This window comes from Sphingopyxis sp. (genome assembly GCF_035565275.1).
Taxonomy (GTDB): domain Bacteria; phylum Pseudomonadota; class Alphaproteobacteria; order Sphingomonadales; family Sphingomonadaceae; genus Sphingopyxis.
Map to the genome: position 1 here is coordinate 1 of NZ_DATMST010000018.1, position 55,069 is coordinate 55,069.

Below are 55,069 nucleotides of genomic sequence, written 5' to 3' on the forward strand. Positions count from 1 at the left end.
ACCGAGCGCGCGGTCGACCGACCCGGCGGCCTCGCCGAGCTTGGCCACCGCGTTGACCGCGACGATCAACTCGCCGAGTCCATCGGCAAGCGCGTCGACGCGCGCCGCATCGACACGCAGCACGTCGGCGCCTCTGGTTTCGCGATCCGCCAGATGGGCGCCTTCGGCGTTTTCGTCCGGAAGCGCGGCGTGTATTTCGACTTGGTCGGGTACGAGCCGAAACGCCCCGCGCACGGCCTCTTCGCTCGCGGTGCTGGCCCCTTCGACGAGGCTCGTGCAAGAAAATGGCTCGAACGCTTCCGCCTCGGGCCATGCCGCTCCCGCAGGCAATATCCGCAGCGACACAAGGTCGGGGACCGCCATGGCGAGAGCCAGCGGATCCTCGCCGCGGAAGAAACAATCGGTATCGGGCGTGTAGCGAAAGAGCGTCATCGGCGCCGCCATATCGGCCCCGTTCGATCGGAGATGGTCGAGCAGTGCGGCGGACCAGGAGGGACCGCCGCGTCGCACATTCAAAGCTTCGGCCGACGTCACCCCAGCGCCCTCGCCGTGCTCGTCGGCAAGGCGCGCGACAAGAGCCCCGGCTACCGCCCCGGCGTTTTCGGGCAAGCGTCCCGCCTGCTCGATATCGTCGATCCAGCGGTCCACCGTATCGATGACGGCGGTAAGCGATGCGAGCGCGCTCGCCGAGAGTGCCCCGCCACCCTTTCGCGCGGCCTCGAGAATATCCTCCGCGGCGTGAAGGACCTGCTCGGCCGGCAGAAACGCGAAGATGGCGACCGACCCCTTCAGCGTATGGACAGCGCGAAAGGCGCTATCGAGTGACGCGCGGTCGTCGGCACGGCTTTCGAGCGCCCGCAAGTCGGTCGTCGCCTGGGCTACAAGCTCGCGGCCTTCGAGTAAAAATTGTTCGAGCAGTTCGTCCATTATGCCCTACGATAGACGATTGCGTCCTCAAGTCTAACCAGCGCGAAGCGGTCACTGATACGGCTCATCGACTCGCTATGCCCGAGGCAAACGAAACCGTCCTCGTTGAGGCATTCGTGAAGATTGTTCGCGGCCAGCAAGCGCGACGCTTCATCGAAATAGATGAGGAGATTGCGGCACAGGATGACGTCGAACTTGCCCACGCTCGCAAGGCTGTCGCGTTCGATGATGTTCGCCGGCGTAAAGCGCACCGACTCCCGAAGATCGTCGATGATCTTGCGTCGGTGGTGGCGCTCGCCTTCGAAATAACTGTCGCGGACCGACGCCGGGAGCCGCGCGAGCGAGCGCTGCGTGTATCGCCCTTGCCGCGCCTGCTCGAGCGCGGCGGTATCGACATCGGATCCGATGATCTCGACATGATAGGCATCGACGAGCGGCCAGTTTTCGAGGAGCCAGATCGCGATCGAATAGGCCTCCTCGCCGGTCGAACAAGGCATCGACCAGATGCGGATATGATCGCCGGGTTTCTTGTTGCGGACGACCTCGGGAAGGATTTGCCGGCTGAGCGCGGCCAGCTGGTGGTCCTCGCGATAAAAATAGGTCTCGTTGATCGTGAAGGCGTTGATCAGCGCTTCGCGTTCGCCGAGATGACGCGCCACATATTCGAGATAGGCCTTGGCATCGGGGATCGCCAGCCGCCCCATCCGGTCGATCACGCGCCGTTCGATATAATAGCGCTTGTTGGCGCCGAAGATCATCCCGGTCCACCGGTAGAGCAGCGCCCCGACAGCAAGGATATCGGCATCGGTAAACAACGGAGCGGGTCGCCCCGTGGTCGACGTCACCGGCCGGCCAGCTTCAAAAGTTCACCGGATATTTCCTCGAGCGGCCGTATAGACGACGCGCCGTCTTTCCCGACGAGCGCACCGGGCATGCCCCACACGACCGCCGTCGACGCGGCTTCCGCGATCGTGTGCCCACCGCGCTTCTTCAATAACGTCATTGCTGTTGCTCCGTCGGCCCCCATACCGGTCATCAACACCCCAACCAGCTGCTCGGGTGCAATATATTTGAGCGCACTGTCGACGAGCCGGTCGACGCTCGGGTGCCAGAAATAGTCGTTCGACGAGGGTGCGGGCATCGCAACGATGTCACGTCCCCGTCGCGACAGGACGAGATCGGCATCGCCGCGCCCGATATAGACGCCACCTGGCTCGAGCGGCATCGTCCGATCGACCTCGCGTACGGCAAGCGCGCACAGCCTGTCGAGCCGGCGCGCGAGTGGCCCGGTGAAACTTGCGGGCATGTGCTGCGCAATGACGATCGGCCATGGGAAATCGGATGGCAGCGAACCGAGCAGGCTGTCGAGCGCCGGGGGGCCGCCGGTCGAACAGCCTACGAGCACGACGAGCCCATCGCCCGGTAACGGCTGGATTTCGGCCCTGCGCGGCGATGGCGACGCGGGCGCCCGCATCCGATCACTCTGGGCCGGGATTGCGCCGCTCGCCCGTGCCCGCACCCGGTCGCGAAGCCGGGTCGTTGGCGAAATACGTGCGTCCGCCGCCGCGCGCACCTTATCGACGAGCGCGTCGGCGACCGCATCGATTTCGAGCGAGACGGCACCGCGCGGTTTGGGAATGAAATCGACTGCGCCGAGCGCCATCGCTTCGAGCGTCTCGTCGGCGCCCTCGGCGGTAAGCGACGATACCATCACGACCGGCACGGGCCGCAGGAGCATGATCTGGTCGAGGCAGGCAAGACCGTCCATGCCGGGCATATGAATGTCGAGCGTGATGACGTCGGGGCCGAACGACTGAAGCTTCTCGATCGCCTCGACGCCGTCGCGCGCAATTTCGATGTCGAAGTCCCCCGCCTCGGCGAAAATGTCGGCGAGCAGGCGCCGCATGAGGGGCGAATCGTCGACGAGCAGGAGCTTGATCACGAGGCGGCCGACGCACCTTTCTCGCGGAGGTCGCGCACGAAATCCTGCTCGGCGCGGTCGAGAAGTTCGCGCGGACTCACAATGAGGATGAGCTTGTCCTCGTCCTCGAGGTTCGCCACCCGATCGAAGACACGCGTTCCCTCCGCGCCGAGATCGGGCGCCTCGCGAAGCGCCTCGCTATCCACCCGCAGGATCTCCGACACAGCATCGACGAGAAAACCCGCCTTGAGCGCCCCGATCCGCACGACGACAATACGCCGCTTCGTGCCGGTTGCCGCTGTGCCGTGGAAACGATGCGCCTGGTCGATGACGGGGATCACCTCCCCGCGCAAGTTCATCACGCCCTGAACAAAGACGGGCGCCTTGGGAAGCCGGGTCAGCTTTGGCGGTAGCGCCGCAACCTCTTCGACCGCCTCGACAGGAAGCCCGAACTCTTCCTCGCCGACACGAAACAGGAGAAATTGCTCGCTCGATCGCGCGTCGGCCGACCCATCCATCGTTTCGTCCTCTCCCGTGCCGCTCTGAAGGAGGCGCTGCGTTATGTCATCGCGCAGGAGTTGCTCAAGCGACAGCACCGACACGAGCCGCGCGCCATCGTCGAGACGGCAGATCGCCTGAATGCGGGCTTCCGCGCTGCCGCGCGTGAGAACATGCGGTACCGGATCGATATCGGTTGGCGCCACGCGCAAGATCGCGCCCATTGCATCGACGACGAGTCCGACGCGATGGCTGCCCATCTGCACGATCAGGACGCGCGAACGGTTTCCGCCGCCCTGATCAGGCAGAGCGAGAAGCGCCGCAAGCGAAAGCAACGGCAAAGTCGCATTACGATATGCGGTGCTTCCGACCACTACCGCATCGGCATGCGGCAGGATCGCGATGCCTTCGGGAAGACGAATGACCTCGTCGATCGCGCCGAGGGGCAGCGCGAAGAACTGGCTCCCGATCGCAAAACTTACGAGCGGCAGCGTTTCCTCGGCTTCGTCGGTCTCGACCGCGGCGGTTCCCCGGATCCCGCCGCTCTTCGAACGCAGCGGTATGCACCGCGCAATCATATCGGCGATATCGATCAGCGTCGCACCGTGGCTATCGCCGGCGCGCGTCTGGCGGACGTCGCTGACCGCGAGGCCCACCGGCTCGCCCGCGTCAACGACGACAAGCCGCGAAATGGCATCATCGTCTTTATCGAGAAGCAAATGCGAAAGCGAAAGCACGGGCAGCACGGCCCCGCGCACGTTGGCGAGACCGAGCAATCCGGCAGGCGCGTGCGGCACACGCGACAGGCGCGGCATGCGGGCGACTTCGGCAACCAGCGCCGTGGGCACAGCAAACTGGCGATCCGCGACACGAAACGCGAGATACTGGTCCTCAGTGGCCGCTGCCGCGTCCAAGGCCTAGCTATCCCGGCCGTTCAGTACGGCAGCGATCGATGCGATTTCCTCGATCGCGGCGGCGAGCGCTTCGGCGCCTTGCGCCTGCTGCCGCGCCGCAACTCCGGCTTCGCGAACTGCCTCGGACGCGAGGTCGGCGGCTTCGGCAATCTGCGCGGTCCCACCACGTATCTCCCGGCTCGAGCGGAGCATGTCATCGGTTCCGGCGAGGATCGCGCTGTTCGACGCGCCGACCTGCTCGATTTCGGTGACGATCAGGCTGAAGCGCTCGACGACCGCGCGATTGCGCCCAATCTCCGTCTCCGCCGCGCCGACGAGCTGGTCGAAATCGCGCCGCACCGTCATGACCTGATCGAGAATGAGGCGTATCGCGTCCCTCGCCTCCTCGGCGCTCGCCGCGGCATCGCGCGACAGGTTTCGAATATCACCGGAGACCGTGGCAAATCCGCGGCCCGCTTCACCCGCACGGGTCGCCTCGACCGAGCCGCTGACCGCGAGCATGTTGGTCTGAACCGAGATGAGCGCGAGATTGTCGGTGATCTTCTCGATCCGGCGACCGGTAGCATGCAGCGCCGAAAGTAGGTCGATGACGTCCCGCACTTCCGTGAGTGCAGTGCTGACGCCGTCGGCCAGTCGTTCGATCGTCTGGCGGCCATCGGCGACCGTTTGGCCAAGTCCGTTGATCCGCTGGTTCGACGCGGTCGCCCGCTGCTGCGCGAGATCGGCGGCGGCCTCGATCTGTCCCATTGCCGAATTGGCTTCCTGTGTCGCCGAAGCCTGGACCTGCGTCCCGCGCCCGATCTGCTCGAGTGCAACGAGGATCTGGCTCGAGGCACCGGATAGTTCCTGGACCGTCGCCGACAACTGCTCCGCTGCCGCAGCGACCTGCTCGATCGCCGTTTCGCTCTTTGCGTCGCCCTGCAATTCTTGCGTCAAGCGCCCAAGCGCTTCGGCGGTCTGCTGGCTTTCCTCGAGCGAAGCGCTCTGCTGCTCGATCGCCTGCTGCGCTTCTGCGGCTGCGGCCGATTGTTCCTCGGCGGCGCTCGCAATTTGCTCTGCGCCCCGCTCGGCCTCGCGGATCGCGTTTTCGGCATCGATCGCCGACACGAGAATCTCGTGCGCGCCGCTGCTCAGCGCCGACAGATCCTCGCGGGCCGCCTTCAGCGTGTCGGCGACCTCGCGCCCGAGCTGCGCTTCACCGGTCGCAAGCTCCGATGCTGCACGCACGCGCTCGGCAACGCGCTGCACTTCGTCAGCGATCCCGGCCGCAAGCGACTGGATATCGACCGCACTCCTCTCTGAGGTTTCGGCCAATGCCCGCACTTCGTCGGCGACGACCGCGAAGCCAGCGCCCGCGTCCCCTGCCCGCGCTGCTTCGATCGTCGCGTTGAGCGCTAGAAGGCTGGTTTGATCGGATACGTCTGCGACGCCGCTGCCAATGCTGCGAATGGTTTCGGCGGCCGCTTCGAGCGAAGCGATCTGGCTGACGCTCGCAAGCTGGCGCTGCGCATTCAATTCGATCGCGGCCACAGACCCGTCGATCTGGACGCTGATATCGACGAAGCTCGCCTGGATTGTCTCGGTCTGGCGAACCGATGCTTCGGCGCGTTCACGCGCCTCGCGGAAAGTCGCGCCGAGCGCCGCAATCAGACCCAGGGATTCTTGTGCCGCACCCGCGGCCTCTTCGGCGCCGCTCGATATCTGGTCGGCTGAGCGTTGAAGCTCGCCAGCAGCGGCCGCAGCCTCGCCGATACCGCTTGCCAGTTCCTGCGTCGCCTCATCGATCCGCTCGATCGGCGACGCAGCCCGGCGTGTCGAGGCTCGTCGTGGTGATGCAGGCCGCTTAACGGGTTTTGCTGCCGGCTCGGCAGCTTCTCTTGCCGGCTTCGCGCGCGAGCCCAGCGTAGATTTCTTCACTAGCGCCATGGGCCCCTCTTATTTCAGCCGAATTGGCAGTCCTACGCTACCTCGCCGAGGGGTGCCAGCGACAATAAAAGGGAAAAGCAGCCACGGCGCAGGTTGGCGCGCGTCGCCCCGCGCTCGCCCGAACGCCGGGACAGACGGCCCGCGACCGCCGCCCGGGCGCGCGGAAGGGCTAGCTTTGCCCGGAACCGGGCTCGGCCTGCTTTCGGTGCATTTCGGCGGTCTGTGCTTCGCTGAGCACACCCGAGGCGAGCACCTGCGCCTTGTTCTTGAGACCGTGCACGACGACATGTTCGCCATCTTTCATCGCGTCCCAACCGGTCTTCGCGACATCGGCAGGATCGTCCTTTTCCGACTGGCCGACCTTGGTGTCGAGCATGCCGGCGCGCGCGAAGAAGTTCGTGTCCGTCGGTCCCGGCTTCAGGCAGGTGATCGTGACGCCGCTGTCCTTGAGTTCGTTGCCGATCGCGGCGGCGAAACTGTCGACGAACGCCTTGCTGCCGTTGTAGACGGCCTGGAACGAACCCGCGAGGTGACCCGCGATCGAGCCGGTGATCAGCACCTTCCCCTGCCCGCGTGCGGCCATCTGCTTCAGCACCGGCTGGAGCAGCAGCAAGGTGCCGGTGATGTTGGTATCGATGACATGGCGCCACTCGGCGACATCCTGATCGAGGAAGCCGCGGCCGAGACCGTGACCGGCGTTGGCGACGAGCACGTCGATCGGGCGACCCGACGCGGCAGCGAGCAGCCGCTCGACGCCCGCGGCTGTCGAAAGATCGGCTTCGACGCTTTCGACGTCGACCCCGTTCGCGGCGAGCCCCGCGGCCGAATCCACCAGCGTCTCGTCGGCCGCAACGATCAGGTCATAGCCGTCGGCGGCAGCGAGCTGCGCAATCTCGCGGCCGATGCCGCTCGACGCGCCCGTGACGAGGGCGAGTTTGCGTTCAGACATGTTCCATCTCCAGCTTGGTCGTGACCGCGCCCTTCGCGAGGCCGGGCTTGAGGACGATCTTGGTGTAGTCATTCTGCTCGCCGTGCCAGTGGCGGTACATGTCGGCAGCGTCTTCCAGCGAAGCATGGTGCGAGATGAGCGACGTCATGTCGAACTTGCCGTCCTGGATCATCTTGAGCAGCTCGCCGGTGTATTTCTGAACCGGGGTCTGGCCGCTCTTGACGGTAAGCCCCTTCTCCATGAGCTGCCCGAGCGGGAATTTGTCGGCGAAGCCGCCATAAACACCGGGGATCGATAGGCGCCCACCCTTGCGGCACGCGAGGATCGCCTGACGCAGGGCGTGCGGGCGCTCGGTCACCGAGTAGAATTGCGCCTTCACCTGATCGAGAATATTGTCGGGGGTAAAGCCATGGCTTTCCATTCCGACACAATCGACGCACGCGTCGGGTCCGATACCCCCCGTCATTTCATCAAGTGCTTCGCGGATGTCGACCTGGTTATAATCGAGAATATCGGCGCCAAGCTCGCGGGCGAGCGCGAGACGGGCCGGGAAATGATCGATCGCGATCACGCGTCCCGCCCCGAGCAGCAGCGCCGACTGAATCGTGAAGAGCCCGACGGGACCGCACCCCCAAATGGCTACGGTGTCGCCCGGCTCGATATCGGCGTTGACGGCGGCGTGCCAGCCGGTTGGAAGGATGTCGGAAAGAAACAGGACGTCGTCGTCGGGGAGGTCGTCGGGAATGATCACCGGCCCGACGTCCGAATATGGAATGCGAACATATTCGGCCTGGCCGCCCGCATAGCCGCCGGTCAGATGCGCATAGCCGAAGGCGCCGCCCATCGCATGACCCATCAACAACTCCGACGCGTCGCGTGTCTCCGAGGGATTGCTGTTGTCGCATGCACTGAATTGCTGCTTCTCGCAGAAGAAACACTGCCCGCAGCTGATCGTGAACGGAACAACGACCCGCTGCCCCTTCTTGAGCGTCGACTGCGCGCCGACCTCTATGATCTCCCCCATGAACTCGTGCCCGACGATATCGCCCGCGCGCATGCCGGGAATATAGCCGTCGTAGAGGTGGAGATCGGAGCCGCAGATCGCGGTCGACGTCACGCGCAGGATCGCGTCACGCGGATTGACGATCTCGGGATCGGGAACAGTGTCGACGCTGATCTTGTGGCGGCCTTGCCAGGTAACTGCACGCATGGAAAATTCCTTAAATATGAGGTTCGGTGGCGGACTCGGATGCGCGGCCGGAAGGCGACGCATTGCTCGTCACCTCGCCGGTCTCCATCAGCTGCTTGAAGCGATAGAGGTCGCGGCGCGCCTGCACTTCGGGCTCGCGTTGGAGGAGCTTTGCGGCCAGACGTCCGAGCTTGCCCGCAGGCGGGTCATAAGCGAGGATCAGGCTGACGAACGTGCCGCGTCCGGCGGGGGCCTCCGTAAACCGGACCTCTCCGCTATTGGCGATGTCGGATGCCGGCTCGCTCTGCCAATTGATGGCTTCGCCAGGAACCGTCTCGGTGACGCGGTTGACCAAGGTAACTTCGCGGCCTGCGGGGGCCTTCACTGTCCAGCGCGAAACGCCTTTGCCGAGCTGCTCGACAGCAACGACATTTTCCATGAAATCGGGGAAGCGCTCGACCTTCCACGCCGCGAAGAGATCCTCGCGCGACCGATTGATCAGCACCGATTTGCCGAACAGCGCACGCTGGGATGGCTTGTCGAGCGTCCAGTGGGGCGCATCGGTGGCGATGGTCTCTGTATCGGTCTTTTTGTTCTGGTTGCGCCGCCAGAATGCGAGCGCAATCCCCGCTGCGGCAAGGCCAGCTCCCGCAGCAGCCAGCGTGAAGGGGTCGGGACCCTTGCGATCGGTAAAGCGGTCGGCAAGACGGTCGGTAAAACTGGACATGAAAATCTCCCCGCCCAGGCCTGTGCCGGACGACTAGTGGAAAGGCGGCGCCATCACATGGTACCGCGTCGGGATCGAGAAGGCTTGCGGGCTGCGCAGCCGCTGTATGAGTGACGCATGCCGCTGGTGATTGTTCCGTCAGCGAGATGGACCGTAGTCCTTTTCGCTAGACCGCCAGCGACGATCCGGTCAGGGCACTGCCCGGTCGATCGGCGCTCCGATTTGTGCGCGATACGGAACCGAGGGTTCTTTTGCGATAAGGTGAAGTTCGCGCAAGGTCTCGGCGACGGAAGCCCACATTGCGAAGCCTGAATCATCGCCGTCTGCGCGCGCCGCTTCGATTAGCCGCGCGACAAAGGCCTCTGCGTCATCGCCGTGCGCGCGTTCGACGTCGAATGCGCGAATCCAAGCTTCTCTCGCGGCATCCATCGGAAGCGCGCTCCTTGCGACCTTTATCTGCCTCACCCATACATCAAATCAGACCCGGCGAGAAGCCGGTAGCCTGTTGCCCCGAGCGCCGGGAACCGCCGACAGAACGCCCCGGCCGTCAGTCGCCAGTGTGCGCGTGCGGCGCCGCAACCGGTTTCGATTCCGGCGATTCCTTCTGGCGCAGGACGATCGACAGCAACACGAGGACCGCGGTCGACAGAAATTCGCTTTGCCAATTCTGGAAGGATTCGAACCAGAGCTGCGGATCGCCGAGGTAGGCGATAGTCGAGAGCGCGGCTTTGCCATGCTCCTTCGCGTCCGCGGCAGCCGCATGGGCGCTCTGGGTCCAATGCATGACGAATGACAGGAGAAATAGCAGGAACAATGCGATCCCGAGCGAACGCGAATAGAGGGCGCGCGCGAGCCGCCCTTGACGCAGGATTGCCGGCGCGCCGGGCTTCTCCGCCTGCGCGGCGAGGTCGCCGTCGCGCGGCGGGCCATCGGGGTCCTTCGATTCCGACGAACCGCGCTGCACGAGCATGGCCGTCAGCACGACATAGGCCGACATCTGGAGGAACTCGCTTTCCCAGTTCTCGAACACGCTCGAAAGAAATTCGGGGCTCGCGGTGTAGGTGCCAAGCGACATCGCGGCGGCGCCGTGCCGAGCCGCGTCTTCGGTCGCGACATGCCAGCCGGTCAGCCACTGTCCAATGATACTCCCGGCGAAGAGCAGCAGGAGGACGATGGTGAGGCTATTGTCCTTAAGCAGGCGCATGAGCCGTCTCCATGCCGGGGATGGCGGCGTGGCCGCCCGTTTCTCGGCCACTGGCGGGCCGAGGGGCGCGACTTGGCCAATCCTCTCCGTCGAGCGCCGGGCGGCGCTCGAACGCAGCCTTTGTCTCGAGGAGGATGAGGCCGTCGGCGCGGCATTCGAAACAGGCGATCGGGACCGCGCGCAATTCTTCGTCGATGCCGCCGACCCCGCCGGTCGCGACGATGATATAGCTGACCCGCGCCGAGCCGCACTCGACCATCGCCTCGACTGTCCGCCCGAGGCGCTCGCCACCGATGTCACTGACCGGCATGGCCGAAAGACCCGTAGCGGCGAACAAGGTCGGCGTGCCGGGTTTCCGGCTGGTTTGCGACGCCGATTTGGCGCCGTCCTCGTAAGCGCGCTGGCGCCCGAGCCAGCGCCAGATGCCGATGAGATTGACGAATGTAAGGAAGACATTGGTCGCGACGAGATTCGTCTGACCGGACCAGAAGCCCACGAGCGACCAGCAGATTGACCCCGCCGTAAACACGATAAAGCCCCAGCCCGTGACACGGGCGCCCAGATTGGCGGCGGTCATCATCGCGGCGATCATTGTTGCGATCGGTGCGATCAGTCCTGCTATCTGTTCCAGAAAAAAACCCTTCCTTCACCGTCTGTCATCGATGCCTCGCTAACGATTACCGCGATGATTGGCTCCGACGCCGCACGGCGGCGCCGGACATCGCATCACGCCAGCGAAGGCGTCCCGACATACCGCTCATATTCCTGCTGGTAGCGCTGGGTGAGCATCGCTTCGTCGGCAACGGAGGCGCGTTCCTTGAGTTCGAGGAACCACGTGCCTTCTTCTTGGTACATGTGATGTCTTACAGCGCCTTCGATATGCTCGAGCTTGTCCATGAAGTCTTGGCTCATGGGATTGAGCTTTTCGAGCAGCGCCATCTGCACCTTGACCAAGGCTTGCTCGTCATAACCCATCCCGGCGTGCCCCTTCTGCGCTTCGTCTGCCATCGCGGGATAGATGACCGCCTCTTCGGCGATCGCATGGCCGGTCAGGAGAATACCGAGTTGCTGAAGCGATTCGGCGCGGCTGGCGCCGTCTGCGCCCGCCTTCACATCGGCGAAAGCGTCCTCAAGATCCATATGGTGCTGCAAGATCTGGTCGAGCCAATCTCCTGGCATCGCGGCGGCTGTCGCCTTGGTGCGGGCATCAAGCCGCGCCTCGTCGCTCTCGGGCGGGGTCACGGCGGCGATAAAACGGTCGATGATCGACATGGATATTCTCCGGATCGCGGCAACCCGGAAGCGGGAGCCATGTGCGATCAACCGGGAGACGCCGCAAGTGTTCCGGCGCGCGCATGCAAAACAACATGGATCAATGCGAAACTTGCTGCCGCATAGCGCGGCTGATGTCAGCTCCTGGCGTTACCAGACAAACAGTATCGAGCGGCCACCCCCAAAACCGGTGCCGGAACGTCGCCGGCGATCGAGGCGAAATGCGCACGCCGATATCACAGCGCTGCCAGACAGTGGGGCCGCAAAGCGGCGCCCCTCCAATCCGGCGCCGGGACGTTCAAGCGCCCGCGGCTTTTTGCTTTTCGGCCTCGGCCGCCGCCTCGACGAGACTCTGTCCCGTCCGCTGCGCGGCATCCGGTGTCATCGTCTTTGCGATTCCGTCGGGACCATCGAGAAAGACGAGACCGCCCTCCGCGCTTGCCACGCCGGGTTCGGTCTCGGGCTGAATATGCGAGGGTGAATAGTTCATGATGCGGACCTTTGTACGGGGGACAGAGAATGGGCTTCGTCGTCGATGTAGAGATAGGCGGGATTGAATTGGCCCAGGGCTGTCAGTCCCGCAGGGTCGAGAATCTCGACGAGCGAAGACCGAAACACGCAAAGGCGTTCTTCGCGCAGATGGCGCATGACGCGGTTCACATGCACTGTCGTGAGTCCGCATATCTCTGCGACGTCGGCCTGCGTCAGTCCGAGCGCGAAACGACGACCGTCGCTGAGCCCAGCGGAGACGAGACGGGCATTGGTTTCGCAGAGGAAATGCGCGACGCGCGCGGTCGCATCCAGGCGTCCCAAGCGGAACAGCCAAGCCCGATGGATCGCTGCATCGAGCAATGTCGAGAACCAGAGCTTGCGTGTGAGCGCCGGCATTTCCTCGGCAATTGCTTCAAGTTCGCTGTGGGGCACGATCGCCGCTGTGGCGTTCGTCAGGCTGGCGACATCGTGATCGAGCGTCTTCAGCGGAAAGGCATGGAGATCTAGGAAGTCGCCGGGCACATGGATCGCGACAAGCTGGCGCAGCCCGGCGCGATCATCGAGATAGCGGCACATAAAGCCTTCAATAAGGAGCGTGCTCTGGTTCAGCGGCTCGCCCGCATGGGCGATGATCTTGCGTGGCCGGTACGTCTTGACCTCGCTGATAGCGGCTTCGAGCCGGGCGCGTTCGGCGATGGTCAGGATCGCGCCGCGTTTGTCTCTCAGGAAGCGTTCGGTGAACATATCTGACGATCCTCGCATGAGTTCGGGATGCATCAGTACTGACTCTGTGCCCTCCCCTAACGAGCCGTTGTGCTGCACGTTGCATGGGGGCGGATCCAATCGTCATGATGCAGGTTAATTTTGTTCGTCCGCAGGCAACTCGCCCCGCGGGCAGAAGTTCATTCTGCAGGTTGGCCCGCGGCGCTGCGTAGCAAGCACGGTGCGGCGAGCGGCGAACCTTTCCTCAGTCGATCGGCGAGAATCCAACATGGCCAATAACGATAGCGCAAGCAAAACCCCCGCCCCGCAGACCCCCGCTGATATCGCGGGCGCCGATATCGGCGGCGAGAGTCCGCAGAAGGCGCCGGCGATCCCCGGCGACGCCGCGATCAGCTTCGCGTTCGAAGGGCCGCAGGGCGGCGGCGGCGAAACGCACCAGGTCGCCGGTAGCGATGTGGCGACGCTGACGACGCAGCACGGCACGCCGGTCGCCGACGACCAGAACAGCCTGAAGCAGGGCGCGCGCGGCCCGACGTTGCTCGAGGATTTCCACTTCCGGGAGAAGATCTTCCATTTCGACCATGAGCGCATTCCGGAGCGCGTCGTCCATGCGCGCGGCTATGGCGCGCACGGCTTTTTCGAGCTCACCGACTGCCTGGCGGACGTCAGCCGGGCCGATGTCTTCCAGCGCGTCGGCGAACGCACCCCGGCCTTCGTGCGCTTCTCGACCGTCGCCGGATCGAAGGGCAGCTTCGATCTCGCGCGCGACGTCCGCGGCTTTGCGGTCAAGCTCTATACGCAGGAAGGCAATTGGGATCTCGTGGGCAACAACATCCCGGTCTTCTTCATCCAGGACGCGATCAAATTTCCCGATCTCGTCCATTCGGTGAAGCCCGAGCCCGACCGCGCCTTCCCGCAAGCCGCCTCGGCGCACGACAATTTCTGGGATTTCGTCAGCCTGATGCCCGAAAGCTTCCACATGATCATGTGGACAATGTCCGACCGCGCGATTCCGCGATCATACCGGACGATGGAAGGCTTCGGCGTCCACACCTTCCGGTTGGTCGATTCCAAGGGCAAGTCGACCTTCGTCAAATTCCACTGGAAGCCCAAGCAGGGGCTGCAATCGGTGGTCTGGAACGAGGCGGTCAAGATCAACGGCGCCGATCCCGATTTTCACCGCCGCGACCTTTGGGACGCGATCAACAGCGGCGACTTCCCCGAATGGGAGCTCGGCGTCCAGCTGTTCGACGATGATTTCGCCGACAGCTTCGATTTCGACGTGCTCGACGCAACGAAGATCATTCCGGAAGAACTGGTTCCGATCCGCGTTGTCGGACGTCTCGTGCTCGACCGCGTCGTCGACAATTTCTTTGCCGAGACCGAGCAGGTCGCCTTCTGTACCCAGAACGTGCCGCCGGGCATCGACTTCTCGAACGACCCGTTGCTCCAGGGCCGCAATTTCTCCTATCTCGACACGCAGATCAAAAGGCTCGGCGGTCCCAATTTCACGCACATCCCGATCAACGCGCCGAAGTGCCCGATGGCGCATTTCCAGCAGGACGGGCATATGGCGATGCGCAATCCCGTCGGCCGGGTGAACTACGAGCCGAACAGCTGGGGTCCCACGCAAGGCGGCCCGCGCGAGGATCCGGTGCGCGGGTTCCGGAGCTTCGAGGAAGAAGCCGATGGTCCCAAGCAGCGGGTTCGCTCGGAAAGCTTCGCCGACCATTATAGCCAGGCGAGGCAATTCTTCGTCAGCCAGACGCCGATCGAGCAGAAGCATATCGGCGATGCGCTGGTGTTCGAACTATCGAAGGTCGAACGCCCCGACATCCGCTCGCGCACCGTGTCGCATCTGCGCAATATCGACGCGACGCTGGCTGCGACCGTCGCTGACGGACTTGGCATGGACCTTCCCGAAGCTGCCGTCGCGGCGCGCAAGCCGATCACCGATCTGCCGCCTTCGGACGCGCTCAGCATCCTCAAGAACGGCCCCGACAGTTTCAAGGGCCGCAAGCTCGGCATATTGATGAGCGACGGCGCCAACCCGACGATCTTCAAGGCGCTTGTCAAGGCGCTCGACGCCGAAGGCGCCGTCTTTGAGGTCATCGCGCCCAAGATCGGCGGCGTTACGCTGGCCGACGGAACCAAGGTCGCGGCACGGCACAAGATCGACGGCGGCCCATCGGTCCTCTTCGATGCCGTCGCGATCGTCGTGTCGGAGGAAGGCGCCGCAGAACTGGCGATCGATGCCACGGCGAAGGACTTCGCGAGCGATGCCTTCGCCCATTGCAAGTTCATCGGCATGACCGCCGAAGCGGCAGCAATCTTCGCGGCGGTCGGGCTCGCGGAAGATCTCGACGACGCCTGTATCCTTCTCGAGAAAGCCGGAGATGCGGCGCCCTTCGTCGAGGCGGCGCGCGCGCTGCGCTTCTGGCCGCGCGAACTGAAGGTCGATCTCGACGCCAAGCCAGCGCCGAAGGCCGGCTAGCGGCGAAGCGGCGTCTGCCGGGCCAGATCATTACGGATCGTGGTCGCCGCGACGCCGCCCTCGCCCATCGCGTGGCTGATCTGGTCGAGCCCGAGCACGACATCCCCCGCCGCGTAGAGGCTCGGGACGTTCGTGCGTTGGTGTGCGTCGACGGTCAGGCATCCCTCGGTCGACATCGCGGCACCCACCATTCCGGCGAGCTCGGACTTGATATCCGAGCCGAGCGCCGGATAGACGCCGTCGAACGTCAGCCGGTCGCCATTAACATCGAGGCATATCGCCTTACCCTCCAGCGCAATTGCGCGGCAGCTACCGGCGACCCGCACACCCGCTTCGCGCAGCAAGGCATATTGCGCTTCGCACAATTCGTGGCCGCTTTGGGGCGCAACCAGAGTGATATGCGCGGTGTAGCTTCGCAGGAACAAGGCTTCGTTGCACCCGCGTTCGCCCGTGCCGATTACCGCAACGCGCTTGTCGGTGACTTCATAGCCGTCGCAAATCGGGCAGTAACGCCAGCTACCGTTTGCAAGTGCCTCGTCATGAACCGCATCAGAGAGCATCGCCGGACGTCGGTTGACGACACCGGTTGCGATCAGCACCGACCGCGCGGCAAAATCCATGGAGCCAGCCGAAGCGAAAAATCCCTCGGCCGCCCGCTCGAGAGTCTCGACGCGACGGTCATGGAAAGTCGCGGCATAGAGCCGCGCCTGCGCGCGCATCCGCGCGAGCAGGTCGGCGCCCGATATCCCCTCGGGAAACCCCGCATGGTTGCGCGACAGCGGAATGAGTCCCGCACGGCTGTGGCCCGCGTCGACCACTGCGACCGACAGATGGAAGCGTGCCAGATAGATGGCAGCCGTCAGCCCTGCCGGACCGCCGCCAATGACGAGGCAGTCGAGCAGGGCCGGCGATGCGTCGGGACTGGCTATTGTCCAGCCTCGGCCATGAGTTCTTCCTTGCGCGCGGCAAGCTGAAGCCCGAGCGCCTTCAGGTCGAGATCGCTGTCGCGCGCCTCGGGGAACATTTCCTCTTCCTCTTCCTGAACATGATGGTCGATATATTCGCCGAGCACGATGACCTTGGCATCGAACAGGCGGTCGCCCGCCTTCATCGCCTGGATCTCGGCGATGAGCTGCTTGGCACTGCCATGCTCGACTTCGGCCTCGTCGAACAGATCTTCGTCGTCGATGGCAAGGCGCGCGGCGGGATAGAAGATTTCTTCCTCGATCTGCGCATGGACTGTCAGCGCAAGGCAGATTGTGTCAGCGAGCGACTGCTTCTCGGCATTCGCCTCGAGCTTCTCATATTGCTTGAACCAGGTCTTCACTTCCTTGTGATCGGCCTTGAGCAGCTTGATCGCGTCGGCGGGACGTGCAGCGGGGGATTCGGGTTTGCCGTTGCCTTTCGTTTTGGACGCCGGCTTTGCAGCCGGCTTGGCAGCAGTCGGGGCCTGCTTTTTCGCGCCGTTCGAAGCGCCCTTTGCGGGTGCCGTCTTGGTTGCAGTCATGATTTTGTCCTTGGACGGGGAGCGGAATGTCCCCGTTGTGGAACGAAACGCTGCGCGCGCGGCAAAGTGCCCCAAGCGACGCCATTATTAACCTCGCTCAACCTCTTTTTCCGACAGCATGCGGCGACGCCTTCGACGTCACGGCAGGGTTTGCAATAATCGCTATGATCGAGGTTACATTGGGCAACTGCGCCTCGTCGGCCGCGTTTCTCACCGACAGCGAGGCAGCAGGATATTTTTATGAATCACGATCTTCGTGCGGCGCGCCGCTCGAGCGGACCCCGCTCGTGACTTCGGCCGAAGCACCCATGCGCGTGCTCGAGCGCAGCGTCTATCGCGGGCCGCATCTTTACAGCGCACGCCCGATGATCCGCGTTCGGCTCGACCTAGGCGCGCTCGAGCAATGGCCGACCGACCGGTTACCCGGCTTTGCGGCCGCGCTCGTTGCCAAGCTACCGGGTCTCAAGAGCCACGGTTGCAGCTATGGCGAATCGGGCGGCTTTCTCAGGCGCATGGGCGAAGGGACCTGGCTCGGCCACGTCATCGAACATGTCGCGATCGAACTGCAGGCGCTTGCAGGGGCTTCGGTGACGCGCGGAAAAACGCGGTCGACGAAGGGTCGCACCGGCGTCTATGACATCCTCTTTTGCTACGCCGACGAACGAAGCGGCCTGGCTGCGGCACGCGCGGCGATCGCGCTCGTCGCGTCGCTGCTGCCTACCGGATTCCAGACGGTCGAGGGGCTCGATCGTCTGGCCCAACCACTCGACGCGTCCGCCGGCGCGATCGACGAGATTGTCGGTCTGCTCCGCAAGATGATCGTCGCAAACGGCCTCGGTCCCAGCACTGCCGCGCTCGTTGCTGAAGCGCGGCGCCGCCATATCCCGGCGATGCGCCTCGACACCGCGAGCCTTGTCCAGTTCGGGACCGGCAGCCGACAGCGGCGCATCCGCGCCAGCGTCACGAGCGCGACCTCACTGATTGGTGCCGAGCTTGCCGCGAACAAGCATGCGGCGAAGGATTTGCTACAGGCCGCCGGCCTGCCCGTACCTCGCGGCGAAGTCGTGCGTACATCGAATGAAGCCTTGGCGGCGGCTCAGCGGCTCGGCTGGCCTGTCGTGATCAAGCCGCTCGACGGCAATCAGGGTCGGGGCGTGACGACCGGTCTCAGAAACGAAACTCAAGCGCTGGAGGCCTTCGAACGCGCGACGGCGGTCAGCCGCCGCGTGATCGTCGAGCAGCAGCTTCCCGGCACCGACCACCGCCTGCTCGTCGTCGCTGGCGAGCTTGTCGCCGTCGCCGAGCGCGTACCCGCGCATGTCGTCGGCAACGGCCGCCATTCGATCGAGGAGCTGATCGGCTTCGTCAACGGCGATCCGCGCCGCGGCGCCGGCCACGAAGCGGTCCTCACGCGCATCCGCATCGACGAGGCGCTCCTCCGCTTCCTCGCGCAAAACGGCCAGACGCTATTGGACGTCCCGCCGCAGGGCGCGCTGATATGGCTTCGCGGCGCCGCGAACCTGTCCACTGGTGGTACCGCGAGAGACCGCACCGATGATGTACATCCCGACAATATTGCGATCGCGATCCAGGCCGCCGCGACGATCGGACTGGACGTTGCGGGGATCGACATGATGACTCCCGACATCAGCCGCAGCTTGGCCGAGACGGGCGGCGGGATCGTCGAGGTCAATGCGGCGCCGGGCCTTCGCATGCATATCGCGCCTTCGGAAGGCACGCCGCGCGATGTCGCGGCACCGATCGTCGCGTCGCTGTTCCCGAAAGGTGCCAAGAGCCGCATTCCGATCTTCGCGATAACCGGCACCAACGGCAAGACAACAACGGTACGCATGGTCGCCAAGATCCTCGCCGAGGCGGGCAAGCGCGTCGGCTTCACCACGACGACCGGCGTCTATGTCAACGGCCGCAAGCAGGTGAAATCCGACGCGAGTGGGCCGCAAAGCGCGCGCATGATCCTGCGCAATCCGACTGTCGACGCCGCGGTGTTCGAAACCGCGCGCGGCGGCATCCTGCGCGAAGGTCTCGGCTTCGATGCTTGCGACGTCGGCGCGGTGCTCAATGTTACCGCCGACCATCTCGGCATGAAGGACATTCACAGCGTCGAAGATCTCGCGCGCGTAAAGTCGGTGGTCGTCGAAAGCGTCAAGCGCAGCGGTCACAGCATTCTCAACGCCGACGACCCGCTGACGGTGAAGATGGCGCGCCATGCGCGCGGCCAGATCGTCTGGTTCTCGGGCTCGGCCGATGCGGTCGAACGCAATCCGATCCGGGACCATATCGCCGACGGCGGCATGGCCGTGGTCTGCGGCAGCAACTCGATCCTCTTCTACAAGGATGGCGAGCGCTTTCCCGTCCTGCCCGCGAGCGACATACCCGCGACGCTCGGAGGCGCCGCCGAGTTCAATGTCCTCAACGCGCTCGCAGCGACCGCGATGACCGCCGCCTACGGCATTCCGCTCCCGACGATCGCAGGGGGCCTCGCCGCCTTCAAGCCAAGCTTCGAGGATTCGCCGGGCCGGCTCAATATCGTCGAGGCACATGGCATCAAAATCGTACTCGATTATGCGCATAATCCCGCGGCGCTCGATGCGCTCTCACAACTGCTTGAACAGCTCCGACCGGCTGGCGGCCGTATCCTCGGCATGATCGGCCTGCCGGGCGACCGCCGCGATAGCGACCTGCGCGACGTCGGCGCACAAGGCGCGCGCATATTCGACGAGGTCATGTTTCGAGAAGGACCCGACAACCGTGGCCGCCCCATCGGGTCGATCAACGCACTGATGGCCGAAGGCGCGCTCGGAGCGGGAAAGGACCCGGCTTCGATCCACCGCCTCGCCAACGAGCATGATGCGACCGACTGCTGCCTCGAACGCGCGCGTCCCGGCGACATCGTCGTGCTGACGCCCACCGACATCGAGGGTATCTGGGCCCGCGTCCAGCGGTTCGCCGAAGGGCCCGCCCCCGAACGCGCCGAAAGATTCGAGATAATGGATCTGGCCCATGGATAGACTCCAATGGGTGATCGTCGTCCACGGCGGCGCAAAGACGATCGCGCCCGACAAAGCCGTCGCCCATCGCAGCGGCTGCGCCAGGGCGGTAGAGGCCGGCGCCGAAATCCTGCGTCGCGGCGGCTCGGCTCTCGATGCCGCACGGCGGGCAGTCTGCGTTCTCGAAGATGACCCCACCTTCAATGCCGGTCGGGGTTCGGTGCGCAATGCCGCCGGCGAAATCGAAATGGACGCGGCGATCATGGACGGGGAAACGCTCGCGATCGGCGCCGTCGCCGCCGTGCGGCACGTCGCCAATCCGATCGAGGCCGCCGCAGCGCTGCTCGATACGCCTCCGATCCTCCTGGTTGGCAAAGGCGCCGAGCGGTTCGCGCGCGATGCTGGACTTTGCCCCGCCGGGCCCGAGATCGTTTCCGTCGCCGCGGGAGACCCCGGCCACGATACGGTCGGCTGCGTCGCGCTCGACCGTGCCGGCCATGTCGCTGCCGCGACATCGACCGGCGGGCTCGAAGGCACATTGCCCGGCCGGGTCGGCGACTCGCCGTTGCCGGGCTGCGGCTTCTATGCCGACGATGCGATCGGCGGCGTCTCGCTCTCGGGCGATGGCGAGGCGATCGGCCGTACCCTGCTAGGCGCGCGGGTCATGCGTGCAATGGAGCGCGAGCCCGCCGATGAAGCTGTCACTGTGATATTCGCGCCGATGGAACGGCTCGCCGCCGAAGCCGGTGTCATCGCCATCGACGCAACGGGTCAGATCGGCATTGCGCACAATAGCGACCATTTCGCCCTCGCTTGCGCGTCGAGCGCCTTTCCGGAGGTCGTTTCCGCCATCCACCAGAATGAATTGAGAGAAGAAAAATCCAATGTCTGAACAAAGCAACGGCCCATTGATTGCTATCGGCGGTCATGAAGACAAGGACGGCGAGCGCCGGATCCTCAAAGCCATTGCCGAGCGCCTTAACGGCGGCCGCCTGATCATCGCAACGGTCGCGAGCCACGAGCCCGAGGGCTATTTCGACGCCTATAAGGATGCGTTCGCCGCGCTTGGCGCCACCGATCTCATCGAACTTTATGTCGACGACCGCGACGAAACCAACGACCCGGCGCATAAGGAATTGATCGACGGCGCCGCCGGCATTTTCTTCACGGGCGGCGATCAGCTTCGCATCGTGAGCCAGCTCGGCGACACCCCGCTCGAGAGCGCAGTCCGCGATCTCCATGCGCGCGGCGGCGTCATTGCAGGTACGTCCGCGGGTGCCTCGGCACAGAGCGAGACGATGCTCATCGGGGGAAGCGACGGCGAATCCTATCGGATCGGCGAGCTGCACATGGCGCCGGGTCTCGGCCTTATCCCGAGCGTGATCATCGATCAGCACTTTGCCGAGCGCGGCCGCATCGGGCGCCTGCTCGGCGCGGTCGCCCACAATCCGCGGATCCTCGGTATTGGGATCGACGAGGACACCGCCATCGTCGTCGACGGCGAACGCTTCAAGGTGATCGGGTCGGGGGCGGTGACGATCGTCGATGCCGAACATGTGACGCGATCAAACATTGCCGAGGCCAAGCCGCAACGCGTGCTGTCGATACACAATGTTACGCTACATGCGCTGAGCGCGGGCGACGAGTTCAATCTCGCAACGCGCAAGCCCTGCTCACCGTCGGAGAGTTGACCGGCAGGGGCGCGGCGAGCCGCGTCCCTTGTGTCAATCGCCCCGGCCCACGAGGAAGTCGCGCGACGGCGCCGTCCCGCTTCGCCCCGAGAAGGGACAGACCCAGTCGGTTCCGACCGCACGGCCCGAATATTGCCGCGCCTCCGACATCGTGCCGTGACGGGCCAGCATCGGATTGACGTCGCCGGCCAGCTTGACATCGCGCGCAAGGATCGTGCTGCGCATCTTGTCGTACATGCCGTTGGCGCGCAGCTGCTCGAACTGGTCGTGCAGGTTGAAGATCAGCGCGGGGCGCTCGAAGCGCCGGGCGGGCCGGCTCGCACGCGGATGAAGGCCGACCACGAAAAAGGCTTCGCCGCCGAAACTCAGCGAGAAATGCGGATCGCCGGGATCGACGCTCACCCGTGGGTCGGCGTGCTGACCATGGAAATCATCCTTCTGCGTCAGCGACTCCAGCCGCTCCCAGAGGCAGTGTTCGAAGCCTTCCTCGTCAAGACCGCTATCGTCTTCGAACACGACAGCGAGCGAGTGGAAGAGGCTGGGCTCGCGCGAATAGGTCCAGGCGAGATCGAGCAGATTGGGATAGATCCGGAGATCGTCCCACGCCGACCGCATGTCGCGGCCAACGACGATCCTGATCTGTCCTTTCGCCAGCGCCGACTTCGCACCGACGCACGGAAAACCGGCGTCGCGCACGAAGGCGTCGAAACGGCGGGCGAGCGGGTGATCGCGATCATCTGAAGGTTGCAGCATGGCGGTGAAACCATCGAACAGCGCCGCAGTTGCGCGCGATTAACCTCGGTTATAACGATTTGCAGCGCGACGGAGCGCTCGCCGCGCATGCAAGTGAAACCGGAAAAATACGCAGGTTTCAGGGACTTGCTTCGATGCTTGGCGATGCGGGGTGCAGCTCCCGCGGCAAGGTTCAGTCCCGCGGCGGCGGCGGCGGATAAACCACCGCGTCGCGCTGCTTTTCGGGACGGATATAGATCGAACTGATGCGCGGCTCGGCCGCCTTGAGCGCCGCTTCCATTTCTTCGATCAGCGTTTCGGCGCGGCCCATCGAGAGGCGATCGTCGAAGTCCGCGCTGACCGCAACGAACACCGCGTCGGGCGAGGTATGGATCGTGCGGACATGGTTGACCGCGGTGATCTCCGGACGGCGTTCGAGCAGGCGCCCGATCGCAGCGACAAGCTCGGGGTCCGCACTTTCGCCGATCAGCAAGCCCTTCGCTTCGCGCGCGAGCAGCACCGCGACCGCAGCAAGCACGGCACCGATCGCCACCGATGCCATGCCATCGTAGCGCGCATCGCCGGTGGCATGGCTCACCCATACCCCGACCGCGGCAATGGCGAGGCCGAGCAGCGCCGCGCTGTCTTCGAACAGGACGATGAACCCCGCGGGATCTTTCGAACGCTTGACCGCCTTCCACCAGTCGAGGTCGCCGCGTGCCGCGTTGAATTCGCGGACGGCAATGCCCCACGAGCTGCCTTCGAGGAGAAAGGCGATGCCGAGCACCACATAATTGATCGTCGGATCGCGCAGCGGCTCGGGATCGGCGATATGGCTCCAGCCCTCGTAGATCGACACGCCGGCGCCGATCGCGAAGATCAGGATCGCGACGACAAAGGCCCAGAAATAGAGTTCGCGCCCGTAGCCGAAGGGGTGATAGGCGTCGGGCGGCTGTTTCGCGCGCGACTGGCCGTATAGGAGTAGCATCTGGTTGCCGCTGTCGACGAGCGAATGGACGCCTTCGGTAAGCATCGAGGACGAGCCGCTGATCGCCGCTGCGACGAACTTCGCGGCAGCGATCCCGAGATTGGCAAACAGCGCGCCATAGAGCACGACATTCGCTTTCATGTGACGATAGGCGGAAGCGGTCTGCATGGCGTCTCCGGGCGGGCGAAGCCAGCCACCTCCCGCCACTCAAGAAGCGTTCGATCGCGCGCTCGGTTCCGCGGCATCGTCATCATTAGACATGAAGGCGCGAAACCAAGCGCCCTCCTCGCGGGTTCGGGTCATAGGCGGGCGCTCGATCCCGCCCGCCGCCCGCGAAAGTATGACGATGGAACTGCTGAGCCCCGACCTTATCTGGCCGATTGCGGGCGCGATCGTCGCCGGTGCCGTTATCGGCGCCGAGCGCGAATATCGCGCCAGCCCCGCGGGCCTTCGCACCCATATTCTGGTCAGCCTGTCCTGCTGCCTGTTGATGCTGTCGGCGGTTCACCAGATGGCCTGGCTCAATGATGCCCCGGTCGACGTAATCCGCATCGATCCCGTGCGCATGGCGCATGGCGTGCTGACCGGGATCGGATTTCTGTGCGGCGGCGTCATCTTTCGCGAAGGGTTTAACGTTCGCGGGCTGACCACCGCGGCATCGCTCTGGACGACCGCGACACTCGGCATCCTGTTCGGCATCGGCTTCTACGAGCTCGCCATCTTCGGCACGGTCGCCACCGTACTCGTACTCGCTGCCGTGACGATCACTGAGCGCCGCGCTCCGCAACGCCGCGTCGTCCATCTCAAGGCGCGCTATAACCGGTCCGCGGGCATGCAGGTCCGCGCTTTCGATGCCCTGCTGGCCGAGCATGGCATGCGCGCAATCACGATCGATCAGCTGATGGCCGAAGATGTCGTCGAATATGGCGCGATCGCCGACGGCTTCGAGGAACTGCGCGGCGAGCAGCTCGCGGCCAGACTTGCCGGGAACCAAGATGTCGTCGGATATGAAATCCGGCCCCAGCAAGCGTGATCGGGGTCAGGACTCGGAAATTGTTTCATCCTCGATCGCGGCACGGATCATCCGGTCCCAGACATCGGCATCGCCGACCGCGAGCATGCGTCCGCTCGGTTCCTGCAAGGTGCGCAGCGCCGCGAGCGCCGCGTCGGTATATTAGGGCCAGAGCGCATTCACGGCCTCGCCCGCCGACGCCATGTCGCCTTCGGCATTCTTGCTGGGCGCATGGCCGGCGAGCGCGCGCGCGACGCGCTCGATCGGGGCGGTTGCGGCGCGGTCGAAATCGCTCGCCATCAACGCCGCTCCAGATAAAGCCGGACCGCGTCGGCCGAATTTCCGACCGCTGCGACCGCTTCGCGCAGCGCGCCCTCGCTGACGCCAAGGCTCTTGGTCCAATCGCGTATTTCATAATCTTCGCCAAGGCTGATCCGATCACGATCGGGCGAGCCAATGCTGTTCTTGTCGTTGGCCATGATCCACTCCTGTCTGGTGCTGGCTGAACGCCCGTCGGCCCCCGGAGTTGCGGCGACAGCGGCGGAACGAAGCGCGCGCGTTCGAGTAGAGTCACCATGCCCTCGACCAGCGCCCCGCCCCGCAGCCGAACGTCCTCCAAGCCCGTCCTAGCCCGGCGCCCAAGGGTAAAGGCTCAATCCCCTCTCCCGGCCTTCCGTCCGCTCCAGCTCGCGACGCTGGTCGACACGGTGCCCAGCGGAAGTGGATGGTTCCACGAGATGAAATATGACGGATACCGGCTGCTCGTCGCGGTCGGTGACGGCGAGGCGCGGGCCTACACCCGCTCGGGGCTCGACTGGTCGGCAAAATTCGCCCCGCTGCTCGCGGCAGCCGCGAAGCTCAAGGTCGGCTCGGCGCTGATCGACGGCGAGGCGGTGGTGCTCGACGGCAACGGGCGGTCGAACTTCCAGTCGCTGCAAAATGCCCTCAAATCCTCTCCCGATGCGATCGACTATTATGCGTTCGACCTGCTCGAGCTCGATGGTGCCGATCTCACCGCCCTGCCCCTGCGTGAGCGCAAGAAGAAACTCACCGCGATCCTGCCGAAGAAGGACACGCGCATCCGCTACTCGGACCATATCGAAGGCAGCGGCGAGAAACTGCTCGCGGGCTTCTGCAGCGCCGGCCTCGAAGGCGTAATCTCGAAAAAGGCCGACGGGAGATATGTGGGGTCGCGCTCGGGAAGCTGGCTCAAGACCAAATGTATCAAGCGGCAGGAATTCGTCATCGTCGGCTGGACGCCCTCGGACAAGGGCCGCAGCTTCCGCTCGCTGATGCTTGGCGTCCATGAGAAGGGCGAGCTTCGATATGCGGGCAAGGTGGGCACTGGCTTCGATACCACCGAGCTTTTCCGTCTGCAGGACATCATGCAGCCGCTCGAGCAAAAAACGCCGACCGTGACGGCGCCGCGTAGCGAGACACGCGGCGCTCGCTGGATCAAGCCACAGCTCGTCGCCGAAATTGCTTTCACCGAAATGACGCGCGAGGGAACGCTCCGCCATCCAAGCTATCTTGGTCTGCGCGAAGATAAAAAGGCGGAAGCGGTCGTCCTGGAGAAGGAGGCGCCGGCCGACGAGGCCGCCCGGCCAAGTCCGGTTCCGATCAGCAATCGCGACCGCGTGATCTATCCCGAGAGCAATATCACCAAGGGCCAGCTCGCCGACTATTATGCCGCGATCGCGGAGATCATGCTGCCTTGGGCCGGATCGCGTCCGATCAGCCTCGTGCGCTGCCCGCAGGGCCGCGCGAAAAAGTGCTTTTTCCAGAAGCATGATGCCGGCGCCTTCGGCGATGCGGTCAGGCAGGTCGCCATCCAGGAGAAGGACGGCGGCAGCGAGCCTTATCTTTATATCGACACAGCCGAGGGCCTGCTCACCTGCGTCCAGATGGGAACAATCGAGTTCCACGGCTGGGGCGCCCGGATCGAAGATGTCGAGAAAGCCGACCGGCTGGTTTTCGACCTCGACCCCGACGAAGGTCTCGACTTCGAGGCCGTGCGGAGCGCGGCTTTCCATTTCCGCGACATCCTGAAGCAGATCGGCCTCGAAACCTTCCCGATGCTGACCGGCGGCAAGGGCGTGCATGTCGTCGCCCCGCTCAAGCCGAGGGCCCAATGGCCCGAGGTCAAGGATTTTGCGCACCGGCTTGCGCAAGCGGTCGCGCAGAGCGATCCCGACAATTTCACCGCGGCGCTGCCGAAGGCCCAGCGCAAAGGCCGCATCTTTGTCGACTACCTTCGCAACCAGCGCGGCGCGACCGCGGTGATGCCCTATTCGGCGCGCGCCAGAGAGCAAGCGCCGGTCGCGGCCCCGATCAGCTGGAAGGAGATGGAGACGATCGACAAGCCATCGCACTTCCAAATCGGCGACGCCAAAGAACTGCTCAAGCGCGCCCGGTCGAAGGCGCTTGCAGGATGGGGCCGCGCCGACCAAGAGCTCCCCGACCTGTGAAGATCGCGACCTATAATGTGAACGGGATTGGCGGCCGCCTCCCCATTCTGATCAAATGGCTCGCGCTCGCCGAGCCCGACATCGTCGTCCTGCAGGAATTGAAAGCGTCGCAGGGAGCCTTCCCCCGCGCCGCGATCGAGGAGGCAGGCTACCAGGCAATCTGGCAGGGGCAGAGCCGCTGGAATGGCGTCGCGCTGCTGAGCCGGGTCGGCGAGATCCACGAGACCCGGCGCGGCCTGCCTGGCGATCCCAAGGACGAGCAGAGCCGTTATATCGAGGCCGCGGTTGGCGGCGTCCTGATCGCCGGACTCTATCTGCCGAATGGCAATCCTCGTCCCGGACCCAAGTTCGACTATAAGCTGGCGTGGATGGAGCGTCTCCATGAGCATCTCGCAACGCTCGTCGATCTGAAGGCGCCCGTGATCGTGGCTGGCGACTTCAACGTCATCCCGACCGATGCCGATGTGTACAAGCCCGAGCGGTGGACCGGCGACGCGCTGTTCGCGCCTGAAGCGAAGGCGGCTTATGCGCGCCTTCTCGACCAGGGCTGGACCGACGCGGTTCGACATCTCCACCCAAAGCAGACCATCTACACCTTCTGGCATTATTGGCGCAATTCCTTCGAGCGGAACGCCGGTATCCGCATCGATCATCTGCTGCTGAACAAGCCTGCGAAGAAGATGCTCAACGCGGCCGACGTCGATCTGCGGCCGAGAGGCTGGGAAAAGACGAGCGACCACACCCCGGTATGGATCGAATTGGGCGAGGCGGCGAGACGCGGGCGACAAACGTCATAATCCAGATCAATAGGGCAACTTTGCCGGCGCCCTTCCGTTTCTTCTGCGAAGAGGAAACAGCCATGACAGCAAATACGAATACGAATAAATCGTCGGGCTTGGGCAAGCTCGTGGGGGTCGCGGTGCTCGGCGCACTCTATTGGTTTACCCGCAAGTCGGGCCCGACCTTCCCCAAGAGCGACGAGCATTCCGCCGCCTTTGCCGACAATGAAACCGACCCCGAGAATTTCGACCAGACGCGCTCGGCTGGACCCGAGGGCATGCGCAGCGATGCGCGGCGCACGTGGGACAATGTCGACCAAGCGGCCGACGAATCGTTCCCTGCGAGCGATCCGCCCGCCAATTATTGAGCAAGGACCCTGATCAAAGGAGATCGAGATGAGCGACACTACACCCCGCGGACCGCTCGGCGACGCGCGTCCCGATGGAGAGCCCGACCGCGCTCCGTCCCCCGGGTCCTTACCGCAGGAAAAGGTCGAGGACCGTGAGAATGTCTCGACCGTCCGGCCTGAGAATTATCCGAAAGTCGAACGCGATGACGGAGACGTGACCGGCGCCTCCAATCGCGGCAAGCGCGCCAACAAGGTCGGCAGCGGCCCCGTGACTGGCAGCGGAGCGGGCGCAGGCGGCGGCGGCAATCCCGAGGACTATGATTCGGATACGCAGGCCGGCGGCGGTCACAAGCCTATCCGCACCGACCATGGTCCGAAGACGGGAGCAGATGCGCCCATCGGCGGGAGCCGCTGACCAACACCTTGCCGATAAAGCACCTGCCGGTGAGGGGTAATCCGGCGGGCATTGTGCGTTAGAGAGCCTTTCGACCCGCCATTGCGCCGAGGATGAAAAACAACGCGACGAGCGCGAGACCGACGAAGAACAGGGTCTTGGCAATCCCTGCCGACGCGCCGGCGATGCCACCAAAGCCGAGGACCGCTGCCACGAGCGCGATCACCGCAAAAATGAGAGCCCATTTGCACATGAAATTTCTCCCTGTTTGTTCGTGCCGCCGCCGGCCGAGCGAAAGGTATCGCGCACAAGGTGCGCGGGAGGGAGCCCCGCTATCCTGAGCCGAAATGGGTCGCCGGACGATCCGGCGGCGGCACGATATTGGTGCACGGGATGGCGGCAGACCTGAAGAATTTGCCGTCTTGCCCGTGCCTTTGGGCAACGTCAGATGGAATCGAAAGTTCCCGGCCGGAAAACTTATCGCGCGCGCGGGAGCCAAGTCCGCTTGCTGACGGTTACGCCGTCCTCTCGAAGCGCACGCCTGCAAGGCTTCGCCCCGCCGAGTGCGGGAGCTTTCAGGGACCGCTAGGCGTTTCACTGCTGGAGATTAAGACATGGCCAATGGTTGGGCGCGCGATGGCGCGGTGCAGGAACAGATCGACGATACGGTGTCTGACGCGGTGAAGCATGCGCGCGCGCGCCTCCCTTCGGGCGAAGGCGCCGATTATTGCGAAGATTGCGGCAATGATATTCCCGAGGCGCGCCGTAAGGCCCTGCCCGGCATCCGGACCTGCGTCACATGTCAATCGGGAAGAGACGCAGCGATACGCCCGGCTGGCTTCAATCGTCGCGGCAGCAAGGATAGCCAGCTTCGCTGACCGCCGCGTCCGTATCAATCTCCCCTGCGATCAGCCCAAAGCTCCTAGCTCCGCGCCGTGCCTATGCGGCGCCAACGCGTGGGCTCGGGAACACGAGCTGGAACTCGGTGCGGTCGTCAGCCGTGTTGCGGGCGCGAAGCTTGCCGCGCAATTGCCGCGCGAGCGCATTTACAATGCGCATTCCCAAGCTTTCGCGAACCGCCTGCGGATCGAAGCCGTCGGGCAGTCGATTTCCGCGACCGCTCACCGTCAACATGTCCATCGACGCGACGCTCTCATACCGGACTTCGACAAGGCCTTCACCATGCTTGGCGGCATTGGTCACGAGTTCGTTGACGATGAGCCCGATCGGCTGGATCGCCGCGACCGCTAAGTCAACCTCGTCGCCGCCGACTTCGATCGAACGGCCCAGCATTTGGGCCAGGTCGGCGCACAAAGGGCGAAGGAATGCGAGACAGCACAGGCTGTCGGCATTGTCGGCGAAAAAATGCCGGTGCACACGCGCCACGGCGGCGACGCGGTTCGCCGCCAGCTGCAGATGCGGCGCGGCAGCGCCAAGGTCGGGAAGTCGGCTTTGCAGCGCGAGCATATTTGAAACGAGCTGGAGACTGTTCATCACCCGATGATCGATCTCGCGCGCCATGAGTTCCGCCCGCGCCGCGGCGTGTCGCGCCGCCACTTGCTCTTCCATGTGATCCATCGCGATCGATGCAAGGTCACGCAGGTCGTCTACCTGCGCCTCCTCGATCGAACGCGGCTCCTGCGCAATCACGCACAAGGTGCCGATGTTATGGCCATCGTTCGTCCGGAGCGGAACGCTTGCATAGAAGCGCACCGAAATCTCGCCCGAGACGAGGCGATCGAAACAAGAATCCGGGTCTGCGGCCGAATCGGGCGCGATGTAAGGGTCTTCGCCCTCGATCGCCGAAGCGCAGAGGCCAGGTTCGCGCGCGACATCGCGAACGGCGAGGCCATGGTGTGACTTGAACCATATACGATCGGCATCGACAATCGTTATCAGCGCGATCGGTACACCAAAGCGCCGGGCGGCCAATGCCGTGATCCGGTCGAGCGCGTCGTCCGTTGACCGGTCGAGTATGTCGAAGCGCCGGATAGCCGCGAGGCGCGCGGCGTCTCCGGAAGCGAACTGGGTCGTTTTCCGGGAACGATCGAGACCCTGATTGCAGGCGGCGCCGGCAGAGGTCGCAGACCCATCGGATCGTCGGAAGTCGCTCGTATCGCGCTGGCTCATTCGGATCGCTCCTGGATCCATCCATGCTAGCCGCGCACAAGCGTGCCATGTGCAACATGGATCAGCGTTTTGACAGTCGATGAAATTTATCGAGGCGGCGCTAGCCCGACAGGTCAGCCGACAGACTGGTGCTGATCGCACGGAGCAGCGACAGCGACTTTTCGAGGGTATCGGGCGAATCCCCAAGATCGGGGGCGATGGCCTCTTTCACTTCGGCGGCCGTGTCGACGACATCGACTGCCTCGCCTACCGAAAGGAGCGATTTTGCAACAAGCGCGTGGATGAGGCTCTCGACAAGAAGCATCGCCGCCTGGCCATGGGCGTCGGGCTCGCGCCCCTCGCGGCCACCGTCGAACGGCAAATCATTATCATTGGAGATTCTATCGGCCATGCCGTCGGCTCCGGTCAGGCGAGAGTGCGGTCTCTCAGCCGCCGGTGCCTGAAAAACGGCCGACGAACGGACAAAGGTTACCAGCTTTTGACCCCGAAACCAGCACCCATGTCAACATTCGACAATAACTTTGAACAATATTAAACGATAGCGACCTGTGGGATTGGTGGATGATGGAGAACCGCTTCATCGAAAAGCTGAGCGGCTTCGGCCATCTTGGCAGCGACGAGATCGCCGCCCTGGCTGTCGCGACTTCGGTCCCCCGCCAGGTCGCGGCGCGACGCGACCTCATTCGCGAGGGCGACCGGCCCGGGCCGGTATTCGTCATTCTCGAAGGCTGGGCCTGCCGGTACAAGATCCTGCCGAGCGGTACCCGACAGGTGCTCGCCTTCCTGATGCCCGGCGACTCGTGCGACCATCATGTCAGCCTGCTCGCGGAAATGGACCACGGGATTCAGACAGTAACCCCGGCGCTTGTCGCGACGATCGACCGTATCGAGATGGAACAGCTGATGGAACGCCACCGCGCGGTCGCCAAGGCGATGTATATCTCGCAGCTGATCGACGAAGGCACCATGCGCGCGTGGATCACAAGCATGGGACGGCGTACAAGTATCGAGCGCGTCGCACATCTCATGTGCGAACTCTATCTTCGCGCCCGCAACATCGGGCTCACGGACGAGCCAACACTGGTCCTTCCGCTATCGCAGCTACTGCTCGCCGATTCGCTCGGCATGACACCCGTTCACCTGAACCGAGTGCTGAAAGAGTTGCGACTGAGCGGCGCCATGTCGCTGCAGCGGGGCAGCCTGCTGATCACCGATCCTGAAAAGCTCGTCCAGATCGCCGGGTTCGATGACGGCTATCTGCAGCGGCGCCTACGCAAGGCGGCATGAGCCTCACGCCGGGCGGATAACGCGGCCGCGCGCCCCCACTCAACCGCCCGCCGCTGAACACCAACCACCGCCACGCACCGTTCGTGATCCACGGTGAGGGTCGTAGCCAGACCCGATTTTCAACAACGTCCTATCATGGATCAGTTTTGGGGCGATTTCGCCCCCGAGCCCGGAACATTCGCGCCGGCGCGGCGTCGGCTGAACAGTCCAAAAGGAGTTCGGCCACATGTCACGCATATCGATCATCTGCATTCCCGCCTTCGCGATCCTCGCGGCCTGCAACAGTGCGCCCGACAACGGAACCAGTCAGGCCGAAACCGAGGCGGTCGCCGGCGACGACGGCGCCATGGCTGCGCCCGACCCCGCCTCGAATACCGACGGCAGCAATATGGACGGCACGGCAGGCTCCATGGATGCGTCCGGCGATACGAGCGGCGCGGGCACCATGTCCGGCCCGGCCGAGAGTGCCGAGACTGAGACCGGAACAGGCGGTACGGCGCCGAACGATGCCGGTGCCGGTTCGGGAACGAGCGGAACCGACGGCCAGAAGGGCACCACGCCGCCGCCGGAAAAATAGAATCTGGCGCTGGACACCGCCGTCCGGCGCCGGTTCGCTCGCCTGCTGCTAGTCCTCCCGCCCGCAGGCGATGCGCGCTCCGGCCCGGTCCTGACGCCGGGTCGGAGCGTCAAGCGGCAGGACGCGCCCGATATCGGCGCGCACCAGGGAAAGCGGATTGAGTTACGATATCCGCAAAACGACTCTAACTCGCCAGCGACTGCCTTGCAGGAATGTCCGCACGGCGCTGCAGCTGCAGATAGGTGGGATCGAAATCCGCGAGTTCCATCAGCTGCCCGATGTTTGAAATTACGACCTGCTTGCTGCGAAATTCGACGAGTTTGAGATCGCGCAGATCGCGCAGCGTCCGGTTGACATGCACTGACGTCAGGCCGACCGCCTCTCCAAGCTGCTCCTGCGTGACGGGTAACGCGAACGCATCGGCGTGGACGAGGCCGATCAGTTTTGCGCGATGCCACAATTCGCAGAAAAGGCTGGCAATCTTCGCGATCGCGCTCCGCTGGCCGAGGTTGACGAGCCATGCGCGCGCTATCCCTTCGTCGACGAGCGTTGTCCACCAAAGGGCGCTGGTGAGCCGCGGATGCGTTTCGACCGCAGCGAGTATGTCTTCCTTGCAGATCGCTGCCACGACGGCATCGGTGAGCATGGCGATGTCATGATCCGCCTTGCCGAGAATGAAGGCGTGCGGATCGCACATGTCGCCGGGCATCAGGAATCCGAGCACCTGACGCTTGCCGCTCTTGATCGTCTTGTAGCGATAGGCCCAGCCCTCGATCATCAGGCACGTCGCGCGCGGTCGATCGCCTTGGCGAATGAAGACGTGTCGCGCGGGTAACTCGCTGCGGTCTGCGCTCCACCGGGCGATGACGGCTAGGTCGCCGGGTTGAAGATCAACAAAAATGCCGAGCTTTTTCGCCAACGGATTGCTATCCATATCCTGCTCCAGCATGCCCCGATGCGAAACTAGGGGCATTTGCCGAAAAAGCCAAATCGCCGCCTCACCGAATGACGGTCAACGCATCGCGAAAATAAACTACTGCGACCAACACGCCCTGTGCGTCCTCGATCTCGATGCGGTGACTGAGACAGATTTCACCTTGGACGATGTTGCTGGTCATCACGTCCCGGGCATTTTCGATGGCAAAGGCCTTCGCCGCCTCAAGGTCGGGGAGTTGCTTGCCCTCTTCGTCGCGCACTTCGAGATGATTGTGGAGATGGAAGAAATAGCGGGGCATGTTTTTGATCCGGCTGAAAGGCGGGAGCAAAAACACTCTCAGCCGCCGAAGCCCGAAAGATACTCGGCGATAAGGAAGCTTACGCCTTGCCGCACGCGCGAACAACGATAACCGTATTGATCCAGGATAGGATAAAAGGGCCGGGCGTTCACGGCGATGCGGCATCGGGATCGCGGCCATGCCTGCGGTCGAGCAGCCGCATCGCCGGTGTGACGGTCAGACCATGGAGAAGCACCGACAGCAGGACGACGAGACCGACAATCGCCCACAAGCGTGCGCTATCGGCAAACGCCAACTGATTGAGGGCGTAGGCGAGGTAATAGAAGGAACCCACGCCCCGGATGCCGAAGAAGGCAATCGTGAGCTTCTCGGACCCTGCCGCGCGGAGCCCCGCGAGCCCGATCACCCCTGCAATCGGCCGGACGACAAGAATGATCGTGAATGCGGCAATGACGTCTTCGAAGCGCAGAGCATGCAGCAGACCGCCAATGAGCGCGCCGCCGAACAGGATCAGCAGCACCATCATCGCCAGCCGTTCGACCTGTTCGGTCAACGCGTGCATTTCATGGTTGAACTGATGGTCGCGATGCGAACTTCGAAGCGTCAGCGCAGTGACAAATACAGCGAGAAAGCCATAGCAGTTCGCGATTTCGGTGACGCCGTAGGATACGAAGGTTGCCGCAATTGCAATCAGACCGTCACCGGTCTTGGCGAGCTGGCTTGCGGCGGGCACGTGGAAGGTCAGCCAGCCGAAGAAAAGCCCGACTAGCCACCCGCCCGCCACCCCGGCCCCGATCTCCCACAGGACGCTGTGCCATAACCATTCGCCCAGCCACGGCTCGCCCGACGACGCGGCAAGGCCGAGCGCGATCGCCAGATTGACGAAGGGAAAGGCCAGCCCGTCGTTCACCCCGGCCTCCGATGTCAGACCGAAGCGTACTTCGTCTTCCTCGCCGCTTCGCGGGGGCCCGACCTGGACGTCGGCCGCCAGCACGGGATCGGTCGGCGCGAGGCATGCGCCGAGGAGGAGTGCGGCGATCCACGGCAGGCCAAGCCCCCAGCCGCCGATCGCGGCGATCGCCGCGATGCTCAGCGGCATGGTGAAAGCGAGCAGGCGCCAGGTTACGCGCCACTGGCCCCAGCTGAAACGGCGATCGAGCTTCAGCCCCGCTCCCATCAAGGCGATGATAACGACGAATTCGGTGAAGCGTTCGGTGAATTCGGGATAGGCGAGCGGCATCGGGCGGAGCAGCACGCCCGGTAGGGAAAAGACCACGGCGCCAATGGCGATGCAGATAATCGGAAGCGACAGCGGCAGGCGCTTGAGGGCCAGCGGCAGCCATGCCACGAGGGCGATCAGCACGCCGGCGCCGGTCATCCATAGAATATAGGGTTCGGGAGCGGAGATCGCTGGCACGATGATACAACCATCGCGCGTGCATTCCGTTCAATTGCCCACGCCAATTCACCTTGCATCGCCCTTGCGCAAATCTGCGTCCGAGCGGCGGCTCCCGGCAACACGCCCGCGCGGCCGCGGCGCAGACGTCGCAGCGCCATGTTATTCGCGCGTTGTCGCCGGCGCTCTAGGAAGCCAAGCGATCGAAGCGCGGGCATTCGAGATAGAGCTTGGCGAACTCCGCGCCCGGCATGGGACGCCCGAAGCGATAGCCCTGCGCCTCATCGCACCCGAGGCGTACGAGCGCGGCTTCCTGTTCCGCCGTCTCGACCCCCTCGGCAATCACCTCGAGACCGAGGCTTCGTGCCATCGCCAGCACGGCCTTCACGATCGCCGCATCGCCGACCTTCCGGTCGATGCGCGAAATGAAACTCCGGTCGATCTTGAGGCGTGTGAGCGGATATTTCTGGAGCAGGCTCAACGAGGCGAAGCCGGTGCCGAAATCGTCGAAGGCGATACCGACGCCGAGCACACGCAGCTTGCGCAGCGCTTTTGTCGACGGATTGCTGTGACGAAGCACTGTATTCTCGGTGATTTCCAGTTCGAGCTGCTTCGGGCACAGCGCGTGCCGCGCAAGCGCGGACGACACGACGTCGAATAGCCGGCCCGAGCGCAGCTGGGCAGGAAAAAGATTGACCCCGACCCGCACCGATCCGAGACCGGCACGTTTCCAGCCTGCCGCCGCCGCGCACGCCTGGTCGACGATCCAGTCGCCGACCTCTTCGGCGATCGCGCTCTCTTCGAGAATTGCGATAAAGGCCTGCGGCGACATGAGCCCGTGATCCGGATGCCGCCAGCGTAGCAGCGCCTCGACCCCCGACAACTTGTGGTCGGCGAGGCAAATCTGCGGCTGATACCAAAGCTCGAATTTCTGATCGGCCATCGCTTGGCGCAGTTCAATGCCGAGGCGATGCTTCTGCTCGGAGCTGTTCTGCATGGCACGCGCAAAGAAGGTCCGCACGCCTCCTCCGTCGGCCTTCGCGCTGTAGAGCGCGAGGTCGGCGCTCGAGAGCAATTGCTCGACGCCCGACGCATCTTTCGGCGACATCGCGATCCCGATGCTCGTGACGACGAATATCGACTGCCCGGCGAGATCGAACGGCGGCCGAAGCGAGGCGAAGATTCGCGTCGCGAGCTCGTCGAGCTCAAGGGGGTCGGCACATCCGGAAAGCAGGATGGCAAACTCGTCGCCGCCGAGCCGCGCGAGGAACCCTTTCTCGCCGACGGCTTCCGCCAGCCGCGCCGCAACCGCAGCAAGCAGTTCGTCGCCCACCGAATGACCCAGGCTGTCATTGACATGCTTGAAGCCGTCAAGATCGAGCAACAGGAGCGAACAGGGTGACCGGTCCATGTCGGCGGCGAGGCGCGCGTGCAGCGCATTGCGGTTGGGGAGCGACGTCAGCGTATCGCAATGCGCGAGATGCTCGAGCCGCCGTTGGGCGGTCTGACGATCGGTAATATCGCGAAGCAGCGCGCCGAACATTGGCTTGCCTGCCTCGAACCACATCGAGAGTGACAGATCGACCGGAAGCTCTTGCCCGTCGGCATGTAAGGCAAGGATCTCAACCGAGCGCCCCGCAAGCCGGGCGTTTCCCGCCGCCACGGCGCGGGCAAGACCGGCAACGTGCGCCGCCCGGTGTCGCAGCGGAATGATGATCGACAACGGTCTTCCGATCGCATCGCAGGCGGCAAAACCGAAAAGCCGTTCAGCCGCGGTGTTCCAGGAAATGATGATATTGTCCGGGCCCGCACAAATCGCGGCCGTCGCTGAACTTTCGAGCATCTGCTCGAAGCGCCCCTGAGCTGCGTGCATATCGGCCAAGCTATTCTCTCCTAGATCGGTGATTCTGGGATTTGTAAGCCTGCCATTCGTCTGTCGGCACGAACCTATGAGCGATCGTTCACGGTCTTCTCCAACTTGTTGTTTTATCTGTCTGTACCCTGTCGTCCCCCGCCCCCCTTGGGGTGTCGGGTTCCAGCATCGCTGTGCCCCGCCTTAGCCCGGTCTCGCTCGCCTATTTGTTCGCATCCTTGATGGCTTCGGCGCGCGCGTCTGCGGCCTTGCGCACGGCCTCCGCCTCCTGCTCGAGACGTTCGGCTTCGATGTCGGCCTCGGTCCGGATGCTGTCGCCCTGCTTGTCGATCGCCGCCGCCTCTGCCTTCCGCGCGTCTTCGGCGGCATCGGCAGCGCGGTCGCGCGCGGCGCCGATCCGTTCGTTGGGACCATCCCCGCTGTAGGTCTGGCCGGCAGCCTCTGCCGCCGCCTTGTCTTTCTTCGCGCCAGCGGTCTCGGCTGGCCCCTGGCACGCCCCGAGCAAAAGCGCGAGAGAGATCAAGAAATGATATGGCTTCATGCCTGTTTCCTTCGAAGTGCCGCCAGTCCGGGCTGACGCCGGTCGCCAATGCGATCGCCCCTGTCCCCGAAATCACCGAAGTGATTAAGCAAGGAACGAGTCGGAGGCTCCGAAGTTTCCTTTTTGGAACGGAAAACAACATGCATCATGATAATAATGACGTCGTTGCGGTCGCGAGCGTCGAACTCGATCGCTATCTGGGCACTTGGTTCGAGATATGCCGCTTGCCGCTGAAGTGGGAGGACGCTGATGCGAGCGATATCACCGCAACATACAGCATGACGGCCGACGGCCGCATGAGAGTCGAGAATCGTTGCCTGGACAATGAGGGAGAGCCCGATCGTTCAATCGGCGTCGCGGTGCCGCAGGACGCGAGCAACGCGAAACTGAAGCTCAGTTTCCTGCCCGAATATCTGCGATGGATCCCTTTTACCCAAGGCGACTACTGGATCCTCCAGCTGGCAGCCGATTATTCGGTGGCGCTGGTCGGCACGCCCGACCGAGCGCATCTCTGGCTCATTTCCCGCACCGCCGCGCTGCCGACCGATATCGTCGAAAATTATCTCGCGGTCGCCAAGTTGCAGGGCTTCGACCTCGACGAGCTGATTACGCCGCGGCAATCGGGGCAGATAGTACCCGACGCGGCCTTCGCCGACTAGCGGTTCGCAACCGCACCCCGCCGGGATGCGTTCCCGAACCCCGCAAAGAAAGGATCATCCGTGCGCCATTCATCTTGCTCATTGCCTCCTTGGCCTTGCTTGCGGCCTGCTCGGACCCGAACGAAGCTGCGGAGGAAAGACTCGAGAAGTCCGCGGAAACGAGCGCGACCATCGCGGGAACCGTGCCGGCCGCGCTGGGTCTTAGCGAAGCCCAGCTTCTCGAATGCCGACCTTGTCGCCGCCGACGGCACCGACCCCGGTGACGTGGCCAAGGTCCTTCGCGGCCCCGATGGCAAGGTCGATCGCCTTCTCGTCGAGATTGTCGAGCAAGGGATATTTGCTCGGCTCGCGCTCGGTAAAGTCGCCCGCAATCCGCCAAATGCCATGGATCGAGCCGGTCACCATCGAGTGAAGCCAGGCCTCATATTCGGGCAGCGTCATAGTCGCGCGATTGCGGCCATTCTCATCGCCGGCCATCGCCGTCTAACAGGCTCCTTCAAGAACCGGTTCCCGGTCTCGCGACTCGTCCGACGCTGCAGCCGCGCCGATCTCGTGTGCGAAGCGCGCGATGGCGGAGGTTAGCGACGGCATGATCAGCCCGCGCTCGCTCGTCAGCGGCACGTAGCGCGGACGGCGCGCCGCCCAGCCCATGAGATCGGCGGGACGGGGATCGATCCCCGCGCGCGGCAGATCGAGCGCGGCGGCGATATCGAACGCGAAATCGGACCAGGATGCGGCGCCATCGCTCACCAGGTGCCAAAGCCCGCGCTCGTCGTCGATGACGAGATCGAGCGTCGCGCGCACGAGGTCGGGCACATAGGTGGGCGAGACAATGCAATCGCTGGCCGCGGCGAATGGGCGTCCTTCGCGCAGGGCAACCGCAAGATGAACGGCAAAATTCTGTGCGTCGAAGGGTGAGAAGAAAGCCGCGGTGCGCACGACCAGCGCCCGTCCGCCCGCCTTTGCGAGCGCCCTGTCGGCGCAAGCCTTGCTGACGCCATAGATGCCAAGCGGCGCCGTGGGGTCGCTCTCGACATAGGCGCGGCCCGCGGTCCCGTCGAAAACGAGGTCGCTCGAGAAACAGGTGTAATGGATGCCGCGATCGGCGCAGGCGCGGGCGAGCGCGACGCTGGCGCTGAAATTGACCGCAAGGCAAGCGTCGGCGTGGCGTTCGGCGTCGTCGACGCGCACCCAGCCGGCACAATTGATCACCGCCCAGGGCTTATGAATGTCCAGCGTCCGTGCCATTGAACGCGGGTCGGTCAGGTCGATATCGGCACGCGCGGTCACAACATGGTTGATACCGCGAAGACGGCACGCCCCCGCAAAGGCCTGGCCAAGCGTCCCGGTCGCGCCGACGATCAGCAGCGGACGATCACGCGCCTTGCTCGGGCACCCGCCGCGAGCCGACGCGGGCGCAAGACGGGCATGCCCGTGCCACCAGCCAGCCCTGTCGAGGACCGGATGATCGGGCACGCCGCCCGCAGCCAGCGTGCGGATCATGGTGGCAAGCGCGGTCTCGCGCGGCGCGGGTCCGCGGATATCGAACACGCCGCTCTCATAATGGCCCGCCCCGCCAATCAGCAGACTGTCCCAGTCGTGTGCGCCGAGCAGGCTCCACGCCGTCACGGCTTCGATCGCCTGCCCTTCGCCGCGAAGTGCGGTGGCGATTGTCCAAGCCTCGCCGAGCCAGCGCATCTGCTCTTCGCGCGTGCAGCCGTTGTGCACTTCGGTGATCGCCATTGGCAACGCATAACGCTCCCACGTGTCGCGCAGCGCGCCTTCGAGACCCGGCGCCGCGCCGAGCGCCCGAACCGTTTCGGTATCGGCGAGCGGGCCGTACGAACAGTCCCCGTGGGCCTCGGGCGGATAGCGGTCGATGCGATGGTCGAGAAAACGATCGCTCGTCAGATAATGGTTGATCCCCAGGACGTCGGGCGGACAGGGGTCGTCCACGAACGATGCAAGACGTTCGGCAAAGCCCATGCCGGCAAGGCGCTGCGCGAACGCATGTCGTGCGTCGAGGCGACCCGTCAGCAAATCCCACGAGGCCCAGCGGCGAAGATTGTCGAAATCGGCCTGGTCCTGCCGCTCCGCGGTGGCGTCGGTGCGGCCGATATCCTCGGTCTGGATCAGCCGTGCCGCCGGATTGATGCTGCGAACGGCCGCCATTGCAAGGCGGACCGCTTCGGCCTGGTTCAGGAGCGCGAGCCAGAAGGCGCGCTCGTCGCGGGCATGCGGATACCAGTGACCATAGAGAGCCGCGAAGCGCGCGGTAGTGAGCGGTTCGTTGACCGGGGTCCAGTCGTCGACCCATGGATAGCGCTCTACCGCAGCCTTCGCATGGGCCGCGAGGCCCGCGGCAAAGCCGGGGGCGAGCAGGTCGGTGCCGTTCGGTCCGCTGCCATGATGGATGAGGCCAAGTATTGGACGGACGCCCGCTGCCCGAAGTGCGGCAAGCCTCTTGTCGTGCCAAGCCCAGAGCGTTTCGGGGTCCTTGGCCTGCGCAAAGGACTCCCAGAGGAGCGGATAGCGCAGCGCCGAGAGGCCGAGGCCTGCGAAGCGTACCAGGTCGCCGGCGCGCGCATCATGGCCACTGAGGGAAATCTGGTCGGAGAAGCGGTCGCCGACACGATTGATCGTGCACTCGGCGCCGCCCCACATCGCCAGGGGCGGAGGAGGGATGGAAAAGGTCAGCTGATGATCTCGCTGCGTCGGCGCCGGGGATCGGCGGCTTCAACCTTAACGCGCGCCTCGATCGATCGACGCACGCCGCGAACGGAATCGTCGTAACGTGGGTTAGTTTCGGGGATTTCGATGGACCTTCGGCGCGCGTCGCGGCGTTGGGTTCATATCGTTCGTAACTCTCTCAGAAAGCTCAACCCTATGACGTTGATGTGTTTTTCACATCTGCGGTGGGACTTTGTGTTCCAGCGTCCGCAGCAAATCATGTCGCTTCTTGCCCAGCGCCATTCCGTCGCCTTCTGGGAAGAACCCAAATGGGAGCCGGCCGGATCGACGCCGCGGATCGAGACCTACTGCCCCGCCGACAATGTCACGGTCATCGTTCCGCACCTTCCCGAAGGTCTGCCCGGCGATGCTGCAAACCGGGAACTGCGCCTCTTGCTCGACGCCTATGCGTCGGGCGCGACCCAGCCGCTCATCGCTTGGTATTACACCCCGATGATGTTGCCCTTCTCGCGGCACCTCGATGCTGCATGCACCATCTATGACTGCATGGACGAGCTTGCGAACTTCCGTTTCGCACCGCCCGAACTGGCGACGCTCGAGGAAGAGCTTCTCGGCCTCGCCGATCATGTTTTCACCGGCGGCTACAGTCTCTACGAAGCGAAGCGCTCCTTGCATGACTCGGTCCATCCCTTTCCCTCAAGCGTTGACCAGCGCCATTTCGCGCAGGCGCGCGACGCAGCCGAGGATCCCAAGGACCAGGCAAGCCTCCCCCGCCCGCGTCTCGGCTATTATGGCGTCATCGACGAGCGCATGGACCTCGACCTCATCGCCGCGCTCGCCGATGCGCGCCCCGAGTGGACGCTCGTGTTTGTCGGACCGGTGGTCAAGATCGACCCCGCCGAGCTGCCGCAGCGCCCGAACATCGCCTATCTCGGCGGCAAGGATTATGCCGACCTGCCGCGCTATGCGGGCGGCTGGGACGTTGCGCTGATGCCCTTTGCGATCAACGCCTCGACGCAGTTCATCTCGCCGACCAAGACCCCCGAATATCTCGCCGCCGGCCTGCCGGTCGTCTCGACGCCGATCCGCGACGTCATCCGCCATTATGGCGAACTCGAAGGCGTAGAGATCGCTGCGAGCCCCGTCGAGTTCGTCGAGGCCTGCGAGCGCGCACTCAGCCTTGCGCTCGAGCCGGCGGATGCAGGATGGCGGCGCGAAGCCGATGACGAACTGGACGGCCAGAGCTGGCAGGCGGTTGCCGACGCGATGAGCGCAAAGATCGACGCAGTGATCGCCCCGGCATTTTCGGCATCGCGTGACCACTACGACTATCTCGTCGTCGGCGCGGGGTTTGCCGGTGCCGTGATGGCCGAGCGCCTCGCCAGCGAGAACGGCAAGCGCGTTCTCGTCATCGACCGGCGCGAGCATATCGGCGGCAACGCCTTCGATCATCTCGACGAGGCGGGCATTCTCGTCCACCGCTACGGCCCGCATATTTTCCACACCAACAGCGACGCGATCGTCGACTATCTGTCGAAGTTCACCGGCTGGCGCCCCTATGAGCACCGCGTGCTCGCCGATATCGACGGCCTTCGCGTTCCGATGCCGATCAACCGCACGACGCTGAACGCGCTCTACGGTCTCGCACTCGAGAACGACGACGAGGCCGAGGCTTTCCTCGCGAGCCGCGCCGAGCCCGTCAAACCGGTGGTGACCTCGGCCGACGTCGTGATCTCGAAGATCGGCCGCAAGCTCTACGAGACATTCTTCCGCGGCTACACGCGCAAGCAATGGGGCATGGATCCGTCCGAGCTAGACAAGTCGGTGACCTCGCGCGTGCCGACGCGCACCAACACCGACGACCGCTATTTCACCGACAGTTTCCAGGCGATGCCCGCCGAGGGCTATACCGCGATGTTCGCCAAGATGCTCGACCACCCGCTGATCGACATCGAGCTCGGGGTCTCGTTCGAAGAGGTGCGCGCGCGGACCGACTATGACCGGCTCGTCTTTACGGGGCCGATCGATGAATATTTCGGCCATCGTTACGGCAAGCTCCCGTACCGCTCGCTGAACTTCCAGCACCAGAGCCTCGAGCAGGAATGGCTCCAGCCGGTAGCCGTGGTCAATTATCCTTCGGAAGACGTGCCCTTCACGCGCGTGACCGAATATAAGCATCTCACCGGCCAGCGGTCGCCGCGTACCAGCATCACGCACGAATATCCCTGCGCCGACGGCGATCCCTATTATCCGATTCCGCGCCCCGAGAATGAGGCGCTGTTCAAGCGCTACGAGGCGCTGGCGATGAGCACGCCCGACGTGCTCTTCGTCGGCCGTCTCGCGACATACCGCTATTATAATATGGACCAGGTCGTGGGCCAGGCGCTCGCCACCTATCGCAAGCATGTGGCGCAGCTCGCGCTGCAGGACGCCGAAGCACCCGAAGCGGTCGCCGCCGAATAATCCGGTGGCACCAACGCCATACCTCCGGACCGCTCGCCAATCAGGCCGGCGGTCCGGGCGCTTCCACGCTTGCCGCTCGTTTGAATCCGCTGGTTATTTCGGACGGGTCAGCATGTCAGCTGGAATATAGACCCGACGATCGCAGACCCACGCGTAGTGCGGCGACGGATTCCTTATGCCCAATTTCCACCATGGCCGCACCGCATGCCGTGCAGCCTGTTCACTGGCTCGGCATGCGCTCGGACCTAGAGAAGCGCGCAGGTCTATTCGGGCGTGCGGATGCGGGGTCCGAGCGTCCGAAGCAGATCCGCTGCGTCGAAGGCGCGTGCATTGCCCGCCGGTTTCTGACCGCGCTGCATGACGATTTCTGCGCTCGCGTCATAGCGGTCGATCGTGCGAACATCGAAGTCATCGCCGAAGAAGCGCCCGCCGTTCCAAGGGCTCCACGAGCGGGCGCCGAAGCGGCCGTAGTAACGCCAGGACGGACCCCACCAGCCGTAGGGACCCGAGGCGAAGGGGCGATCGACGACCACCCGGCCTCGGTTCTCCGTGTCGCGATACACCGCCTCGAACCAGTCATAGCCCTGCTCGCGGGTCAGTTCGGCGGCCCTGTAGAGAAGATAGGTCTCGACGGTTTCGCGCGACGTCATGCTATTGCCGACGAAGCTCACGCGGAAGCGATTGGCCTCGATCTGCTCGTTCGAATAGCCGCCTTGCGAACTCGATGCGCTGCGTATCGGCTGATAGGGTGTCGGCTGTGTACATCCGCCAAGGGCAACGCAGCCGGCCATAAGCGCTGCCATCCATATCCGTTGACTTGTCATAGCTCGTCTCCAGTTCATCGGCCCGCGGTTCGGGTGAACCGAGCTGCTCCTGTCTTTATCCAACAGGCCGGATGTAGCGGGGTTCCGGTCCGTTCTGCACAAGTTGATCCAGGTTATGCGGATTGTTCGGCGCTGGCCGGATGCGCCGTTCATGCCTCCGCAGGAATGCATTGCCATGCATTTCGCCGACCGCGCCGGCCCGCGGTCGACCGTTGCAAAGGCACTCAAGACGATCGGCTCGGCAGCATGGGCCGGGCCAAGTGAGAGAGTCGTGCAAGTCCTGGACTTCCCCGAGCAAGAAAAATCCCGCCACCGCGGTCAGGGACCGGGATGGCGGGACACGGTGGGAGGACTGCGCGAGGACGTCGGCTAGGGCATCCTCGCGGGGATCCCGCCGATCAGTTGGGGCTGATGCGCAGGCGAAGATTGACGCGATCGACCCGCGCCTGAAGCGCGGTTTCGTCACGCGCCGACAAATTGCCCATGCGGTCGTGGCGCATCTTTTTCTCGTCGCTGCGGATGGCCATCAAATCGCGCTCGACGCTCGCCGCGGTACGCGCATCGAGCCGGCGATCCGACCGGGCCGTGCGGACATATTGGTCGAGGTCCGAAAGCTGCGTCACGATCGAGCGGCCCGTGCCATAGCCGCCACCGATGCCCGAAGCACCGCCCATGCCGGCATTATTCTGGCCGGTGGCGATCCAGCGGCCGCGGCCATCGTAATAGCCGGTCGCAGCGCCGGCAATCCAGCGGCCGTTATCATAATATCCGGGCTGCGGGTCGGCGACCCAATTGCCCTTCGCATCGCGGCGGCCGTTCGCGGCTCCCGCTATCCAGCGCCCGTTGGTGTCGTAATGGCCGACCGTGGCGCCGGCGACCCAGCGACCGCGGCGGTCATAATAGCCACTCGCCGCGCCGGCAGTCCACTGGCCATCATTATCATAATAGCCGTTGGAAGATGCGGGGACCCAGCGGCCCTCGCGGTCATAACTGCCGCTTGCCGACGCGTCGCCCTGCTGTGCGACCCACGTGCCACGCTCGTCGTAACGGCCGTTCGGCGCGCCCGTCACCCAATTGTTGTTGCGGTCGTAATAGCCGGTCGCACGGCCCTTCGCGGCGGTGCTCGCGTGCCACAGCCCCTGCTCGTCATAATAGCCATAGGCATCGGCGCGGCGGCTGCTCGAACCCGTGTCGGTGCCGGCGACCCAGCGCCCGCGATTGTCGTAGCGTCCGTTCTTCGAGCCTGCGACCCATTTGTCGTTGCGGTCGAAATAGCCATTCGCAGATGCGGGCACCCATTCGCCGCCAGAACGATAATCGCCCTCACCGCGGTTCGATCCGCTGTAGGTGACCCAGCGTCCGTCGTTACCATAACGGCCGTTGGGCGGGCCTTCGACCCAGCTGCCTTCGCGATCATAATAGCCGCGCGCTTCGTTCGAACCGATCCCCGAGGCGTGCCAGCGGCCTTCCTGATCATAATAGCCGTAGGCGTCGCGGCAATCGCGGCCGGGCTTCGCAACCTGGTTGGCGACGATCGCGCCGCCCACGGCGCCGATTACAGTCCCGAGACGCTTGTCGCCCTTTCCGGCGACGACATTGCCGAGCACGCCGCCGGCTGCGGCGCCGCCGACGGTCGCGACGACACGCGTCGAGCGCTGCTGCTCGCAAGTCGTCTGCGACTGGGTGCGCGCCGAAACGGCGGACGGCACAAGGGCGATTGCGGCAATACTCGCCGCGAACATATAGTTACGCATAGGGAACGCTCCTAGAACTGGCGGTAGCCGTTCTCACAAATTCAACCATCAACTCAGGTCATTGTTCCAAATATTTGAAACTATTTTATTTTCTTCTTGTCCTATTCGGTAATATGTGTCGTGTGCACAAGCACATAGCTCCTCTGGACATGAACGAAAAAGGCCCGCCGAAGCGGACCTTTCTTGCTGCAATATGGCGCTTGGGCCATCGCGGACATGAGCCAAACACACCGCCGGTTGCCGGACTTCATCCGGCGCGGCGAAGCGCGGGAAATCAGCCGTTGGCCGTCAGTTTTGCAAGCTCGGTGCGATGCGCTTCGACGACCGGGACGATTTCGCCGGCTGCCTTCTTCAGGCTCTCGGTATCGCCGTTCGTCGCATAGGCCTGATGGAACGCGAGCGCGGCATCATGCGCCGATTTCTGATTGGCGAGATAGATGGCGTCGATGCCCGCAGCATCGGCGGCCTTGATATCGTCGAGCATTTTCTGCTGCCCGGCGTCGAGCTTTGGCGGAGTTACCGTGACTTTTGCTTCGGCTGCCGCCGCCTTGACCTTGGCGGTCGACTTGCTGTGATGGTCGATCATCATCTGTGCAAAGGCCTTGACCTCGGCGTTGGTCGACTTGGCGAGCAAGGCTTTCGAGGATTCGATCTCCCACATGTCCCCGGCGCCGGCCTTGGCGATATAGCCTGCGGCATCGACGGGAGTCGTCGGGGCCTCGGTCAGCGGCGGCACATCCGTCTCGGGCACCGTTGCATCGGCTACGGTCGCATTTTCGGCAGGGGCCTTGTCGTCGGCCCCGCTGCATGCCGCCAGCACGAGAGCGAGCGTCAGAATATAAGGGCTTTTCATAAATATCTCCATCACGAGGGTTCTTCCTCCGCTTTTCTGCAACACCGGCTGGACGGCGAAGTTCCGGCGGCGGCCGGCGTTCAGGCGTTGACCGCCGTGGGGAACGCCCATGACGTGAGGCCTCGCGGTTCGAAGGGCGCCCATGCGTCTTCGGCCTGCGCGAGCCGGTCCGCGACCGCATAGATGACACTGGGGTTTACCCCGAGGCCGCAATGGCTGCCATAGACCTCGATGCTCTCGCGCCGCTCCGCCGCATCCTCACGGCAAATCTGCCACGCACAGATGCCATCGGACCGGCTGTAGATCGCCGAGGAGGGGACGCGCGAGGGTCCGGACAGCTCGGCGAGCAGCGCGCGATTGGCGCTGTCGTTTCGCTTCGTACCGCTCGCGATTTCAAAGATCTTGCCCGCATTGGTGGCGTCGCCACTGTCCATGAAGGGCGAACCCAATGTAATCACCTGGCGGATGCGGCCCGGCAAGCGACGGGCGAGCAGGCGCGCGAACACTCCGCCGAGGCTCCAGCCGACGAGGCTCACCTTCTTGCCGGCTTCCTCGAAAAGGGCCTCGACGCGCGCCTCGAGAAGCTCGCCGTGCGTGCCGATGGCATGCGGGCCGCGGTTGCGCCCGAGACCCCAGGGGCGGGCGTCATAGCCAAGCTTGCCGAGAATGCCGCGAAGCGCAGCGGTCGACCGATCGCCAGCGAGAAGGCCGGGGAGGACAAGCACGGGATGCCCGTCGCCGCGCGGCGCCGAATGCAGGAGGCCGGCGACGCTCGCGGCGAGAAGCGTCATTTCGGAGACGGCGCGCGGCAGTTCGGCGGCGGCGAGCCATGCGGAGGGAGGAGCGGGACGGGCGGCGCTCGCAGCGCTCTGTTTTGATATGGTCATGCGCGGGCAAGCCGCGAGGGACACGCTTCGTTGCCGAAGTTGATCGAGATCAATCTCTTTACTGCCCGGCGGCGGTGTCCAGACGAGTCCGGCGGAACGTCCGCCCGGATCGCGAATTGAGGGAGTCTTACACAAAGGAAATGATCATGGCTGCACGCCCCTATTGGAAAGGCCAGATCCGGCTCGCGCTCGTGTCGATCCCGGTCGAAATATATTCGGCGACGAAAAGCGGCGCGACGATCGCCTTCAACCAGATTCACGAGCCGTCGGGCAAACGGATCAAATATGAAAAGGTCGTGCCCGGCATCGGGCCCGTCGACGTCGACGATATCGTCAAGGGCTTCGAATACGCCAAGGGCGAATATGTTCTGCTCGACGAGGAGGAAATCGAGGGCGTCAAGCTCGAGAGCAAGAAGACGCTCGAGCTGACCCAGTTCGTCGAGGCGCGGGACATCGACGAAATCTATTTCGAGAAGCCCTATTATGTGGTGCCCGCCGACGATCTCGCCGAGGAAGCCTTCATCGTGCTGCGCGAGGCGCTGCGCCGAAGCCACAAGGTCGGGCTCGGCCAGCTTGCGATGCGCGGGCGCGAATATGTCGTCAGTGTCAAGGCCTGCGGACGCGGGCTCGTGATGGAGACGCTGCGCTACGCCGACGAGGTCAACAAGGCGGCGAGCTATTTCCGCGATATCGGCGAAGGCGACCCCGACGAGGAGCTCCTCGACCTCGCGACGACGCTGATCGACAAGAAGACAGGCAAGTTCGATGCGACCGACTTTCACGACCGCTATGTCGAGGCGCTGCGCGAACTCATCGATCGCAAGAAAAAGGGCAAGACGCTCAACATCGAAAGCGACGGCGAAGGCAGCGCCGAAACGCGCGGCTCGAACGTCGTCGACCTGATGGCGGCGCTCAAAAAGTCGATCGGCGGACGCGATGGCGTGAAGGCCAAGCCGGCGGCGAAGAAGGCCGCCGCCAAGGCACCGGCCAAGAAAGCGCCGGCAAAGGCGCCCGCGCGTAAACGCGCCTGAGCGGAGGCACGGGTGCCGAGCGCCGCAGCAGGATCAGGCGTTCGGCCCGAACCGGCGCCGCTCGGGATCGCGCCGGAATCGGTAGCGATTCTTGATGCGTTCGTTGAAGAAGGTTCCCGCAGAACCGGCTATGCAAAAAGCATCGAAAAGCGCGGCGGGCACGCCGTCATAGACATATTTGCCGGTATCGCGGAACGCGACGCACAAGGTTCGCGCCGCGTCGTCATAGACGATCCGGTCGATCATCGAGCTTTCGGCGAAACGATGTGCGCGCATGACAGCAAAGCGCATGGATCGCCTGGGCGTTCCGGGCGACGCGCCGCAACCGCGAAGCTCTGACCATCATGCCCAACCCAACGAGCGACGACCAGTTGCGCGCCATGGCCGAGCACCGCGGCCTCAAGCTCGTACGTTCGCGCAAGCGCACCCCGGGCGTCGGCGACTATGGCAAATATGGCCTCACGGACACGGCTGGAAAGCCGCTTCTCGGGATGGGCGATGCCGGGCTGACCGCCTCGGCGAAGGAGATCGAGGATTATCTGCGCGGCAGCGCACTCAGCACCTGGAAGCTCTCGGCCGAGACCACGCCCGACGCCGCGCCGCCGAAGAAGAAGCCCGCCCCGGCCGAAGATGCCGAAACGGAGGCCGAAGGCGGACCGGTCCGCCGAAAAGCGAAAGCGAGAGCCGCCCCGCCCGCGCGCGCCGAGCCGCGCGCCAAAGCCGATCCTTCGCCGCCGATGAAGCCGACCCGGCCGCCGGCAAAACCTGCGCTGCGGCTCGTACCGAAAGCCGAACCCGAACCGCTGCCGCCCCTCAAGCTCCGCCCTGCGGCAACCTCCGATACCCCCGCCCTTGCAGCTCTTCTCGGCCAGCTCGCTGGCCCGAAGACGCCCGCTGCCCGCATTACCGCCAATCTGGGGCAACTCCAGAAAACTCGCGGCGCAGGCTTCATCGTCGCCGAGCGCGGCGAAGTCGTCGGCTGCTGCGGTTGGACCGTCGTCCCGACGCTGCAGCATGGCGCGCTCGGCCGCATCACGCTTCTCCTTGTCGACAAGGATCACCGGCGCACCGGCACCGGATCGGCGCTGCTCGCCGCCGCCGAACGCGCACTCGAACAGGCGGGATGCAGCGAGATCGAGGCGATGAGCGACATCATGATCGCCAATGCCCATAATTTCTTCCGCTCGCTCGGCTTCGAACAGAAAAGCTACCGCTTCGTGCGCAGGCTCGGCACTTGAACGCGGTCAAGCCGGCGAATTTTGCTCGGCAGTTCCGCCGCCCAGCTCCATTCATGGCAGCTCGCGTGCTGCCGAAACTCTTCGCCGTGCGTTGAGCCCTTATGACCGAAACGCTTCAGACTCTGCAGAAGAAAATGGAGGCGGCCGCCGAAGCTTTGGACTTCGAGGAAGCAAAGCGATGCCGCGACAAGATCAGCCTGATGCGCGACGGCGCGTCGGCCGCTGCAGCCGAAGAGGCGAATTTCTCCGGACTGACACGCCAGCAGCCCGGGGCGATGGGTCTGGGGACGAGCCAGCAAAAGGTAACGCCCCCTCCCGGTTGGCGACCGCCACCCAAACCCGATCCTATGACAAGTGGTCGAAGTAGACGGCGAAAATGATGCCGGAAACAGCTCGGAACGTGACACTAGCCCTGCTCGCCGATCGGTCGGAGGATGCTTCAATCTGCCCGAGCGAAGTAGCACGCGTGATTTCCACGGATGACGATTGGCGCACATCGATGCCGATAGTACACACGGCAGTTGACACCCTGCTTGAGCAAGGAATTGTCCAGCTAAGCTGGAAGGGCCACCGCCTTGAGCAGCGAACCGGGCCTTATCGGATCAATGACCTGCGCCGCCGCTAGGCACAGCGACGCACCCGTGCAGGAATCCGAAGCTACTCCGCGAAGGCCGCATTCTCGGCGAGAGCCTCAATTATTGCATCGCAGAATGCCGCCAAATCGTCGGGGCTCCGGCTCGTGATGATGTTACCGTCGATAACGACTGCCTCGTCGACAACATCGGCCCCGGCGTTTGCGACATCGGTGCGGATCGACTTGTAACTCGTCATGCGCCGGCCCTTCACGAGGCCCGCCTCGATCAATAGCCAGGGCGCGTGACAGATCGCAGCTACGGGTTTTCCGGCCGCGGCAAATGCCTGGATCAGGGCAATCGCCTTCTTGTCGACACGAAGCAGGTCTGGGTTGATCTGCCCGCCGGGCAGGACCAGCGCATCATAATCATCCACATTTACGTCGGCGATCTTGAGGTGGACTTCGACGTCGTCGCCCCAATCATCTTTGTCCCAGCCGGTGATTTCGGCCATTTCGATCGACGCGATGTCAACGTCAGCGCCGGCCTCTCCAAGACGTTCGAGCGGCACTTCAAGCTCGGATTGCTCGAAGCCGTCGGTAGCCATGATGAGAATGCGGCGCGAAGAGAGGGGGGAAGTGTTGGCCATATTGGAAGCTCCTTATTGCTATCCAACCAATGCGCGCCTCGTAGCGAATGTTGCCTTCGCGAGCGCCGAGCGCCTCAATAATTATTCGATTGGAGCGAAGCGACTGCCAGCGGCAGCCTTGCACCCCGAGATGCTCGGCATTGGAGACAATACCTGCCGTAAATTGCGACTGGATCGGCCGAAATGATCGTGCCCCGTGCGAAGCCATTATTCGTGGCAACTGTGGCCCCGCCCGTTCGTTGCGCGTCGGAAGGAGACGATGAGTGAGCCAGCTTGGAATTGATTTCGCGAACCAATGGGTAGCGGAGAATGTGCAGCCGACCTTCTATGCGCCCGACGACGGCCCGCATCCCGAGACAGAAGCGACGCTGAAGCGCCTTCTCGACGATGCGAAGGAGGACGGGATCACGCGTGCCGAGATGGAGGAAGACATGGGCGACCTTTCGGATTTCATCTCCGCGGCGCTTGAGGAGGCTACCGAAGCCGAGGTCGAGCGGCTTGAAGGGGAGGACGAATGCTGACAGCGGCGCCCACCGCACGACCGGCGCGAACTTCGATTTGTTATGATACGGACAGTGACGCTGCGGCGAAACGATGCACGGGTCGCTACGCACTCCCCCTCCCGCAGCCCATTTAAACAGCCCAGCTTCGGGCACGCTGCGACGCCCTTAACCTTGTGGGCATTCCGCGCTGTCGGCCTTAAAGACCGGCCTTCTCCAGCGCAGCGATAACTTCAAGGTCCGCCGATGCGCATTTGCTGGGCATGAGGCGCCCCAACAAGGTCTGCACCCGTTTCTGTGCGACTTGCAGGGTCTTATGGCGAATTTCCCGCGTCGCATTGGTTCGCCATGAGCGGCTCTCGCCGAGCAGCGCCGCCCATTTCGCCTCCTCGGCTGCCAGAACAGCGAGCGCCAGGCGCACGCCATCGCGCTGTCCGTGCGCATAATCCTCACTCAAATATCGTCTCCCGCCGCTGCCGCCTTCCTTGTTCGCCGGCTCTTCGACTGGTGCGGTCCGTCTAACGCGATCCGCCCATAAGGCCGCGCACCACATCTTCGTTGCGGATACGGCGCCAGCGCGCCTCGACCAAGCTGTGGACGCCGAACATGAACAGGCCCGCCGCAACGAGGATATAGAGCCCTTTGTTCTCGGTCAGCGCCGACAGCGCGTCGCCCAAGCCTTTCACTTCGCCCGCCGAGCCGAACCAGCCCGCCTTGACGAGCGAAAAGCCGATCACCGCGAACACAACCGCGCGCGCTGCGAGTCCGGCCCGTCCTACGGGCACGGCCCACGCCGGAGCGCCAGGTGCGAGATCGCGCACAAACTCGGTGGTCCACGCCTTCATCGCCTGATGCGCCGCGGCGGCGATGAAGGCGACTCCGATGACACCCAGCAGGGTGGCGCCCAGCGGCAGGTCGAGCAGCATGCCGGCAGCCTCCTTCTCACGCTCGCCATTGCCGCCGTCGGTCTCTCCCGACGCGAGCCGTACGGCCGCCCAGGCAAGCAGGAAATGCGCGATGCCGCTGGCGGCATAGCCTGTGCGGATCGCGAGCCCTTTCGGCTCGCTCCCCTTGCCTTCGCTGTCGAGGGCTGCGCCATAAAGCCGGTATGCGCCGTAGAGCGCGAGGCCGGCGCCAAGGAGCAGGAGCAAGATCGATCCTGCAGGCATGTCCCGTACCGAGCGGAAGACGCCTTGCGGGCTTGCGTCCGAAGCGCCCGCACCGGTCAGCGCAAACACCGCCAGCAGGCAGTAGACGACGCCGCGGGCGCACCAACCGACCCGTGCAAAGGTTTCGAGCTGCCGAAGTCTGTTCATCATGCCTGCTCCCTGAGAGTTGTTATCAGGCGAACGCCCCGGCGAGGTGCTTGTTCCGGTCGGCACCCGCTCCAAGCGTTGAACGGAACGATGCGAAACCCGGCGGATTATTCGGTCGGGCCGGGCAGCGGAGAGACAGAGATAATGACGGAAACCAAAGGTGCGCAAGCTGTAACCGTTCGCCCGGCGCTCGAAGGCGGCTGCGCGTGCGGGGCAGTGCGCTATCGTCTTAACGAGACCCCTTACGACAGCGGCTGGTGCCACTGCCGCGTCTGCCAACATGTCTCGGGTTCGGGCGGCATGGTGTTCACGACGGTGCACCTCGACCGGTACGAGATCACCGCAGGCCAAGAGAAAGTCGGCAGTTTCGCCTCGACGGAATTTGGAACGCGGACGTTCTGCAGCGCGTGCGGCTCGCCGCTTACCATCCATGTCCGCCACCAGCCCGACGAGGTCGACATCGCCGCCGGGACTCTCGACGATCCCGAGGAAGTTGCCCCCGCCTTCCACATCTATGCGGCTGACGCGCCGAGCTGGATGCCGATGATCGCATTCCTGCCGCGTTTCAAGGCGCTGCGGCCTAGTACGCGCGGCCTCAAGGAGGGGCAAACCGAAGCCGGATAGCTTACGACGAGGGCTGGCCGTTTGCAGCCAGGCAGCTTTCCGCGAAAAAATGGGGGAAGCCGACATCAGATCGAAACGCAGCGAACGCCATGAGTCAGCCGGTTCAGCCGTGACATCGGGCGACACTTGCAATTTTATACAAAAGATAGATTTTCAATTTGCCGCAGTTATTTGACGGCAACTTCGCGCAATAAGCCGAGGGCCCTGTCTGCTTCGCTCTCGTCGAGGCTCGCAAAACCCAGACGAAGACCGCGCTGACGCAATGGCGGTACCCCAAAGGATGTGGAGGGCGCGAACCGCAACGCCGCGGTTTCAGCGTGCTTGTCGATCCTGTCGAGGAGCGCCTCGTCACGGAATCGGACCCAAAATGCCAAGCCGCCGCTCGGGATGTTGAAATCGGCTACGTCCGAAAGATGCCGCCCGAGTGCACCGGCAAAGGCCAGCCGGCGCCGCGCATAAATGGCGTGCGACTTGCGGATATGCCGGCGCAGTTCGCCCGAGGCGATGAGATTGGCGACTGCTTCCTCCGATATCACATTGCCCTGCCGGTCGAGGTTCATCACCTGCCCTGCGATAGCGTCGACGACCTTGGTCGAAGCAACGACATAGCCGATGCGCAGACTCGGCAGCGTCAGCTTTGAGAGCGAGCCGATGTAGAGCGTCCCCGCCGGCGCATAGCTCGCCAGGGGCCGTAGCGGCTGCGATTCAAAATGATATTCATGATCATAGTCGTCTTCGATGATCGCAAAACCAAAATGGCGCGCGAGATCGAGAAGCTTGAGCCGCCGCTCGGGCGCGAGCGACACGGCGGTCGGAAACTGGTGATGCGGCGTAACGAAGATCGCGCGCACCTGCTCGCTCTTGCACAGCGCCTCGACGGCCTCGACGTCAATGCCTTGAGCATCAAGCCCGACCGTCATGACGCGGGCACCGGCGTCGGCGAAGGCGGCCGCTGCCGGAGTATAAGTCAACGTCTCCATCAGGACGGTATCGCCCGGCTCGACGAGGGCCCGCGCGACAAGCGTCACCCCCATCTGGCTGCCGCGCGTGATGCAGACATGCTCGGGCCGCACAACCATGCCGCGCTGCGCGCCGAGCATAGTGGCAATCGCTTCACGCAGCATGAGCGATCCGCGCGGATCGCCGTAGCTCAGGCGCCGCGACCGGCTCGCCCGCAGGGCCGCGTCGCGATAGGCGCGCCCGAGCACATCGGCGGGAAAGAGCCGACAATCGGGCGACCCGAGGTCAAGGGTCAAGGTGTCACGGTGCGGTGTCACCGATAAACGGATGCTGGATCCGGAAAACTCGAAATCGGGGCGGTCGCCCGGACCGGCCCGGTCGATCATTTTGTCGGGGAGTTGCTCGGGCAACGCGACCGCGACCCGGGTCCCGCGCGTGCTCGTCGCCTCGAGCCAGCCCTGCGCCTTCAGCTCCTCATAGACAAGCACGATCGTCTTGCGATTGATGCCGATCGATGCGGAAAGCTCGCGACTGCTGGGCAGAAACGCTCCGGCCGGAAGCCGTCCGCGCTGAATGTCGCGAATGATGCTGTGGACGATCTGCATCCGCAACGACTGCTGACCGTCGGAAGGAAATTCCGGGAGACTGAGCTTCCAGGATCGGAACATTGGACTACCATTTGAATCAGAATTGGTGGTCGCCTGTAGTCCAAGAGGGGTCCAGTTTCAATCTCGGGAGGATCATATGAGTCGTTTCGTAACCTGGACCCTCGGCGCCGCCATGATGGTCGCCGCGCCGATCGCAGCTGCCGAACCAGCTCCGACGCCTGCGGAAACCAAGCTCG

Annotated in this window: 60 protein-coding genes (1 of these 60 cut by a window edge); 21 read left to right on the forward strand and 39 right to left on the reverse strand. The window is 64.1% G+C overall.

All coding sequences use genetic code 11. From position 1 onward, the window contains the following. The 14 genes from VN047_RS01190 to VN047_RS01250 form a co-directional block, all read right to left on the reverse strand. The coding region (locus VN047_RS01190; protein ID WP_325539192.1) for an Hpt domain-containing protein at nt 1-927 on the reverse strand (927 nt) is incomplete at its 3' end. After that, the gene (locus tag VN047_RS01195; protein WP_325539194.1) at nt 927-1,772 is read right to left on the reverse strand and encodes a protein-glutamate O-methyltransferase CheR; all 846 of its coding nucleotides are present in this window, start codon (nt 1,770-1,772) and stop codon (nt 927-929) included. The genes VN047_RS01195 and VN047_RS01190, both read right to left, overlap by 1 nt. Continuing rightward, nucleotides 1,769-2,869, reverse strand: a complete 1,101-nt coding sequence (gene cheB / locus VN047_RS01200) for a chemotaxis-specific protein-glutamate methyltransferase CheB (RefSeq protein WP_325539196.1) — start codon at nt 2,867-2,869, stop codon at nt 1,769-1,771. Before cheB ends, VN047_RS01195 begins: the two co-directional genes overlap by 4 nt. Next, nucleotides 2,866-4,260 (reverse strand): chemotaxis protein CheW, encoded by a 1,395-nt coding sequence (locus VN047_RS01205; RefSeq protein ID WP_325539198.1) that lies wholly within the window; start codon nt 4,258-4,260, stop codon nt 2,866-2,868. Before VN047_RS01205 ends, cheB begins: the two co-directional genes overlap by 4 nt. 3 nt (nt 4,261-4,263) lie before the next feature. Then, on the reverse strand, nt 4,264-6,186 hold the full coding sequence (locus VN047_RS01210) for a methyl-accepting chemotaxis protein (protein ID WP_325539200.1): 1,923 nt from the start codon (nt 6,184-6,186) through the stop codon (nt 4,264-4,266). A gap of 169 nt (nt 6,187-6,355) precedes the next feature. After that, entirely contained in the window at nt 6,356-7,135 is a 780-nt protein-coding gene (locus VN047_RS01215) for an SDR family NAD(P)-dependent oxidoreductase (RefSeq protein ID WP_325539202.1), read from the reverse strand. After that, a complete protein-coding gene (locus tag VN047_RS01220; RefSeq protein ID WP_325539204.1) occupies nt 7,128-8,345 on the reverse strand; it encodes a zinc-dependent alcohol dehydrogenase in 1,218 nt (405 codons plus the stop codon). Before VN047_RS01220 ends, VN047_RS01215 begins: the two co-directional genes overlap by 8 nt. 10 nt (nt 8,346-8,355) lie before the next feature. Then, the gene (locus VN047_RS01225) at nt 8,356-9,051 is read right to left on the reverse strand and encodes an SRPBCC family protein (RefSeq protein ID WP_325539206.1); all 696 of its coding nucleotides are present in this window, start codon (nt 9,049-9,051) and stop codon (nt 8,356-8,358) included. Between the two features lie 189 nt (nt 9,052-9,240). Then, the gene (locus VN047_RS22685; protein ID WP_414712644.1) at nt 9,241-9,480 is read right to left on the reverse strand and encodes a DUF6961 family protein; all 240 of its coding nucleotides are present in this window, start codon (nt 9,478-9,480) and stop codon (nt 9,241-9,243) included. Nucleotides 9,481-9,598: 118 nt separating this feature from the next. Continuing rightward, entirely contained in the window at nt 9,599-10,255 is a 657-nt protein-coding gene (locus tag VN047_RS01230; RefSeq protein WP_325539208.1) for a DUF6766 family protein, read from the reverse strand. Beyond that, nucleotides 10,242-10,835, reverse strand: a complete 594-nt coding sequence (locus tag VN047_RS01235; RefSeq protein ID WP_325539210.1) for a PRC-barrel domain-containing protein — start codon at nt 10,833-10,835, stop codon at nt 10,242-10,244. The genes VN047_RS01230 and VN047_RS01235 overlap by 14 nt, the downstream gene beginning before the upstream one ends. A 146-nt stretch (nt 10,836-10,981) precedes the next feature. Continuing rightward, nucleotides 10,982-11,527, reverse strand: coding sequence for a hemerythrin domain-containing protein (locus tag VN047_RS01240; protein ID WP_325539212.1), 546 nt, complete (start codon nt 11,525-11,527; stop codon nt 10,982-10,984). 298 nt (nt 11,528-11,825) lie between these two features. Then, entirely contained in the window at nt 11,826-12,017 is a 192-nt protein-coding gene (locus tag VN047_RS01245; protein WP_325539214.1) for a hypothetical protein, read from the reverse strand. Next, a complete protein-coding gene (locus VN047_RS01250; protein ID WP_325539317.1) occupies nt 12,014-12,763 on the reverse strand; it encodes a Crp/Fnr family transcriptional regulator in 750 nt (249 codons plus the stop codon). The genes VN047_RS01245 and VN047_RS01250 overlap by 4 nt, the downstream gene beginning before the upstream one ends. A 247-nt stretch (nt 12,764-13,010) precedes the next feature. Between VN047_RS01250 and VN047_RS01255 the strand changes: the two genes are divergently transcribed. Beyond that, the gene (locus VN047_RS01255; protein WP_325539216.1) at nt 13,011-15,236 is read left to right on the forward strand and encodes a catalase; all 2,226 of its coding nucleotides are present in this window, start codon (nt 13,011-13,013) and stop codon (nt 15,234-15,236) included. On the opposite strand, the gene VN047_RS01260 is transcribed toward VN047_RS01255, so the two are convergent. Continuing rightward, on the reverse strand, nt 15,233-16,138 hold the full coding sequence (locus VN047_RS01260; protein ID WP_325539319.1) for an NAD(P)/FAD-dependent oxidoreductase: 906 nt from the start codon (nt 16,136-16,138) through the stop codon (nt 15,233-15,235). The two genes, VN047_RS01255 and VN047_RS01260, sit on opposite strands and share 4 nt — an antisense overlap. A gap of 23 nt (nt 16,139-16,161) precedes the next feature. Next, a complete protein-coding gene (locus tag VN047_RS01265) occupies nt 16,162-16,743 on the reverse strand; it encodes a hemerythrin domain-containing protein (protein ID WP_325539218.1) in 582 nt (193 codons plus the stop codon). Between the two features lie 164 nt (nt 16,744-16,907). Between VN047_RS01265 and cphA the strand changes: the two genes are divergently transcribed. The 3 genes from cphA to VN047_RS01280 are packed head-to-tail and all read left to right on the forward strand — an operon-like array spanning nt 16,908 to nt 21,442. Then, nucleotides 16,908-19,772, forward strand: a complete 2,865-nt coding sequence (gene cphA, locus VN047_RS01270) for a cyanophycin synthetase (RefSeq protein ID WP_325539220.1) — start codon at nt 16,908-16,910, stop codon at nt 19,770-19,772. Then, entirely contained in the window at nt 19,765-20,643 is an 879-nt protein-coding gene (locus tag VN047_RS01275; RefSeq protein ID WP_325539222.1) for an isoaspartyl peptidase/L-asparaginase family protein, read from the forward strand. The genes cphA and VN047_RS01275 overlap by 8 nt, the downstream gene beginning before the upstream one ends. Further along, entirely contained in the window at nt 20,636-21,442 is an 807-nt protein-coding gene (locus VN047_RS01280; protein WP_325539224.1) for a cyanophycinase, read from the forward strand. The genes VN047_RS01275 and VN047_RS01280 overlap by 8 nt, the downstream gene beginning before the upstream one ends. A 33-nt stretch (nt 21,443-21,475) precedes the next feature. On the opposite strand, the gene gntA is transcribed toward VN047_RS01280, so the two are convergent. Then, nucleotides 21,476-22,195 carry a guanitoxin biosynthesis heme-dependent pre-guanitoxin N-hydroxylase GntA gene (gntA, locus tag VN047_RS01285; RefSeq protein WP_325539226.1) on the reverse strand — a complete coding sequence of 240 codons (720 nt, stop codon included), beginning with the start codon at nt 22,193-22,195 and terminating at the stop codon, nt 21,476-21,478. A 172-nt stretch (nt 22,196-22,367) separates the two neighbouring features. Then, nucleotides 22,368-23,330: a cation diffusion facilitator family transporter gene (locus VN047_RS01290; protein WP_325539228.1), complete on the reverse strand. Its 963-nt coding sequence runs from the start codon at nt 23,328-23,330 to the stop codon at nt 22,368-22,370. A 178-nt stretch (nt 23,331-23,508) separates the two neighbouring features. On the opposite strand from VN047_RS01290, the gene VN047_RS01295 reads away from it, so the two are divergent. Then, complete coding sequence (locus VN047_RS01295; protein WP_325539230.1) at nt 23,509-24,195, forward strand: MgtC/SapB family protein; 687 nt, start codon at nt 23,509-23,511, stop codon at nt 24,193-24,195. Between the two features lie 141 nt (nt 24,196-24,336). Here VN047_RS01295 and VN047_RS01300 read toward each other — a convergent pair whose 3' ends face one another. Next, entirely contained in the window at nt 24,337-24,474 is a 138-nt protein-coding gene (locus VN047_RS01300) for a hypothetical protein (RefSeq protein ID WP_325539232.1), read from the reverse strand. Next, nucleotides 24,474-24,653, reverse strand: a complete 180-nt coding sequence (locus VN047_RS01305; RefSeq protein ID WP_325539233.1) for a DUF3606 domain-containing protein — start codon at nt 24,651-24,653, stop codon at nt 24,474-24,476. The genes VN047_RS01300 and VN047_RS01305 overlap by 1 nt, the downstream gene beginning before the upstream one ends. Before the next feature lie 96 nt (nt 24,654-24,749). Here VN047_RS01305 and ligD point away from each other — a divergent pair, with 96 nt between their 5' ends. The 4 genes from ligD (at nt 24,750) to VN047_RS01325 (ending at nt 28,186) form a co-directional block, all read left to right on the forward strand. Then, nucleotides 24,750-26,642, forward strand: coding sequence for a DNA ligase D (ligD, locus tag VN047_RS01310; RefSeq protein WP_325539235.1), 1,893 nt, complete (start codon nt 24,750-24,752; stop codon nt 26,640-26,642). Continuing rightward, nucleotides 26,639-27,439, forward strand: a complete 801-nt coding sequence (xth, locus tag VN047_RS01315; RefSeq protein ID WP_325539237.1) for an exodeoxyribonuclease III — start codon at nt 26,639-26,641, stop codon at nt 27,437-27,439. Before ligD ends, xth begins: the two co-directional genes overlap by 4 nt. 62 nt (nt 27,440-27,501) lie before the next feature. After that, nucleotides 27,502-27,789, forward strand: a complete 288-nt coding sequence (locus VN047_RS01320; protein WP_325539239.1) for a hypothetical protein — start codon at nt 27,502-27,504, stop codon at nt 27,787-27,789. Nucleotides 27,790-27,817: 28 nt separating this feature from the next. Further along, nucleotides 27,818-28,186 (forward strand): hypothetical protein, encoded by a 369-nt coding sequence (locus tag VN047_RS01325; RefSeq protein ID WP_325539241.1) that lies wholly within the window; start codon nt 27,818-27,820, stop codon nt 28,184-28,186. 58 nt (nt 28,187-28,244) lie between these two features. Here VN047_RS01325 and VN047_RS01330 read toward each other — a convergent pair whose 3' ends face one another. Continuing rightward, nucleotides 28,245-28,418, reverse strand: coding sequence for a DUF1328 domain-containing protein (locus tag VN047_RS01330; protein ID WP_325539243.1), 174 nt, complete (start codon nt 28,416-28,418; stop codon nt 28,245-28,247). 361 nt (nt 28,419-28,779) lie between these two features. On the opposite strand from VN047_RS01330, the gene VN047_RS01335 reads away from it, so the two are divergent. Beyond that, nucleotides 28,780-29,043, forward strand: coding sequence for a DksA/TraR family C4-type zinc finger protein (locus VN047_RS01335; protein ID WP_325539245.1), 264 nt, complete (start codon nt 28,780-28,782; stop codon nt 29,041-29,043). Nucleotides 29,044-29,104: 61 nt separating this feature from the next. Here VN047_RS01335 and VN047_RS01340 read toward each other — a convergent pair whose 3' ends face one another. Further along, entirely contained in the window at nt 29,105-30,295 is a 1,191-nt protein-coding gene (locus VN047_RS01340) for a sensor histidine kinase (RefSeq protein WP_325539247.1), read from the reverse strand. 100 nt (nt 30,296-30,395) lie between these two features. Further along, complete coding sequence (locus VN047_RS01345) at nt 30,396-30,686, reverse strand: hypothetical protein (RefSeq protein WP_325539249.1); 291 nt, start codon at nt 30,684-30,686, stop codon at nt 30,396-30,398. Nucleotides 30,687-30,856: 170 nt separating this feature from the next. On the opposite strand from VN047_RS01345, the gene VN047_RS01350 reads away from it, so the two are divergent. Next, a complete protein-coding gene (locus VN047_RS01350) occupies nt 30,857-31,582 on the forward strand; it encodes a Crp/Fnr family transcriptional regulator (protein ID WP_325539251.1) in 726 nt (241 codons plus the stop codon). A 226-nt stretch (nt 31,583-31,808) separates the two neighbouring features. Further along, nucleotides 31,809-32,159 (forward strand): hypothetical protein, encoded by a 351-nt coding sequence (locus VN047_RS01355; RefSeq protein ID WP_325539253.1) that lies wholly within the window; start codon nt 31,809-31,811, stop codon nt 32,157-32,159. Between the two features lie 184 nt (nt 32,160-32,343). On the opposite strand, the gene VN047_RS01360 is transcribed toward VN047_RS01355, so the two are convergent. The 5 genes from VN047_RS01360 to VN047_RS01380 all read right to left on the reverse strand — a co-directional run bounded on the left by VN047_RS01360 (nt 32,344) and on the right by VN047_RS01380 (nt 37,204). After that, nucleotides 32,344-33,093 carry a Crp/Fnr family transcriptional regulator gene (locus tag VN047_RS01360; RefSeq protein ID WP_325539255.1) on the reverse strand — a complete coding sequence of 250 codons (750 nt, stop codon included), beginning with the start codon at nt 33,091-33,093 and terminating at the stop codon, nt 32,344-32,346. Between the two features lie 64 nt (nt 33,094-33,157). Next, on the reverse strand, nt 33,158-33,394 hold the full coding sequence (locus VN047_RS01365; protein WP_325539257.1) for a DUF6894 family protein: 237 nt from the start codon (nt 33,392-33,394) through the stop codon (nt 33,158-33,160). Between the two features lie 148 nt (nt 33,395-33,542). Beyond that, nucleotides 33,543-34,814 (reverse strand): cation:proton antiporter, encoded by a 1,272-nt coding sequence (locus VN047_RS01370; protein ID WP_325539321.1) that lies wholly within the window; start codon nt 34,812-34,814, stop codon nt 33,543-33,545. A 163-nt stretch (nt 34,815-34,977) separates the two neighbouring features. Further along, nucleotides 34,978-36,663, reverse strand: a complete 1,686-nt coding sequence (locus tag VN047_RS01375; RefSeq protein WP_325539323.1) for a putative bifunctional diguanylate cyclase/phosphodiesterase — start codon at nt 36,661-36,663, stop codon at nt 34,978-34,980. A gap of 202 nt (nt 36,664-36,865) precedes the next feature. Next, on the reverse strand, nt 36,866-37,204 hold the full coding sequence (locus VN047_RS01380) for a hypothetical protein (protein ID WP_325539259.1): 339 nt from the start codon (nt 37,202-37,204) through the stop codon (nt 36,866-36,868). Nucleotides 37,205-37,344: 140 nt separating this feature from the next. Between VN047_RS01380 and VN047_RS01385 the strand changes: the two genes are divergently transcribed. Next, nucleotides 37,345-37,863, forward strand: coding sequence for a lipocalin family protein (locus VN047_RS01385; protein ID WP_325539261.1), 519 nt, complete (start codon nt 37,345-37,347; stop codon nt 37,861-37,863). Between the two features lie 201 nt (nt 37,864-38,064). Here VN047_RS01385 and VN047_RS01390 read toward each other — a convergent pair whose 3' ends face one another. Further along, a complete protein-coding gene (locus VN047_RS01390; RefSeq protein WP_325539263.1) occupies nt 38,065-38,340 on the reverse strand; it encodes a hypothetical protein in 276 nt (91 codons plus the stop codon). A gap of 6 nt (nt 38,341-38,346) precedes the next feature. Next, the gene (locus tag VN047_RS01395; protein WP_325539265.1) at nt 38,347-40,527 is read right to left on the reverse strand and encodes a sugar nucleotide-binding protein; all 2,181 of its coding nucleotides are present in this window, start codon (nt 40,525-40,527) and stop codon (nt 38,347-38,349) included. A 285-nt stretch (nt 40,528-40,812) separates the two neighbouring features. On the opposite strand from VN047_RS01395, the gene glf reads away from it, so the two are divergent. Beyond that, nucleotides 40,813-43,017 (forward strand): UDP-galactopyranose mutase, encoded by a 2,205-nt coding sequence (gene glf / locus VN047_RS01400; protein WP_325539267.1) that lies wholly within the window; start codon nt 40,813-40,815, stop codon nt 43,015-43,017. A 263-nt stretch (nt 43,018-43,280) separates the two neighbouring features. Here glf and VN047_RS01405 read toward each other — a convergent pair whose 3' ends face one another. From VN047_RS01405 to VN047_RS01420, 4 genes are all read right to left on the reverse strand, one after another. Then, nucleotides 43,281-43,820, reverse strand: a complete 540-nt coding sequence (locus VN047_RS01405) for a CC0125/CC1285 family lipoprotein (protein WP_325539269.1) — start codon at nt 43,818-43,820, stop codon at nt 43,281-43,283. A 419-nt stretch (nt 43,821-44,239) separates the two neighbouring features. Continuing rightward, on the reverse strand, nt 44,240-45,595 hold the full coding sequence (locus VN047_RS01410) for a glycine zipper 2TM domain-containing protein (RefSeq protein ID WP_325539271.1): 1,356 nt from the start codon (nt 45,593-45,595) through the stop codon (nt 44,240-44,242). A gap of 274 nt (nt 45,596-45,869) precedes the next feature. Further along, nucleotides 45,870-46,448: a DUF4142 domain-containing protein gene (locus VN047_RS01415; RefSeq protein ID WP_325539273.1), complete on the reverse strand. Its 579-nt coding sequence runs from the start codon at nt 46,446-46,448 to the stop codon at nt 45,870-45,872. A gap of 80 nt (nt 46,449-46,528) precedes the next feature. Next, the gene (locus tag VN047_RS01420; protein WP_325539275.1) at nt 46,529-47,335 is read right to left on the reverse strand and encodes an alpha/beta hydrolase; all 807 of its coding nucleotides are present in this window, start codon (nt 47,333-47,335) and stop codon (nt 46,529-46,531) included. A gap of 146 nt (nt 47,336-47,481) precedes the next feature. Here VN047_RS01420 and VN047_RS01425 point away from each other — a divergent pair, with 146 nt between their 5' ends. Beyond that, nucleotides 47,482-48,366, forward strand: coding sequence for a Ku protein (locus VN047_RS01425; RefSeq protein WP_325539277.1), 885 nt, complete (start codon nt 47,482-47,484; stop codon nt 48,364-48,366). 33 nt (nt 48,367-48,399) lie between these two features. Here VN047_RS01425 and VN047_RS01430 read toward each other — a convergent pair whose 3' ends face one another. Then, nucleotides 48,400-48,657: a KTSC domain-containing protein gene (locus VN047_RS01430; RefSeq protein WP_325539279.1), complete on the reverse strand. Its 258-nt coding sequence runs from the start codon at nt 48,655-48,657 to the stop codon at nt 48,400-48,402. 53 nt (nt 48,658-48,710) lie between these two features. On the opposite strand from VN047_RS01430, the gene VN047_RS01435 reads away from it, so the two are divergent. The 3 genes from VN047_RS01435 (at nt 48,711) to VN047_RS01445 (ending at nt 50,229) form a co-directional block, all read left to right on the forward strand. Further along, nucleotides 48,711-49,604: a GNAT family N-acetyltransferase gene (locus VN047_RS01435; RefSeq protein ID WP_325539281.1), complete on the forward strand. Its 894-nt coding sequence runs from the start codon at nt 48,711-48,713 to the stop codon at nt 49,602-49,604. 101 nt (nt 49,605-49,705) lie between these two features. Continuing rightward, nucleotides 49,706-49,984: a UvrB/UvrC motif-containing protein gene (locus VN047_RS01440; protein ID WP_325539283.1), complete on the forward strand. Its 279-nt coding sequence runs from the start codon at nt 49,706-49,708 to the stop codon at nt 49,982-49,984. Continuing rightward, a complete protein-coding gene (locus VN047_RS01445; protein ID WP_325539325.1) occupies nt 49,984-50,229 on the forward strand; it encodes a DUF3253 domain-containing protein in 246 nt (81 codons plus the stop codon). The genes VN047_RS01440 and VN047_RS01445 overlap by 1 nt, the downstream gene beginning before the upstream one ends. Before the next feature lie 32 nt (nt 50,230-50,261). Here the strand turns inward: VN047_RS01445 and VN047_RS01450 are convergent, their stop codons facing one another. Continuing rightward, complete coding sequence (locus VN047_RS01450) at nt 50,262-50,825, reverse strand: type 1 glutamine amidotransferase domain-containing protein (RefSeq protein ID WP_325539285.1); 564 nt, start codon at nt 50,823-50,825, stop codon at nt 50,262-50,264. A 263-nt stretch (nt 50,826-51,088) separates the two neighbouring features. Between VN047_RS01450 and VN047_RS01455 the strand changes: the two genes are divergently transcribed. After that, on the forward strand, nt 51,089-51,346 hold the full coding sequence (locus tag VN047_RS01455) for a hypothetical protein (RefSeq protein WP_325539287.1): 258 nt from the start codon (nt 51,089-51,091) through the stop codon (nt 51,344-51,346). A gap of 178 nt (nt 51,347-51,524) precedes the next feature. On the opposite strand, the gene VN047_RS01460 is transcribed toward VN047_RS01455, so the two are convergent. Both VN047_RS01460 and VN047_RS01465 read right to left on the reverse strand, forming a co-directional pair. Beyond that, on the reverse strand, nt 51,525-51,782 hold the full coding sequence (locus VN047_RS01460; RefSeq protein WP_325539289.1) for a hypothetical protein: 258 nt from the start codon (nt 51,780-51,782) through the stop codon (nt 51,525-51,527). Between the two features lie 61 nt (nt 51,783-51,843). Further along, the gene (locus tag VN047_RS01465; RefSeq protein ID WP_325539291.1) at nt 51,844-52,644 is read right to left on the reverse strand and encodes a DUF1206 domain-containing protein; all 801 of its coding nucleotides are present in this window, start codon (nt 52,642-52,644) and stop codon (nt 51,844-51,846) included. 141 nt (nt 52,645-52,785) lie between these two features. Here VN047_RS01465 and VN047_RS01470 point away from each other — a divergent pair, with 141 nt between their 5' ends. Next, nucleotides 52,786-53,265: a GFA family protein gene (locus tag VN047_RS01470; RefSeq protein WP_325539293.1), complete on the forward strand. Its 480-nt coding sequence runs from the start codon at nt 52,786-52,788 to the stop codon at nt 53,263-53,265. Nucleotides 53,266-53,432: 167 nt separating this feature from the next. On the opposite strand, the gene VN047_RS01475 is transcribed toward VN047_RS01470, so the two are convergent. After that, nucleotides 53,433-54,893 carry a PLP-dependent aminotransferase family protein gene (locus VN047_RS01475; RefSeq protein ID WP_325539295.1) on the reverse strand — a complete coding sequence of 487 codons (1,461 nt, stop codon included), beginning with the start codon at nt 54,891-54,893 and terminating at the stop codon, nt 53,433-53,435. Between the two features lie 76 nt (nt 54,894-54,969). Between VN047_RS01475 and VN047_RS01480 the strand changes: the two genes are divergently transcribed. Continuing rightward, nucleotides 54,970-55,069, forward strand: partial view of an alpha/beta hydrolase gene (locus VN047_RS01480; protein WP_325539297.1) — the 5' end (the start) only. It continues 1,052 nt past the right edge of the window; only the first 100 of its 1,152 coding nucleotides appear in the window; the start codon lies at nt 54,970-54,972; its stop codon lies beyond the right edge, outside the window.

Excerpts from the sequence above, each read along its gene's own strand:
- VN047_RS01210 (WP_325539200.1), bottom strand. The coding sequence starts at position 6,186 with ATGGCGCTAGTGAAGAAATCTACGCTGGGCTCGCGCGCGAAGCCGGCA.
- VN047_RS01215 (WP_325539202.1), bottom strand. The coding sequence starts at position 7,135 with ATGTCTGAACGCAAACTCGCCCTCGTCACGGGCGCGTCGAGCGGCATC.
- VN047_RS01220 (WP_325539204.1), bottom strand. The coding sequence starts at position 8,345 with ATGCGTGCAGTTACCTGGCAAGGCCGCCACAAGATCAGCGTCGACACT.
- VN047_RS01225 (WP_325539206.1), bottom strand. The coding sequence starts at position 9,051 with ATGTCCAGTTTTACCGACCGTCTTGCCGACCGCTTTACCGATCGCAAG.
- VN047_RS22685 (WP_414712644.1), bottom strand. The coding sequence starts at position 9,480 with ATGGATGCCGCGAGAGAAGCTTGGATTCGCGCATTCGACGTCGAACGC.
- VN047_RS01230 (WP_325539208.1), bottom strand. The coding sequence starts at position 10,255 with ATGCGCCTGCTTAAGGACAATAGCCTCACCATCGTCCTCCTGCTGCTC.
- VN047_RS01235 (WP_325539210.1), bottom strand. The coding sequence starts at position 10,835 with ATGATGACCGCCGCCAATCTGGGCGCCCGTGTCACGGGCTGGGGCTTT.
- VN047_RS01240 (WP_325539212.1), bottom strand. The coding sequence starts at position 11,527 with ATGTCGATCATCGACCGTTTTATCGCCGCCGTGACCCCGCCCGAGAGC.
- VN047_RS01245 (WP_325539214.1), bottom strand. The coding sequence starts at position 12,017 with ATGAACTATTCACCCTCGCATATTCAGCCCGAGACCGAACCCGGCGTG.
- VN047_RS01250 (WP_325539317.1), bottom strand. The coding sequence starts at position 12,763 with ATGTTCACCGAACGCTTCCTGAGAGACAAACGCGGCGCGATCCTGACC.
- VN047_RS01255 (WP_325539216.1), top strand. The coding sequence starts at position 13,011 with ATGGCCAATAACGATAGCGCAAGCAAAACCCCCGCCCCGCAGACCCCC.
- VN047_RS01265 (WP_325539218.1), bottom strand. The coding sequence starts at position 16,743 with ATGACTGCAACCAAGACGGCACCCGCAAAGGGCGCTTCGAACGGCGCG.
- cphA (WP_325539220.1), top strand. The coding sequence starts at position 16,908 with ATGATCGAGGTTACATTGGGCAACTGCGCCTCGTCGGCCGCGTTTCTC.
- VN047_RS01275 (WP_325539222.1), top strand. The coding sequence starts at position 19,765 with ATGGATAGACTCCAATGGGTGATCGTCGTCCACGGCGGCGCAAAGACG.
- VN047_RS01280 (WP_325539224.1), top strand. The coding sequence starts at position 20,636 with ATGTCTGAACAAAGCAACGGCCCATTGATTGCTATCGGCGGTCATGAA.
- gntA (WP_325539226.1), bottom strand. The coding sequence starts at position 22,195 with ATGCTGCAACCTTCAGATGATCGCGATCACCCGCTCGCCCGCCGTTTC.
- VN047_RS01290 (WP_325539228.1), bottom strand. The coding sequence starts at position 23,330 with ATGCAGACCGCTTCCGCCTATCGTCACATGAAAGCGAATGTCGTGCTC.
- VN047_RS01295 (WP_325539230.1), top strand. The coding sequence starts at position 23,509 with ATGGAACTGCTGAGCCCCGACCTTATCTGGCCGATTGCGGGCGCGATC.
- VN047_RS01300 (WP_325539232.1), bottom strand. The coding sequence starts at position 24,474 with ATGGCGAGCGATTTCGACCGCGCCGCAACCGCCCCGATCGAGCGCGTC.
- VN047_RS01305 (WP_325539233.1), bottom strand. The coding sequence starts at position 24,653 with ATGGCCAACGACAAGAACAGCATTGGCTCGCCCGATCGTGATCGGATC.
- ligD (WP_325539235.1), top strand. The coding sequence starts at position 24,750 with ATGCCCTCGACCAGCGCCCCGCCCCGCAGCCGAACGTCCTCCAAGCCC.
- VN047_RS01320 (WP_325539239.1), top strand. The coding sequence starts at position 27,502 with ATGACAGCAAATACGAATACGAATAAATCGTCGGGCTTGGGCAAGCTC.
- VN047_RS01325 (WP_325539241.1), top strand. The coding sequence starts at position 27,818 with ATGAGCGACACTACACCCCGCGGACCGCTCGGCGACGCGCGTCCCGAT.
- VN047_RS01330 (WP_325539243.1), bottom strand. The coding sequence starts at position 28,418 with ATGTGCAAATGGGCTCTCATTTTTGCGGTGATCGCGCTCGTGGCAGCG.
- VN047_RS01335 (WP_325539245.1), top strand. The coding sequence starts at position 28,780 with ATGGCCAATGGTTGGGCGCGCGATGGCGCGGTGCAGGAACAGATCGAC.
- VN047_RS01340 (WP_325539247.1), bottom strand. The coding sequence starts at position 30,295 with ATGAGCCAGCGCGATACGAGCGACTTCCGACGATCCGATGGGTCTGCG.
- VN047_RS01345 (WP_325539249.1), bottom strand. The coding sequence starts at position 30,686 with ATGGCCGATAGAATCTCCAATGATAATGATTTGCCGTTCGACGGTGGC.
- VN047_RS01350 (WP_325539251.1), top strand. The coding sequence starts at position 30,857 with ATGATGGAGAACCGCTTCATCGAAAAGCTGAGCGGCTTCGGCCATCTT.
- VN047_RS01355 (WP_325539253.1), top strand. The coding sequence starts at position 31,809 with ATGTCACGCATATCGATCATCTGCATTCCCGCCTTCGCGATCCTCGCG.
- VN047_RS01360 (WP_325539255.1), bottom strand. The coding sequence starts at position 33,093 with ATGGATAGCAATCCGTTGGCGAAAAAGCTCGGCATTTTTGTTGATCTT.
- VN047_RS01365 (WP_325539257.1), bottom strand. The coding sequence starts at position 33,394 with ATGCCCCGCTATTTCTTCCATCTCCACAATCATCTCGAAGTGCGCGAC.
- VN047_RS01375 (WP_325539323.1), bottom strand. The coding sequence starts at position 36,663 with ATGCACGCAGCTCAGGGGCGCTTCGAGCAGATGCTCGAAAGTTCAGCG.
- VN047_RS01380 (WP_325539259.1), bottom strand. The coding sequence starts at position 37,204 with ATGAAGCCATATCATTTCTTGATCTCTCTCGCGCTTTTGCTCGGGGCG.
- VN047_RS01385 (WP_325539261.1), top strand. The coding sequence starts at position 37,345 with ATGCATCATGATAATAATGACGTCGTTGCGGTCGCGAGCGTCGAACTC.
- VN047_RS01390 (WP_325539263.1), bottom strand. The coding sequence starts at position 38,340 with ATGGCCGGCGATGAGAATGGCCGCAATCGCGCGACTATGACGCTGCCC.
- VN047_RS01395 (WP_325539265.1), bottom strand. The coding sequence starts at position 40,527 with ATGTGGGGCGGCGCCGAGTGCACGATCAATCGTGTCGGCGACCGCTTC.
- glf (WP_325539267.1), top strand. The coding sequence starts at position 40,813 with ATGTCGCTTCTTGCCCAGCGCCATTCCGTCGCCTTCTGGGAAGAACCC.
- VN047_RS01405 (WP_325539269.1), bottom strand. The coding sequence starts at position 43,820 with ATGGCAGCGCTTATGGCCGGCTGCGTTGCCCTTGGCGGATGTACACAG.
- VN047_RS01410 (WP_325539271.1), bottom strand. The coding sequence starts at position 45,595 with ATGCGTAACTATATGTTCGCGGCGAGTATTGCCGCAATCGCCCTTGTG.
- VN047_RS01415 (WP_325539273.1), bottom strand. The coding sequence starts at position 46,448 with ATGAAAAGCCCTTATATTCTGACGCTCGCTCTCGTGCTGGCGGCATGC.
- VN047_RS01420 (WP_325539275.1), bottom strand. The coding sequence starts at position 47,335 with ATGACCATATCAAAACAGAGCGCTGCGAGCGCCGCCCGTCCCGCTCCT.
- VN047_RS01425 (WP_325539277.1), top strand. The coding sequence starts at position 47,482 with ATGGCTGCACGCCCCTATTGGAAAGGCCAGATCCGGCTCGCGCTCGTG.
- VN047_RS01430 (WP_325539279.1), bottom strand. The coding sequence starts at position 48,657 with ATGCGCTTTGCTGTCATGCGCGCACATCGTTTCGCCGAAAGCTCGATG.
- VN047_RS01435 (WP_325539281.1), top strand. The coding sequence starts at position 48,711 with ATGCCCAACCCAACGAGCGACGACCAGTTGCGCGCCATGGCCGAGCAC.
- VN047_RS01440 (WP_325539283.1), top strand. The coding sequence starts at position 49,706 with ATGACCGAAACGCTTCAGACTCTGCAGAAGAAAATGGAGGCGGCCGCC.
- VN047_RS01445 (WP_325539325.1), top strand. The coding sequence starts at position 49,984 with ATGCCGGAAACAGCTCGGAACGTGACACTAGCCCTGCTCGCCGATCGG.
- VN047_RS01450 (WP_325539285.1), bottom strand. The coding sequence starts at position 50,825 with ATGGCCAACACTTCCCCCCTCTCTTCGCGCCGCATTCTCATCATGGCT.
- VN047_RS01465 (WP_325539291.1), bottom strand. The coding sequence starts at position 52,644 with ATGATGAACAGACTTCGGCAGCTCGAAACCTTTGCACGGGTCGGTTGG.
- VN047_RS01470 (WP_325539293.1), top strand. The coding sequence starts at position 52,786 with ATGACGGAAACCAAAGGTGCGCAAGCTGTAACCGTTCGCCCGGCGCTC.
- VN047_RS01475 (WP_325539295.1), bottom strand. The coding sequence starts at position 54,893 with ATGTTCCGATCCTGGAAGCTCAGTCTCCCGGAATTTCCTTCCGACGGT.